Source organism: Ralstonia sp. 24A2 (assembly GCF_051783885.1).
GTDB lineage: Bacteria > Pseudomonadota > Gammaproteobacteria > Burkholderiales > Burkholderiaceae > Ralstonia.
The window spans coordinates 561,871-617,857 of sequence record NZ_JBPVZD010000002.1 but is presented as its reverse complement, the minus strand read 5'-3'; the positions used below and the strand labels follow the sequence as shown (position 1 = coordinate 617,857).

The following is a 55,987-nucleotide window of genomic DNA, read 5'->3' as shown; positions in this document are numbered from 1 at the left end:
TCATGACAAAACAGGTTCAGGCGATGCGCTTGCCGCGAACAGCTCGGGCCATTCGCTATCGTTCGCATCGAGGGCACGGCCGTCCAGCAGATCACGCGCGACGGCCACCGCCGCTTGGGTGACGGCGGGCGCGATCATGTAGCCGTGCCGGTACAGGCCATTCACCGACAGCGTGCCAGCGCCGTCCCAGCGCAGCGCCGGGCGGTGGTCAGGCAGGGTCGGGCGGCACTGCGTGTTCAGTTCCAGCACGCGCGCCTCGCCAAAGGCGGGGTGCACGGCATAGGCGGCGGACAGCAACTCCAGCGTGGAGCGCACGCTGGCCGGCGACATGTCGTCGGATTCGATCTCTGTTGCGCCGATCACGTAGACGTTGCCCGGCTTGGGCGCGATGTACAGCGGATAGCGCGGATGCAGCATGCGCACCGGCCGCGTGAGCGATACATCGGGCGCGTGGATGCGCGCCACCTCGCCGCGCAGACCACGCAGGCGCGGCCATTGCGGCTTGGCACCGAGGCCTCGGCAGTCGAGCACGAGACGTGCGCCAAGGCCAGCCGCCGCGAGGGCTTCCGGGCGCGGATCGGCGATCTCCGTGTTCCAGCGCAGTTGCACGCCGGCTGCTTCCAGTTCCGTCGCCAGCGCACCAAGCAAGGTGCGGTTATCGAGCTGGCCTTCGCCCGCCAGATACAGCCCCTGCGTGAAGCGTTGCGCGAGCAGCGGCTCCAGCGTGCCAATGCCGGCGGCATCCACTGCACGCAAATCGGCGGCCACACGTTCCGGCGGCGCGATGGCGCGCACGCGGCTGGCAAACAGCGATGCCTCTCCACGGTCCGCCGCATGCCACACGACCAGCGTGCCGGCCTCCTGAAAGAACACCGGCGTGCGCAGCTTCGGCAGCCAAGCGCGCCACAGCGCCAGGCTTGCCAACCCCAAGTCGACGACAAAGCGATCCGCCACGGCAGCTTCGGCAAGCGGCGCCAGCATGGCTGCGGCCACGTGTGCGGCGGCACTGCTGCCATCGCGCGCGCCGCGCTCCACCACGGCAATACGCGCGGGCGGCACCCCCGCTTGCGCGAGTTGCCAGGCACACAGGCGGCCGGCGAGGCCGCCACCGAGGATCGTTACGTCGAAGGGAGTCGGAGTTGGCATTTCGCCTGTTGGGTTAGCTGTAGATCTTGCTGCCCGTCTTGCGGAACTCGATCGACTTCTCTTCCATGCCCTGGGTTGCAGCAGTGGTGTTGGCGTCGAGCGAAGCCGCGTAGTCACGCACTTCCTGCGTGATCTTCATCGAGCAGAACTTCGGACCACACATCGAGCAGAAGTGCGCAATCTTGGCGCCTTCGGCCGGCAGCGTCTCGTCGTGGAAGGCGCGCGCCTTTTCCGGGTCGAGGCCGAGGTTGAACTGGTCTTCCCAGCGGAACTCGAAGCGTGCTTTGGACAGCGCGTTGTCACGCAGCTGCGCGCCCGGCCAGCCCTTCGCCAAGTCCGCAGCATGCGCAGCGATCTTGTAGGTGATGATGCCTTCGCGCACGTCTTCCTTGTCCGGCAGGCCCAGGTGTTCCTTGGGCGTGACGTAGCAGAGCATGGCCGTGCCGTACCAGCCGATGTTGGCTGCACCGATGCCGCTGGTGATGTGGTCGTAGCCCGGAGCAATGTCCGTCACCAGCGGGCCCAGCGTGTAGAACGGGGCTTCGAAGCAGTGCTTCAGCTCTTCGTCCATATTGGCCTGCACGCGTTGCAGCGGCACGTGGCCCGGGCCTTCGATCATCACCTGCACGTCGTGCTCCCACGCCTTCTTGGTGAGCTCGCCCAGCGTGTGCAGCTCGCCGAATTGCGCAGCGTCGTTCGAGTCGGCAATGCAACCCGGGCGCAGACCATCACCCAGGCTGAACGACACGTCGTACGCCTTCATGATTTCGCAGATCTCGTCGAAGTGCGTGTACAGGAAGTTTTCCTTGTGATGCGCCAGGCACCACTTGGCCATGATCGAACCACCGCGCGAGACGATGCCGGTGATGCGGTCAGCCGTGAGCGGCACATAGCGCAGCAGCACGCCTGCGTGGATGGTGAAGTAGTCGACACCTTGCTCAGCTTGTTCGATGAGCGTGTCGCGGAACATCTCCCACGTCAGGTCTTCGGCCACGCCGCCGGTCTTGTCCAGCGCCTGGTAGATGGGCACCGTGCCGATGGGCACCGGCGAGTTGCGCAGGATCCATTCACGCGTTTCGTGAATGTGCTTGCCGGTGGACAAGTCCATGATCGTGTCGGCGCCCCAGCGGATCGCCCACACCATCTTTTCCACTTCTTCAGCCAGCGACGACGTCACCGCCGAGTTGCCGAGGTTGCCGTTGATCTTCACGCGGAAGTTGCGGCCGATGGCCATCGGCTCCAGTTCCGTGTGGTTGATGTTGGCGGGGATGATCGCGCGGCCGGCAGCGATTTCTGCGCGCACGAATTCCGGCGTGATGTCTTCCGGACGCTGCGGCAGGTTCGCGCCGTACGAGAAGCCCGGATGCTGCTTGAGCAGTTGGCGGTACTCGGGCTTGTCTTGCAGCGCTTGCAGGTTCAGCGATTCACGCAGCGCGACGTATTCCATTTCCGGCGTGATGATGCCGCGGCGCGCGTAGTGCATCTGGCTCACGTTGGCTCCGGCCTTCGCGCGGCGCGGGTTCGTGAGCTGTGCGAAACGCAGGTGGGCCGTGGCCGGGTCATTGGCGCGCGTGCGGCCGTATTCCGACGACAGGCCCGAGAGGATTTCCGTATCGCCGCGCTCGTCGATCCACTTGGCGCGCAGCGGGGCCAGACCGGCCTTCAGGTCGATGTGCACGTCCGGGTCGGAGTACGGGCCCGAGGTGTCGTACACGGGCACCGGCGGGTTCAGCATCTCGCCCTTGTCGGTGCGCGTGGCGGTCTGCTTGATCGTGCGCATCGGCACGCGAATGTCTGCTCGGCTACCGGCAATGTAGGTCTTGCTGGAAGCCGGATAGGCGAACTTCTGGTCGAGCTCGGACTGCAGCGAGTCGAATGAGGCGGCGGGGGCGTTTTTGGCTTGGGGCATGGTCTCGTCCTTTGATTCTGTGGCCTGGTGGAGCAGGCTGTGGACGAAACCGGGAGGAGAGGCGGGGCCCGAAAGATCGGGTTGCCAGAGGCTCGGTGTTCTGAAGAAACTTCCCACGCCGGTACGAACCGGATCGGGTGCTAAGGGACTCTCTCAGCCGCACGGCCCATCCGTACGGCACCCCTGTTTCATCCAACGAGGGTGCATTTAAGCACAGCCGGATCGACGTTGCCAGCAGGAAAACCCGGCAGGTGACGGGCAGCAGGTCATTTCAGTCCAAACCCCCATGCAATGCGCTGCAAATGTGCTGCCTTCCGCACGGACATCGCGTGCCTTGATCTGGCGCAACGCAGTCGCGTTTCACCTATGCGACGCTCATTCCCATTTTCTTGTGCATTGCGGCAGAGCCGCTGGGGAGTTGTCATGCTGGAGCGTCGGTTCACACTCGCGGGGCACAGCCTCGTGCCCATCGTGCAGGGCGGGATGGGGGTGGGTATCTCCGCGCACCGCTTGGCCGGGGCGGTGGCGCGCGAAGGCGGCGTCGGCACCATCGCCAGCATCGACCTGCGGCATCACCATGCGGATCTCGTTGCTGCAACTGAGAAATCGCATGACAAGGACGCCATCAACGCGGCCAACCTCGTCGCACTGGATCGGGAGATCCGGGCCGCGCGCGAGGGTGCACAAGGCAACGGCCTGATCGCCGTGAACGTGATGAAGGCGGTGGAATCGCACGCGGCGCTGGTGCGGCAGGCGTGCGAAAGCGGCGCGGATGCGATCGTCATGGGCGCGGGCTTGCCGCTCGATCTGCCGGAGATGACGGCGGAGCATCCGAAGGTGGCGCTCATCCCGATTCTTTCTGACTCGCGTGGCGTGGGCGTGGTGCTCAAGCGGTGGATGAAGAAGGCGCGGTTGCCGGATGCTGTGGTGATCGAGCATCCCTCGCACGCGGGTGGGCATCTGGGCGCGGCACGCATTGAAGATTTGCGCGATGAGCGTTTCTCGTTCGCGCGCGTGTTGGACGAATGCCGTGAGTTGTTCGTGAAGTTGGGGCTGGCGGCGGAGCAAATTCCGATCATCCTGGCGGGCGGGATCGATTCGCATGCGAAGGTGCGGCATTGGCTCGATAAGGGCGCTGCCGCCGTACAACTCGGCACTGCGTTTGCAGTGACGGAAGAGGGCGATGCGCACCCGCGCTTCAAGCGTGTGCTGACGGGTGCGGAGGATGGCGACATTGCGGAGTTTGTCAGCGTGGCGGGCTTGCCGGCACGGGCCGTGATGACGCCTTGGTTGTCGCGCTACCTCTCGCGTGAGAGTGCGTTGCAGGCCAAGGCAAAGGTGCGGGATTGTTTGCAGGGGTTCGATTGTTTGCAGACGTGCGGATTGCGCGATGGCATTGGCAAGGTGGGGCAGTTTTGTATTGATCTGAAACTGGCGCAGGCGTTGCGGGGGGATGTGGAACGGGGGCTGTTCTTTCGTGGGGCGGGGAAGCTGCCGTTTGGGCAGACGATTCGGCCTGTGCGGGAATTGATGCATTACCTGCTGACTGGCGAAAAGCCCGTGGTGTCTTGAACCCTTGCGGTTCATCCCTTGTTTCATCCCCTGCCGGGCACGACTCACTTTCTTTGTCTTGCCAAAGAAAAGTGAGTCGTGCCCGGCAGGGTACGAAACAGGGATGCACCACCAACAAAAAAAACCAAACCCCAAAAACAAAGAACCAGCCCGAAGGCTGGCCCTTTGCCAAACACATGCCGCATCAGAACGGCGCACTGAAGGTCAATCGCACGCCCTGCTGCAACCCACCCATCCCCGTCATCACGTTGTAGTCCAGCCCAAACGTGAGCGGCCCAGTGCGGAACTTTGTGCCCAACCCGATCTGCACGCGGTCACGCCCAAACGGCGTACCGGGCACGTAATACGCAGGTCCGGACGAAGCAAGATCCGCATACGCCAGCCCCGCGTTGCTCTGCCCGTTGAAGTCGTGCTGATACTCCACACGTGCAAACGGCAGGAACGTGCCCCACTTGGTCTTCTGCGTGTACTCCGCACGCATGCCCAGCGTGCCGGACACCGTCGTCACCGTCTGCTCGAAGTACGTCAGCGCGTTGATGCCCGCCCCCGATTCACTGAACTGGTCCAGCGTCGATTGCGACACCGACAGGCGGCCGTACGGCGAGATCAGCCACGTGCGATCGCGATGCTCATAACCGGCCGAGACCGACGCGAACATCTGGCGGCCGTTGCGCTTGCCCGTCGCGAAGTCACTGGCGTCCGTGACCCAGCGGCGCGAGTCGAAGCTGAGCGTGCCGATGCCCGCCACACCATCCACGAACAGCGACGGCTGCGGACGGTAGCTGCCGTACAGCGCCAGGCTGTAGCTGTCGCCCGTGCTCTTGGTACCGGCATTGCCGATGTCAGTGGAATCACGCCCGTAGCCGAAGCCCGCGCCCACCGAGAGCTGATCCGACACGCGGTAGTCCGCACCCGCCGTCACCCCCCCCGTGGTGAAGCGGAAGCCTGAGCGCTGTGCCCCCGCGTTGGCAAAACCGAAGTCCAGCGTACCGGCGCTCCAGAACGCGAGGCGCGGGTCGGTGCTGTCCGCACCGGTGCCTGCGGCATCGGCGCCCGGCAGGTCGGGGCCGGTGTCGGCATTCGATTTGTCGCCGTTGCCAGTGCCGTTGGCTGCATCGGGGTTGCGCTTGCCGCGTGCGAATGGCCGTACACCCTGGCCGTCACCGCGCAGGCAGGCATCACGCGCGGCAATGCCAACCACGTCTTGGCAGCGCGCCTGCGCATCGGCTGCGCGCATCCCCGGCATGGCAACCGTCAGACCGTTGTCCGACGGCGCGCGGCCTGTGCCGTGCAGCGCTTCGAGGCGACGGTTGTAGTTGTCGATCTGCGTGGTCGCAAAACGTCGTGCCGCCTGGATCTGCGCGTTGATCAGGCCCGCCACATCCGGATCGGCCGACGGATCCTTGCGCGCCGTCACGCTCACCTGCACGGCGGCAGGCGTGGACGTGGCGTAAGCGTTGGACAGCGTGTACGTCAGCACCGCCGGGCCGCTGTACGTGCTCGACGGCGTGAAGTTCAGCACGTAAGTCGACGCAGCAGCGGCCGGGGTCTTCACACCGGCCGGCGCCTGAATCGCCTTCTGCACGATGCTGGCCGTGCCCGCGTTGGACGGCACCACCGACACCAGCGTCGCCCCCGTGAACGGTCCGCCCGTGGCGCCTTCGGTCAGGTCCACGCTCACCGGCTGGCCGGACGCTGTGGTGGCCTGCTTCTGCGGCGCTGCAATCGGCACGCCATTGACGTTGACCGTGACCGGAATCGGCGCAGAGGTGCCCGCCGTGTTGATCAGCGCGTAGGTGAAGTTGACCGCACCGGAGGTGGTCAGTGCCGGCGTATAGACGATGTCCAGACCGTTGATGACAGCCGTGCCGCTGGGCGGCGCACTGACGATGGCGATCGACGAGAACGGCCCGCCGGTCGCATTGGCCGTCGCGTGCACCGTGACGGGCGTACTGGACAACGTGGTCACTGTCACGGCCGGCGCGGTGCCGATCACCTGGCCCACCGTGACCGTATAGCTGCGCGTACCACGGTACGGCGCACCGGCACCGGTGCTGCTGTCGGTGGCCTGCACGGTGAAGGTGCTGGTGCCCAATGCGGAGGGCGTGCCCGACAGCACGCCGGTGCTGGTGTTCAGGCTCAGGCCCGCCGGCAGCGTGCCGGTGGACACCGCGTACGTGTACGGTGCAGTGCCGCCCGTAGCGCTGAAGGTCTGGCTGTAGGCCGTGGTGACCTGCGCAGCCGTGACGGCAGCAGGGCTCACCGTCACGGTCGGCGCGCCAATGTTGAAGCTGTAGGCGCGGCTGGCCGTGAAGCTGTTGGCGTCGGTGGCGGTGACGGTGAAGTTGAACGCACCGCCCGCCGTGGGCGTGCCCGAGAGCACGCCGGCCGAGCTCAGCGTTAGGCCTGCCGGCAATGCCCCAGCAGTGACGGCGTATGTGTACGGCGCGGTGCCGTTGCTGGCGCTCACCGTCTGGCTGTAGGCCGTGGCAATCGCGGGGGCTGGCAAAGTGGCCGGCGCCACCGCAATGGTGGGCGCAGACACCGTCAGCGCGTACGTGCCCGTCACCGCATACGGGCCGCTGCCGGTGCTGCTGTCGGTGGCGGTCACCGTAAAGTTGACCGTGCCGGCCGTGGTGGGCGTGCCCGACAATGTGGCCGTGCCGGCATTCCAGCTCAGGCCGGTCGGCATCGCACCGGAGGAAACCGCCATCACATAGGTGTACGGGCCAATGCCGCCGCTCGCACTGAAGTTGCGGCTATAGGCCGTGCCTGCCACCCCGTTGAGCGCGCCGGAGACCGGCGTGATCGTCATTGCAGGGGATGCAACCGTCAGCGTGTAGGCGCGCCCGGCTGCGTAGGGTGCGCCGGTACCAGTGCTGCTGTCGGTACTCGTCACCGTGAAGCTGAAGTTGCCGCCCGCCGTCGGCGTGCCCGACAGCACACCGGCCGACGACAGCGTCATGCCTGCAGGCAATGCCCCCGCCGTGATCGCATACGTGTACGGCGCCGTACCACCGCTGGTCGACACGCTCTGCGAGTAAGCCGTGCCCACCGTGGCACCGGGCACCGTGCCTGGGTTCACCGTGAGGATGGCAGACCCGATGGTCAGGCTGAGGCTGCGCGTGCCGGTGTAGCCGTTGGCGTCGGTGGCCCTCACGGTCCAGCTGAAGGTACCGCCTGCCGTGGGCGTACCGGAGATGGCGCCCGTACTGCTGTTCACGCTCAGGCCCGTCGGCAGCGAACCGGCCGTCACCGTGTAGGTGTACGGCGCCGTACCGCCACTGGCCGATACCGTCTGGCTATAGGCCACAGCCACCGTGCCTGCCGGCAACGACGACGGCGACACGGTGATGGCGGGCGCAGCCGCGGTCAACGTATAGGTGCCAGACGCGGTGTAGGGCCCGGCGCCCGTCGAGCTATCCGTGGCCGTGATCGTGAAGTTGACCGTGCCGGCAGCCGTGGGCGTACCTGCCAGTGTGCCGGCGGCCGTATTGAACGACAGGCCCGCCGGCAGCGTGCCGGAGTTGACGGTGAGGCTGTAGTGGTAAGGCGCCGTGCCACCGGCCGTGGAGAACGCCTGGCTGAAGGCCTGGCTGAGCGTGGCGTTCAGATTGCCCGAGGACGGCGTAAGCGTCAGCGTGGGCGCATTCAGCACGACCGAGTACGCCTGGCTGCCCGAGAAGCCATTGCTGTCGGTCGCCTTGATCGTGAAATTGAACGTTCCGCCAGCAGTCGGTGTGCCGGAAAGCGTACCAGTCGAACTGAGCGTCAGACCCGCAGGCAGCGCACCCGCCAAGATGCTGTAGCTGTACGGCGCGCTACCGCCGCTGGCCGTTACGGTCTGGTTGTAGGCCGAAGCGATGACCGGGTTGGGCAGCGTGCTCGGCGCCAGCGTGATGGCGGGCGCCGACACGGTCAGCGTGTACGAGTTCGTCACCGAATACGGACCGCTGCCAGCACTGTGGTCGGTGGCCATCACGCTGAAATTGAACGTGCCGGCCACGGTGGGCGTTCCCGACACCGTGGCGGTGGCCGAATTGAACGACAGGCCGGTCGGCAGCGCGCCCGAGGCGATCGTATAGGTGTACGGCGACGTGCCGCCGCTGGCCGAGAAGGTGCGGCTGTAGGCGGAACCGGCCGCAGCGCTCAGTGGGCCCGCGGATGGCGTCATCGCTAGCGTGGCCGCCGACACGGTCACCGAGTACGCACGGCTGCCGGTGTACGGCCCGCTGCCCGTGCTGCTGTCGGTGGCGGTGATGGTGAAGTTGAAGGCGCCGCCGGCCGTTGGCGTGCCAGACACCACACCGGCCGAACTCATCGTCAAACCCGCGGGCAGTGCGCCCGACGTGATGGCATACGTATACCCCGACGTGCCGCCGCTGGCAGTCACCGCTTGGCTATAGACCGTACCCACCGAGGTGCTGGGCAGCGTGGTCGGGTTCAGGTTGATGGAGGCAGGATTGGTGGTCAGGCTATACGCACGCGAGCCGGTAAAGCCGTTGGCATCAGTGGCCGTGATCGTGAAGTTGAACATACCGCCCGCCGTGGGCGTACCGGTGAGGGCGCCGCTGCTCAGGCTCAGGCCTGCCGGCAAGGATCCTGCCGTGATGGCATACGTGTATGGAGAAGCGCCGCCGCTGGCCGATGCGGTCTGGCTGTACGCCGTACCGACCGTTGCTGCAGGCAGCGTGGTGGGCGATACGGTGATGGTGGGGGCAGCGGTCGTCAGCGTGTAGGTGCCGGACGTGCTGTATGGGCCGGTGCCGGTCGAGCTGTCGGTGGCGGTCACCGTAAAGCTGACCGTACCCGCGGTGGTGGGCGTGCCGGACAGCACACCGGTGTTGTGGTCGAGCGAAAGTCCCGTCGGCAGCGTACCGGAATTGACAGCGAGGTTGTAACTGAACGGCGACGTGCCGCCGCTTGCGGTGAAGCTCTGGCTATACGCCGTGCCAGCCGTCGCATTGAAGCTGCCCGATGCCGGCGTGATCGACGGTGTGGGCGCGTTCACGACAACCGAGTACGCCCGACTGCCGGTGTAGGGGCCGGTGCCGGTTGAGCTATCCATGGCCGTGACGGTGAAGTTGAACGTGCCGCCCGCCGTGGGCGTGCCCGAGAGCGTGCCACTGGGCGACAGCGTCAAGCCTGCGGGCAAGCTGCCCGGCGGAGCAGTAAAGGTGTATGTCGAGGTGCCGCCGGTGGCCATCAGGCTCTGGCTGTAGGCAGAAGCAACCGTCGCGTTGCTCAGCGACACGGGCGACACGTTGATCGTCGGCGCATTGACGTTCAGCGTGAGCGTGCCGCTGGTGACCGAGAACGGGCCGGTACCGGTGCTGCTGTCGGTGGCCCTGACGGTGAAGTTGAACGTGCCGCCCGCCGTGGGCGTGCCGGAAATGCCGCCGGTGCTGGGGTCCAGGACCAGGCCTGCCGGCAGCGCACCCGAGGCGAGTGCATAGGTATACGGCCCCGTGCCGCCACTGGCCGCCGGGGCCAGCGTCTGGTTGTAGGACGTACCCACCGTGCCAGTTGCAGGCGATGACGGCGCATAGGTGATCGTCGCACTCGACACCGTGATGGTGGCCGTGGCGGGCGTCGACGTGCCGCCCGCATTGGTGGCCGTGTAGGCAAACGTATCGGTACCCGAATACGACGCGTTGGGCGTGTAGGTGATGGTCGTGCCCGAAGCGGTGGCCGTACCGTGGGCCGCGGGGGTGGAAACGGTCACGCTGGTGGCAGCGCCGCCGGTGATGCTCAGCGGAATGGCGTTGTTTGTGCTGCCGTGCGCCACGGTGGCGCTGGTTGCGCCAGCAATTGGCGGGGCCACGTAGGTGAACTGGTCGGCCGCGCTTGTGGTGCTGGTGCCCCCAGTTGTGGTCACCGTCACGTCGACGATGCCAGCCGAACCTGCGGGCGACGTGGCTATGATCGACGCGGCGCTGTTGACAGTGAAGCTGGTGGCGTTGGTCGCGCCAAACTTGACGGCCGTGGCGCCGGTGAAGTTGGTGCCGGTGATGGCGACGCTGGTGCCGCCTGCGGTTGAGCCTGCGGTGGGGGAAATGCTGGTCACCGTCGGCGAGGTCGGGATCACGGTAATCGTCAATGTCCCGGTGTTCGTCCAGGCGCCGTTGGGCGTGATCCAGAACGTCGCCGTATCAGTACCGGAGAAGGAGGCGCTTGGCGGCGTATAGACAAACTGGTTAATGCCGCCATAAGTAAAGCCGTAAACCTGGAGGGTGCCACCGCGCGCGGTTGTAATTGGGGGACTATTGGAGGAATCGTCCCCTGCTGCGTCGGATGCGATCCCGATGTTGTTCGGATCGCAGTTGTAATTGTCGGTACCTGGAGGGTAGCTGCCGCTCCAAGTACCAGTCAGCGGATAGGTTTTTGGCGTGTTCTGCGGCGTGGAAAACGCCACGGAACACGAAATCGCGAACGCCCCCTGCGACAACACCATCAACCAGATCGCCAGCATAGCCAACAGGCCCCGGCGTATCCATGCGCGCCCCGCTGCTCCCAAGCGTCGGAACATTGACCATCCGGCGACCCCATGCCGGCCATACGGGCTGCTTTGTGTCAGCACGCGCATTCTCCCTCGTCCCGCCCGCTGTATTGCGGGCTTTTCTCTTTAGCGTTCTGGGAAATCAGGCCTGACCGCCATCAGGCCCCCTTCGTGTTGGGGGAATGGCGTGCAGATTCAAATATCTACAACCAATTGCATAATGCATAACTATGCAATTGATTAAGTATTAACCCTTAGAAACCCCCCGCGAATCAGCGTGGCCTTTTCTTTAATTGGACAGCCACACCGATGCCGACGCGATGCTAGGAAAAGTGTCCCGTGCCGTCAATACCAACTTTCGGCTTAATCGTTACCCGGCAATGGTTTGGGCGGGCTCGTCTGCCTTGACATCGGAGCTTCATCGTATCGCTTGAAAATACCCTGCGACATGTCTTATTAGTACAACATACTCGTGTCGCAAATCAAATTGCAGTGTCGAGCCGGACAATGATAAAAATACCGGCCATCAAAAATTCAAAATCGTGGCAGTGCCACATCACGAGGGAGGGGGTTGTGGATCAATTCATTGGCGAGATTCGCCTCTGTGCATTTTCTTTTCCACCAAGAGGGTGGGCGTTCTGTAGCGGCGCGTTATTACCAGTACAGCAGAACACTGCGCTGTTCTCGCTGCTCGGCACCATGTACGGCGGCGATGGCCGGGTCACCTTTGCACTGCCGGACCTGCGCGGCCGTACCCCGCTGCACCGCAACCTTCAGAGCTACGTGCAGGGCGTGCAAGCAGGCTCGGAAACGGTCACGCTGAATGAGCAGCAACTACCGGCGCACAACCACCAGTTCGTCGTATCGACTGCACCAGCCACGTCGGTCAATGTCAGCTCGACGACGAATCACCTGCTCGCCGCCAGCAACCTCTACAACGCGACCGACCCGAATATCAAAGGCCCCGGCACGGTACTGTACGGCACACCCGGCACCCTGACGGCAATGTCGGGCGAAGCCTGCGGCTCTACCGGCGGCTCGCAGTCGCACGAAAACATGCAGCCCTCGCTGGTGCTGAACTACATCATCTCGCTGACCGGCATCTACCCGTCGCGCAGCTAGGAGTCCACTCATGGCAACACCATACATTGGCGAAATCCGTCTGTTCGCCGGCAACTTCGCGCCGGCAGGCTGGCTGCTGTGTCAGGGGCAGCTCATCAGCATTGCTGACAACGAAACGTTGTACATGCTGCTGGGCACGACCTACGGCGGCAATGGCCAGACCACCTTCGGCCTGCCCAACATGCAGGGCAGGCTGCCGATTGGCCAGGGTCAGGGCCCCAATCTGACCAACCGTGTGATCGGCCAGTCGATCGGCGTCGACAGCGTAACGTTGACGATCAACCAGATTCCTGCCCACACCCACACCATCAGCGCCACCAGCGCGGCGGCTTCGACCATCACGCCGGGGCCCGGCGTGCTACTTGCAACGACACCCGACACGAAGCCCTTCTACGATGACGGGACGCCCAACCCGCCGGGCAAGGCCGCAATGGCCCCACAAACGATCGGCACCACGGGTAGCAGCCAGCCGCACTCGAACCACATGCCGACGGCGTCCATCAACTACATCATCGCCACGGCGGGCATCTTCCCGTCGCAGAGCTGAGCAAGGGGCACTCCATGTCTGATGCATTTACTGGCGAAATTCGCGTCTTCGGCTTCAATTTCCCACCCGCGAATTGGGCCGCCTGCGATGGCACGATCCTCCCGATCTCGCAGAACCCCAACCTGTTCTCGATCCTGGGCGCCACCTATGGTGGTGACGGCAAAACGACGTTTGCCTTGCCCGATCTGCGTGGTCGTGCCGTGATGGGGCCGGTTGGCGGAGCGTTGAACGCTCTGCAGGGCACCCCCACGGTTACGCTGACGAGCGCTGAAATGCCCATGCACACGCACACCGCGTATGCCAACAACAGCCGCTCGACCGCGACAACGGCAGCAGGCCATTTGGCAGCCCGCTTCCAGGTTGCCAACAACCAGTCGTACATCGTGAACAACCCGCAGCCAGCACTCACAACACTGGCACCGCAAGCGGTTGGCCCGACCGGAGGTAACCTGCCGCACGACAACATGCAGCCGTACCTGGTGGCCAACTACTGCATCTGCCTGTCCGGCGTGTATCCGCCACGCTCGTAAGTCGCGCACCAATTGCGGACCGGCCGCGCACACCGCGCCGGTCCGTTTTTAGCTTCCCGATTTCCGCCTCTGTTTCTCCGCAGCCCCCATGACGATTTCCGCTGAGCTGTTCCAGCCGCATGTCGGCACCGCGTTCTCCGTGCTCCAGGAGCCGGGTCAAACGCCCAACCCCCAATTCACGCTGCGCCTGGACGAGGTGACCACTGCACCTGCCGCGCGCCCCGACCAGCAAGCGTTCTCCCTGTTCTTCGCGGGCGATAGCTCGTTCACGCTGCAACAGGGCACGTACTTCCTGCAGCACGACACGCTGCCCGAGCAGGCCATCTTCCTGGTGCCGATCGAGCGCAGTGCAGAAGGCTTCCGCTACCAGGCCTGCTTCAACCTCGGCTGAGGCGCCGCATGTCCGCATTCCCCATCGAGCGGCCCGGCACCACGCTGCGCCCGCTGACCGACGCCGATCAGCCCTTCCTGCTACACCTGTACGGCACCACGCGCGAGGTCGAGCTGCAGGCAACCGGCTGGACCAACGAACAGAAAGCGCAGTTCGTGCGGATGCAGTTCGATGCGCAGCAACGCGCGTACTTTGCCTACCCTGATGCGGCGTTCTTCGTGATCGAGCAGGACGGAGTGCCTGCGGGGCGCCTCTACCTGCAGCAGCGGGAAGATGCGTTGCTGATCATCGATATTTCACTGGTGCCTGAACGGTGTGGCGCGGGCATCGGCCATGCGGTGATCTCTGCTGTGTTTGCGCAGGCCGTTGCCGTGGGCAAGCGCGTGCAGATGCACGTGGAGCGCTTCAACCCCGCGCTGCGGTTGTATCAGCGGATGGGGTTTCAGTTGGTGGAGGACAAAGGGGTGTATTTGTTTCTGGAGTGGGATGGAGCGACCGCTCAGACGGCGGCGTCCGTATAGAAATCCCCCTCCACCCACCCCCACCCTCACTGGTCTACCATGGGCTCACAACCAAATGTGACACCCCAGGAGACCTTCAATGCCCATCGAGGCCACCCACCGCGTCTTCAACCAAGTCCCAGACTTGGCCGGCTTCAACCCGTTCACGTCAGACACCACGCTGCAAGGCGCCTTGGAACGCCTGAACGGCGGCTGGCATGCAGACGCGTTGCGCGCCTTCGGTGATCAGCTCGGCGCCCCCGAGACCCTGCGGTGGGCCGCCGAGGCCAACACGTACCACCCCGAGCTCCACACCCACAGCCGCACCGGCGAGCGCATCGACGCCATCCGCTTCGACCCCGCCTGGCACGCGCTGCTCGGCCTGATGCGCAGCCAGGGCCTGCAGGCCCTGCCGTTTGCCGACCCGCGCCCCGGCGCCTGGGCCGCCCGCACCGCCGGCTATTACATGCAGGCGCAGATCGAATCCGGCACGCTGTGCCCGGCGACCATGACCTTCGCCAGCATTCCCGTGCTGCAGAAGGAGACCGCATTGTTTGCCGACCTGGGGCCGCGCCTCTTTGCCCGCGAACACGATGCGCGTGACTTGCCGTGGCGCCAGAAGACCGCCGTCCTCGTCGGCATGGGCATGACCGAGAAGCAGGGCGGATCGGACGTGCGCAGCAACACCACGGTGGCCACGCCCTTGCGCGGCGAGGGGCGCGGCGCGACGTACGCCATCACCGGGCACAAGTGGTTCTTCTCCGCGCCGATGTGCGACGCGCACCTGGTGGTCGCACGCATGGGCGCGGAGGATGGCCCGCTGTCGTGCTTCTTCGTGCCGCGCTTTCGTGATGACGGCAGCAAGAACCCGATCCAGATCCAGCGCCTGAAGGACAAGCTCGGCAACCGCTCCAACGCCAGCAGCGAGGTGGAGTTCCGCGGCGCGGAGGGCATCCTCATCGGCGAGGAGGGGCGCGGCATCCCGACCATCATCGAGATGGCGACGCACACGCGGCTGGACTGCGTGATCGGTAGCGCGGCCATCCTGCGCCACGCGTTCATGCAGGCACTGCACCACGCGCGGCATCGCATGGCGTTCGGCCGCCTGCTGGTCGATCAACCGCTCATGCGCAACGTGCTGGCCGACCTGGCGCTCGAATCGCAAGCCGCGACCTTGCTGATGATGGAACTGGGCAACGCCTTCGAGCGTGCGGATGCCGACCCGCTGGCCGCCGCCTGGAAGCGCATCGTCACGCCCGCCGCCAAGTTCTGGGTCTGCAAACGCACCATCGAAGCCACCGGTGAGGCGATGGAAGTCTGGGGCGGCAACGGCTACGTGGAGGAGGGCCCGATGGCGCGTCTGTACCGCGAGGCACCGGTCAACTCCATCTGGGAAGGCTCGGGCAACGTGATGTGCCTGGACGTGCTGCGCGCCATCGCCCGCACACCGGACGATGCGCTGCGCCTGCTGCACGACATTGGCGAGCGTGCGCAGGGGCACCGTGCCGTGCGCGCGGAGCTGGCTGCGCTGCAAGCGATGCTGCATCAGCCGGGGGACATTCAAGAGACCTCCGCCCGCCGCATCGCGCAGGGGCTGGCACTCACTGCGCAGGCCGCATTGATGCTGGCCCACGCTCACCCGGACGATGCCGAGCGTTTCATCGCCAGCCGCTTCCACCATCAGCATGGCCGGGTGTTCGGCACGCTCGATGGGCACGCACAGGCGCTGGGCGCCGTGCTGCAACGCGCGTGGCCGGTGTGAAGACTCGGCGAAGAAAAAACCGGTGAAAGCGGGATGAAAGTCCGGATCGCCTAGGGTAGGTGCGCCGCGCGCCCACGCCCGGCATAAAAAGAACAAACAGACAGGAGACATCCCCCGTGCCGCACCCGACCCGCGCCTTGCTCGCGGCCGGCCTGGCGTTGTGCGCATTCCAGGCGTTGGCTGCATCCCCCGTGCTCGACCGCATCCGCGACACCGGCACCGTCCGGCTGGCCTATCGCGAGAACTCCGTGCCGTTTTCCTACCTCGATGGCGGCAAGCCGGTGGGGTATTCGATCGACCTGTGCGCGCGGCTGGTCGATGCGCTCAAGGTGGCGGCCAAGCGGCCCGACCTGAAGGTGCAGTACGTAGCGGTGACACCCGCCACACGCATCGCCGCCATCACCGAAGGCAAAGCGGACCTGGAATGCGGCTCCACCAACAACACGCGCGAGCGGCGTGAAAAGGTAGCGTTCACTATCCCGCACTACATTGCCAGCAGCCGCATGCTGGTGAAGACCAGCGCGGGCATCCAACGCTGGGAAGACCTCAACAACAAGACGGTGGTGTCCACGCGGGGCAGCACCAACGGCGGGCAGATCAAGGCGATGGCCGATGCGCGCGTGCTCAAGGTCAACGTGATCGAGGCCAAGGACCACGCCGAGGCCTTCGGCATGGTGGCCGCAGGCAAGGCCGACGCCTTTGCGATGGACGATGTGCTGCTCTACGGCTTCCGGGCCACCTCGCCCAACCCGGCGGACTATGCCGTGGTCGGCAGCAACCTGGCGGTGGCGCCATACGCAATCATGCTGGGCAAGGACGACGCCGAGTTCAAGAAGGTGATCGACCTGGCGATGTCGCGCACGATCCTCGATGGCGACGCCGAGAAGCTCTACAAGAAGTGGTTCCAGCAGCCAATTCCGCCCAATGGCGTGCATCTGGACATCCCGATGAGCTTCCTGCTGCGCGACTCGTTCAAGTTCCCGACCGACAAGGTGGCGGACTGACGCAACACCGTTAAGCGATGCACCAGCAAGGTGCTTGAGGGTATACCCGCAATCAGCGCATAATGCGCGCCCATGGCGGCGCGTGACATTGCTTCACGTTTCGGCATTCCCCGGGGGGAGTGGCGGCGCGCAAGCCAGTTCTGAGCGATTGGCTAGGCCTTGCCTGCCAACCGGTTGCTCAGATGGCCGCGCCGACAGGGCAGCGAGGCGGCCAGCCGTGCCCAGATAGCCCTAACCCTCTCCTAGGACCTTTGACGATGCTGTTCCCTGCGCGCACGTGGCTGCTGGCCGCGCTTGCCGTTCCTGCGGCGTTTTTTGCTGTTTCCGCTTCCAACGCAGTGGCCGCCACCCCAACGCTCGATCGCATCCGCGATTCCGGCACGGTGCACGTGGCCTACCGTGAAGATTCCATCCCGTTCTCGTACCTCGACGGCACCAAACCGGTCGGCTACACGATCGACATCTGCTCGCGGCTGATCGATTCGCTGCGCACGTCGCTCAAGCGCCCGGACCTGAAGGTGCTGTACGTGCCGGTGACGGCCGCCACCCGTATGGACGTGGTTGCCTCAGGCAAGGCCGACATGGAGTGCGGCTCGACCAACAACTCGCCGGATCGCCGCGAGAAGGTGGCGTTCACCATTCCGCACTACATCACCAAGGGCCGCATGCTGGTCAAGGCGAACTCGGGCATCCAGCAATGGGAAGACCTGAACGGCAAGACGGTGGTGGCGGCGCGTGGGTCGACCAATGCGGAGCTGGCACGCAAGCTGAACGAGAGCGGCATGACGATGCGTGTGGTGGATGCCAACGATCTGCGCAGCGCCTTCGCCATGCTGGCGGATGGCCGCGCCGTTGCGTTTGCGGGTGACGACATCCTGCTCTCGGGCATGCGCGCCACGGCCAAGAACCCGGCGGACTTTGCGGTGACCGGCAAAACGCAGCTTGTGTCGTCGTACGCGATCATGCTGAGCAAGCAGGACCCCGAGTTCAAGAAGATGATCGACCAGTCGATGACGCGTCTGATCGTTGATGGCGAGGTGCCGAAGCTTTACAAGAAGTGGTTCCAGCAGCCGATTCCACCGAATGGCGTGAACTTGGAAGTGCCGATGAGCTATCTGCTGCGGGATTCGTTCAATACGCCGACTGACAGCGCTGGTAACTGAGGCGGGTTGTGTTGCGTGGATTGCTGGGTGGTTATGTCCGGCAATCTATTGATGTTGTTGGTGTGCCCCGGTTTCGTCCCCTGCCGGGGCCGACTCACTTTCTTTGTCTTGCCAAAGAAAGTAAGCAAAGAAAGGCGCGCCCGAGATGGCGACCCCCTCCTTGAATTTCTGTCGCAGGGAGGGGAAGGGGAAAACTCGCTTCGCTCAGACAGTTCCCCTTCCTTTCTCCTCCCTGCAACAGAAATTCAAGGCGCCATCTAGGGCAGGGTACGGCCAAACCATCGGTCTGCATGCGTTAGCGCCGAGGCTCGTCCTGTTGGATCGTGGCTCGGCTTTTGCCCGTGTTTAGTGCGCCTCGACCGGCGTGGTTTGCGCAGAAGTCCCTGCCACTACATTCAGCGTCGGGCGTCCGCCTTGGCGCATCAGATCTGCCGCGCGCTCGGCAATCATGATGATCGGGGCGTTGGTGTTGCCGCAGATCAGCGTCGGCATGACCGAGCCGTCGATCACGCGCAGGCCGGTCACACCGCGTACGCGCAATTCTGGATCGACCACGGCCATTGCATCATCTGCACTGCCCATCTTGCAGGTGCCGACGGGGTGATAGATCGTGTCTGCGTGCTGGCGGATCAGCGCGCGCACGGCTTCGTCATCCGCCCCATCTCCTCGGATGTCTCCCGAATACAGCTCACGCCCGCCCAGGTCGGCCAGCGGCCGCTGCGCGAAGATGCGCTTCACCGCGCGGAAGCCGGCGAGCATGCCGTTCATGTCGTCCGGGTCGGACAGGAACTTCGGATCGATGAGCGGCGCCTCGCGTGTGTCGGCGGAGGCCAGGCGCACCTCGCCACGGCTCTTCGGGCGCAGTACGCACACGTGGCACGAGTAGCCGTGGCCGTAATTGAACGTGCGGTTGTGGTTGTCGGCCATGGCGACCACGAAGTGCAGTTGCAGATCGGGCTCGGCCAGATCGGGGCGGCTCTTGATGAAGCCGCCGGCTTCGGCAAAGTTGGTGGCCAGCATGCCGCGCCGCTCGCGGCGGTAGCGCAGGATCTCGCTCAGCATGTGGGCGCTGCCGCGCAGGGAATAGCCGATCAGATCCAAGTTGAAGACCTTCTTGTGCAGGATGATGTCGAGGTGGTCCTGCAAGTTCTGGCCGACGCCGGGCAGGTCCTGCACCACCGGAATGCCCAGCGAGCGCAGATGCTCCGCCGGGCCGACGCCCGAGGCCATCAGCAACTGTGGCGAGCCGAACGCCCCCGAAGACACGATCACCTCGCGGCGCGCATGCAGCGTCTCTGTGCGGCCCGCGCGCTCCACCGTTACGCCCGTCGCGCGCTTGCCTTCAAAGACGATGCGCAGGGCCTGCGTTTCGGGCAGTACCGTCAGCTGGCGGCGGTTGCCGCTGAAGGTGGCGTCGGTCTTGTCGCCACCGTGCAGATAGGCGCGCGCGGCGTTCCAGCGTTCGCCATTGTGTTGCGTCACTTGGTACGGGCCGACGCCTTCCTGATCGGGGCCGTTGAAATCGTCGTTGCGGCGATAACCTGCCGCGGCCGCCGCATCAACAAAGCGGCGGGCGATCGGGTTGCCAGTACGCAGGTCGCTTACGCGCAGCGGGCCGGTGCCGCCGTGCAGTGCGTCGTCATCGCGGCCGGCAAAGCGCTCGTTGCCTTCCGAACGTTTGAAGTAGGGCAGCACGTCGTTCCAGCCCCAGCCAGTGCAGCCGAGCGAGGCCCAGTGGTTGTAATCGTTGGGCGTGCCGCGGATGTAGATCATCGCGTTGAGCGACGAGCTGCCGCCCAGCCCACGCCCGCGCGGTTGGTAGCCCTGGCGCCCGCCCAGGCCCGGCTGCGGCACGGTCTCAAACCCATAGTTGCGCTTGTTCTTGAACGGCAGCGATGCCGCGCACCCCGCCGGCACCCACACCGAGAGGTGATGGTCATGCGGCCCCGCCTCCAGCAGGGCGACGGTCACGTCCGGGTCTTCGGTCAGTCGGCTGGCAAGCGCGCAACCGGCCGAACCGGCGCCGACGATGACGTAGTCGAAAGTGAGCGAATCGTTGGCCATGGGTGTCTCCGGATGTGTTTTTGTTGGGCGAGCGCCGCCGCCGGCTGACTGCCGGTCACGAACTCACATCCTAGGCGCCACGGGTTGTTTCAAACGGTCGGGCTAACCCGCATTAGAGGCATCGTTCGATGTCATGCAGCAAAGGCGGCACGGCCCGCGCAAAAACCGTTGCCACAAGACGCCATCGGGCACATCGCAACGCAGCAAATCAGGCTGCACGCCCCCGCTCAGGACGTCCACATCGGCACGATGGACACGGCCAGCAGCACCCCCAGCGCCGCATTGAGCACACGCCACTGGCGCGGCGTCTTCAGCAGCCGCGCCAGCACGATGCCCGCTGCGCACCACAGCGACAGCGACACAAGCGCCGCAAGCCCGAAGGTCGTACCCAGCAGCGCCGCCAACTGCAGCGGGCTACTCGCCAGCATCGCAAAGGACGCCGCTGCACCCAGCGCCATCGCCCAGCCCTTCGGATTCAGCCACAGCAGGCAGGCGCCGCCGAGCAGCGTGATGGGCACGGCGGCGTTGGCGTTCAGGTTGGGCGGCCCGCTACGCGCCACCTTCCACGCCAGCCACAGCAGGTAAGCCGAGCCCGCCGCCTTCATCACCAGCAGTAGGCTCGGCGCGGCCAACAACAATCCGGCCAAGCCTGCCGCCGCACCCGCCGCCAGCGAGGCCAGCCCCACGGCGATCCCCACCATCAACGGAATCGAGCGCCGAAACCCGAACTGCGAGCCCGACGCCGTCGCCAGCGTGGTGGCACCACCCGGCGACACCGTCGACACCACGGCAAACAGCACGAGCGGCGCAATGGAGGGAAGCAGGTCGGCTGGCATGAAGGCACCCTGGGTACGTGATGGACGACCCACTGTAGAGCGCCACAAACCATTAGCAAATCGAAGGTTTTTGATGCCGTGCATTAGCACCTAGAATGCATCGATGGCCAAGAACCTCGACATCACCCTCGTCCGCACCTTCGTTGCCGTGGCGGAAAACGCCAGCATGACCGTGGCCGCCAACGCGCTGCACCTCACGCAGGGCGCCGTCAGCCAGCAGATCAAGCGGCTCGAAGATGCCTTCGAATGCCGCCTGTTCGAGCGCGATGGCCGGCGGCTCGAACTCACCCACGCGGGTGAGCGCTTCCTCGGCCGCGCCAAGCGCCTGCTCGCCCTCAACGACGAAGTCTGGGCCGACATGGCCGCGCGCCCGCTGCAGGGCCCGGTGCGGCTGGGCGTGCCGTATGACCTTGTCGGCACCATCTTCCCGCCCATCTTCAAGGCGTTTACCGAGGCGTGGCCATCGGTGGAGTTGACCATCGTGTGCGGCACCTCACCCGAGCTTGCGGAGGGCATCGCACGCGGCGAACTGGACGTTGCCGTGATCGAAGCCCCGGTGGACGAAGCCACCGGTGAATGCCTGTGCGTGGAACGGTTGGTATGGGTGGGCGCACGCGGCGGCAACGTGCATGCGAAGCGGCCGCTACCGCTGTCGATGGTGGATGAGAGCTGCGCCTTCCGCGCCCGCGTGCTCAAGGTGCTGGGCGAGCAAGGCATCGAATGGCGCACGGTGTTCGAGAGCGGCAACATCGAAGCGACCACCGCCACCGTGCGTACCGGCCTGGCCGTGACCGCATGGCTCACACCGACGGTGCCGGCGGACCTGGACATCCTCGGGCCGGAAGCCGGCTTGCCGGAACTGCCGATGTTTGCGATCAGCCTGCTATTGCCTGCGCAGGGTGCGAGTGCTGCGGCGCAGGCGTTGGGGCAATGTATTCGTGAAGGGTTCTCTACGCGGCACCGGGTCGGAGAGCGGCGCGTGATCGGAACCGGTTGGGATCGCGCGGCCTGACCGGCCCGCGCGTGCTGTTACACGCCACCGCCTTCGATCTGCACGCGCCCATTCGGGGTGTCGAGCACGAGTGTCAATGCTGGCCGCGCCGCATCGGCAAATGCGACATACCGATTCTCCGGGCTGTCGGCATTCCAGCCCAGTTCATCCAGCTTGGCGCGAATGGCGGCCATCTCCGGATGCGCGAGCCGGAATTGGTTCAGGTGGAGGCCGACATCCTGCATGTTGTCAACGGGGCTCTTGCCTCCGGCCCAGTCGATCATGGCCGGCAGGCATCCGGCCGCTTCCGCCTCGCCGTCTTTGCGGTGGAAGAAGTGCCATCGCAGATCTCCACGCGACACCTCAAGCAACTCGTGTTGCGATGCGTCGATCGCGTTGCGCGCCAAACCGGGAAGGCTGGCAACCCAGCCAAACAACCGGGGCGCGTCTTCCAGCTTGCCGTCCTGCGTAAGACGGTCCAGCGCAAACCAGCGGGTCCGGTTTGGCGCAGGCGCCTCCGGGTCAATGGCAATGAATTCGAGGAAGATGCCCGGCGCAATCCGGGTCACCAGGTTGTGCGTTCCCATCAAGGGATGCTTGCCGCCGGCTGGCAGCTTCACGCCGAACATCTGCCAGGCATACGCGTGCGCCTGGACGAGAGATTGCGCGGCGAAGGCGATGTGGTCGATCTTCAAAACAGCTCCCGCTGGACTGCGTCAGAAATCTGCGGGGCTCAGCATGCCACAGGGCACTGCATGGTGTTTCTTGGGACACCGTTGTTGGCTGGTGGCTTGTTACCGGCATCCCCGCCCGTCTCGGGGATACGTCCCTCTGGTTCTTACCGGCTTTCGCCAGCCCGCTCTACGGCGGTGAGCACTTCCCACGTTTCAGGGTTCACCTGACAGCCTTCCAACGTCATCAGCACAAACGCGCCGATGGCATCGAGAAAGCCTGCCCGGTACTCGGGCGGGTGCATGCCCGAAAACGCCATTTCCCAACGCAGCACGTTCGGCTCGTACCGCTGATGCCGGTGCAAGTCGGATTGCGTGCGGCAGAGAAAGTCCCGCGCCGCCAGTGCGCCGGTTAGGTAGATGCGGCGTTTGCTGGGCGTCATGGGCGGCCTCCCAAAACGTGACGCGCTGAACGCCAAGGGGGTGGGGAAGGGTAAGACGCGGGGCGATGCCCGCTGAGTGCGGTAGCCATGTGGCCTCCTGAGGTGATTGCAGGAGACCCGCCATTCGCTGCGAACGAGGGTGGCGGGCCCGACGACAGGGTTCGCAGACCGGCCACCTCAGGAAACCGGCAGACCCGAAGGTCTCCCTGCCCGGCCCGCCGCTGAAAGCATAGGCGTGCGCAAGCACCGGACATGAAAACGCCGCGCTAAGGCGGCTGTCCGTCTGAGGTATGTGGAAGGGCTGCGAAACCCGGTCACCGCAAAGGCGGTGACGGTAAGGATTATAGCTTTGCGCCGTGCACTTTCAGGAAGGTGAGACGAATCTTCATGAACTTTTATGCCGTCTCTCTAAATTCGCATTGCGCCTTTCAATCTCCCCCACAACGGCTTTACTTGGCGTTTTATAGTTTTCGTCCCAATTATCTCGGAAGCTCTAATCGCATATGAGATGAAGTTTCTTCGCCCGAGATAAGAGTATCTCTTGTACAACTTGCCTACATAGAGATCACGTGGGGCTTCGCCACGTGCCACACGAAGTTCATTTCGACGCCGCATGGTTGCTCGTGCCAGTCGCACACCGCGCCTCATTCGGTCCGAGTACTTGGCAAGAGATGCCGACCGGATAAAAACGTCTCTTCCGTCGAACATAAAACCCAAATACTGTAGCGGCTTCGCTGAGCTCAATCCTTTCGGCGTCATCCGGAAGAACCGCTCATCTGTTTTTTCTGGATGAAGAGGAAGATGATGCGCTGCGGCCATAGTTTCTGCTAATTTCCTAAACGATGCCCCAGCACCCTTTGGAACAATGATTAATATGTCATCACAGTACCGAAAGTATCGTCCACCAGCCTCACTCGCAGCAGTCCACATAGCTTGATCGAAATCGATCATGTAGATGTTAGACAACATCGCGCTAATCGGAGTGCCTTGCGGAATTCCGCGTTTGTCGGTATGCCGTTGAATTAGCTTCAACCCCCTCACGATATCTCTAAATTCCTCCGGCTTGCAGACTCGAAAACCTGCAGCATGAGGATTGTGCTGTGATATGCCTAGGGCCGCATATAGGTAGCGCTTTTCGACAAACGTGTACTTGGTCAGTGATTTATAAACACTATAGTGGTCGGATGGCAAAGAGCCCGCACTAAGGACAGCCGACCATTTCGCCTTCAAGACGGCGTGATCTAGATTTCCAAAGAAATCACTAAAATCCGAAGCGATAACATCGCACTCACCGACGGCTCGAATTGCATCAAAAGCATCGCGCGCAAAGTGAATGTTGTTTTTTCCGAGTCGCCTAAATGCGAGCACCGCAGACGAGAAGCCGGATTTTTCTAGGTATGCTTCATAGCACTCACCCAGCAGGAGCGCATAGTATGCGTAGATATGACTATCGAGATGAGCCGCATAGCTGACGTTTCTCTCTTTCTCTTTTGAAACAAGTATCTTCGTTGCCTTATCCCACTTCACCTTCTTGCTTTTAATGGTGAATCTGATGAGCGGATAAAATGCATGCGCAGCGACACGCGCCGGAGAGGATACAACCGCATGCGCGGCCTTCTCCCCAATGGGGGGATCAAAGTGAATATAGCGCCGACGCCGATACCAATCGCTTGAAATCATCATCGCTTTTACTAGCAAACCGAGGGAGCGATGGTTGGCGGCAATCCATAGCCGCTCCCCCGGATATACCGCAATGTTCTTTACATTATCTCACCCAGCATCTGGTGCTGGGCTTTGGCCGCTAATGTTAGAGATGACGTATCATGTCAACATCGACTTGGAGTTCCGAATGACGGAAATCGCGGTCTGGTTGTTGTCACTGTCTCAGATCTGCCTACGTTGCAGTCCGATTCAGCTTGACAACCTGTGACGTTCCTCTGCGGCAAATCCGGAGAGCTCGACCACTCTAAGTGAGTGACAAGATGTTTGCAAGCAGCAGGGAATCGCCAAAGTAATTAACCCCAAAGTGGGGGCCATATCCTACTCGGTTTAGCTTTTAAAGCACAAATAACAATAGCGGAGACCTATCGGTCCAAATATAGATACAGGGCGAATGGTCTCGAAGGCTGATTCAATACTGTAACCAGCAGGTCATCTAGGCATACTCCGGAAATAATCCCAGAGAAACAAAAACCCCGCCAACCGGCGGGGTCCCCCAAATCCTTTCGAGCCTGCAAGCGAATCAAGCCTGCGGCGCGGCCCCATCTTCCGGAGCAGCCTCGGCGCCTTCAGCCTTGGCTTCGTCTTTCTTTTCCACCATCTCTTCCAGCGCGCCTGCGCCCTTGAAGCCGGCAACGGCGGCAACAGCCTTGGTCAGCAGGCCGGCATCCGGATCGACTTTCTCGGTGGCTTCAACAGCGGCGACGGCGCCAGCGATCTTGCCCACTTCATCCAACAGTCCCATGGTCACCTCCGCGTGATTGAACAGGGAGAGCCATCTTCCCACCGGCAAGCGGCGAGAGCGCAAACAAAGTTAAAAATTTTCGCGCGCTGTCGTTTGCGTCGACTTGGCGTCACGCGACGCCTGTTCACTTACTCGGTTTCTGCGCCGGCAGGGGTGACGACGAGCGCGGTCAGCCGTGCACGTGTGCTATCGGTAATCGCGGCCGATTGGCGCGTAGCGATGTCAATCTGCACGATCACCGACTGCGAGGTCGCAGCGCAGCGGCCGCTCTGGAAGATGGCCTGCTCAAGCTTGACCGAGCTACGCCCGATGTGGGCCACACGCGTGCCGATCTGCACCGAGCCGGGCCAGAGGATCTCGTTGCGGAAGTCGAGCACAAGCTGGGCGATGACGAACTCGCAGCCGGGTGCAGCCAGCGGGTTGTCGGGGTTGAAGAGCAGTTCGACGCGGCCGGTTTCCAGATACGTGGCGAAGACGGCGTTGTTGATGTGGCCCTGGCGGTCGGTGTCGCCGTAGCGGAGCTTGTCGGTGGCCTGAAGGGGGAAGTCGTGGATCGTTGGCGTGGGCGTCGTCATGTCATGCAAGGAATCGGGTGAACCGATGCATTCTGCCTGCTTTCTTGGAGAACGTTGACGGCGCTGCCGCACCCAGCCCAAAGGATTGACGCGTATCAACGTGCCGTTCCCTGCAGGCTTTACCTTGGGAGTGCGTACCGCCCGCGCATCCCGACGGGCGCAAAACACGACACGGAGGCCACATGAAAACCCTGGTGCTGGCAACAGACGGTTCGCGCTATTCCGACGCCGCTGCGCGCTGCATTGCCGACAAAACGCTGTTTGGCAGCGATGTCGTTGTACACGTGGTGCACTGCATGCCCGACTTGTCGGGCGATATCAAATCGCTGGTCGGCAAGGCTGAAGTTGACGCTTGGTATGCAGAGGAGAGTAGCGGTGCGATGCGCACGGTGTGCGCCATCCTGACCGAGGCCGGCGTACCGTTCGAGACGCACGCGCTGGTGGGCTTCCCGCCGGAGCGCATCGTGCATCACGCCAAAACCGTGGGGGCGGCAGCCATCGTCATCGGCTCGCACGGACGCGGCGTGTTTGTGGAGGCCGTCATGGGGTCCGTAGCTGGGCGCGTGGTTGCCCATGCCGAGTGCCCGGTGTTGCTGGTGAAGGCGCCCAAGGCATAACTCGGGGCGCCACGGCGCTACCCCAGCGCCCGCACCGACGTGCAGATCGCCCGCGCCGATTGCAGCAGCGCCGGCCCCAGCTTGTTCTCCATCTCCTCCGGCGTCCAACGCCCGGTGGGCGCGACGAGGTGAATCGCGCCCAGCGCCCGCCCGTTGCCGCTCACGATGGGCGCGGCGATGGTCATGTCGCCGAGGAACAGTTCTTCGCGATTGATGGCGTAGCCACGCTGGCGGGTTTCGCGCAGCGTTTCCATGATGTCGGCCACCTCGGTGCGCGTGTGCATGGTGTGCGCAACGCGGTGCGATTTCTCGACGATGGCCAGCGCCTCGGGCACGGGCAGTGCGGCCAGGTAGGCGCGGCCGGATGCCGTGCAGTACATCGGGATGCGGCTGCCGATAGGCATGTGCACCGGCACGAAATGCGCGCTCACAAAGCGGGCCACGTACACCATCTCGTCCTGGTCGGGCTCGGTCAGGCAGGACGTTTCCGTGGTCACCTTGGTCAGCTCGGAAAGAAACGGGTTGGCCACGTCGATGAGCGTGTCGGCAGCCAGGTAGTTGAAGCCGATCTTCATGACCGCCGGGGTGAGTTGGTAGCGGCGCGTTTGCGGGTGCTTGCGCAGGTAGCCGAGCTGCTCCAGCGTGTAGACCATGCGCTGCGCCGAGCTTTTGTTGATGCTCACGGCGGCGGCCACTTCGGCAATCGTCATGGTGCGGCGCTGTGCGTTGAAGGCGCCCAGCACGGCCAGCCCCTTCTCCAGCGACTGGTTGAACAGCAGGTTGGGCGCGTCGTCGGTGTCAGTCATGGAAGTGGCGCCTGAGTGGCTTGTACACGGTCTTGAGATGACCAAAGAATCGCATATCAATTCATATGCGTCGATTAGTGGTTTTCCACAATTATAGGTCGATGCAACACGCTCGAATATTGGCACACGCATTGCATAAGGCTGAACCGGACCCCGTCGATTCACATTCGGGGTGCGTCTTCTTTTCGTTGCTTGGAGGGTTGCCATGTCTGTTGTCACCACTTTCCGTCGCGCCGCACTCGTTCTGTGCATGCTCGGCACCGCATCGTTCGCCTGGGCGCAGGGTAGTGCGCACACCTACAACGTGGGCGCCACGGCCACGGGCGTGCCGTTCACCTTCCTCGATGTGAAGACCAACTCCATCCAGGGGATGATGGTCGACACCGTCACGGCCGTGGGCAAGGCCGGCGGCTTCAACGTGAACGTGCAGCAGACGGTGTTCTCGGCGCTCATCCCGTCGCTCACGTCCAACAAGATCGACATCATCTCGGCGGCGATGCTCAAGACGCCGGCACGCGCGCAGGTGGTGGACTTTTCCGACCCGGTGTACTCGTACGGCGAGGGCCTGATCGTCAAGGCCGACGACGCCAAGAACTACGCCACGCTCGATGACCTGAAGGGCGAAGTGGTGGGTGCGCAGGTGGGCACGGTGTTCCTCGACATGCTCAACAAGAAGGGCATCTTCAAGGAAGTGCGCAGCTACGACTCGGTGGCCGACATGACGCGCGATCTGGCACTGGGTCGCATCAAGGCGGGCCTGGGTGATCAACCGATCATCGCGTACCAGATCCGCCAGAAAACCTTCGAAGGCGTGAAGCTCGCGCCCAACTACAAACCCGCCAACGTGGGCGATGTGTGCCTGGTGGTGCGCAAGGGCGATACCGAAACGCTCAACCGCATCAACAAGGCCATCGCCAAGATCAAGGCCGACGGCACGCTGGACGCCATCGTGAAGAAGTGGGGCATCTGAGCGGGTGATGCGTCATGAGTGTTGCAACGTTTATTGAACACGCGCAGGACTTCCTGCCGATCCTGTTGCAGGGGGCGGTGGTCACGGTGCAGGTGACCGTGCTGTCGTTCCTGCTCAGCAGCGTGATTGGGCTGGCCCTGGCGCTGATGCGGTTGTCGCCCATCAAGGCCGTGTCGACGGCGGGGGCGACCATCGTCAACGTCATTCGCGGGCTGCCGATCATCGTGCAGCTCTTCTATATCTACTTCGTGCTGCCGGACATCGGCATTCAGCTCACCGCGTTCCAGGCGGGCGTGATTGGGCTGGGCATTGCGTATTCCGCGTATCAGGCCGAGAACTTCCGCGCCGGCATCGAAGCGGTGGACCCGGGCCAGCGTGAAGCCGCCGAGGCGATGGGCATGCGCGGCGCGCTCATCATGCGGCGCGTGATCCTGCCGCAGGCGTTTCGCATTGCGCTGCCGCCGTACGGCAACACGCTGGTGATGATGCTCAAGGATTCATCGCTGGTGTCCACCATCACCGTGGCGGAGATGACGCGCGCCGGGCAGCTCATTGCCTCGTCCACGTTCCAGAACATGACGGTCTACACGCTGGTGGCGCTGCTGTATCTGGTGATGAGCCTGCCGCTGGTGTACTGCCTGCGCCGGCTTGAACACCGCATGGGCGCAGGGAGGGCCAAGCGATGATCGAGATCCGTGATCTGCAGAAGCACTTTGGTGACCACCACGTGCTGCGCGGCGTGAGCCTGCACGTGGACAAGGGCGAAGTCGTCTGCCTGATCGGCCCATCGGGCTCGGGCAAGTCGACCGTCCTGCGTTGCATCAACGGGCTGGAGTCGTATGACGGCGGCGAGATCCGCGCGTTCGGCGAACGTGTCGACCGCAACAGCAAATCCATCCACACGCTGCGCAGCCGCATGGGCATGGTGTTCCAGCGCTTCAATCTCTTCCCGCACCGCAGCGTGCTGGAGAACGTGATGGAAGGCCCCGTCTACGTGAAGGGTGAACGCCCGGAAGCTGCACGCGCCAAGGCGATGACGTTGCTGGAAAAGGTGGGCCTGGCCGCCAAGGCGCAGGCGTTTCCGAACCAACTCTCCGGCGGTCAGCAGCAACGCGTGGCGATTGCCCGCGCGCTGGCGATGGAACCCGAGGCGATGCTGTTTGACGAGCCGACGTCTGCGTTGGACCCGGAACTCGTTGGCGATGTACTGGAAGTGATGCGCGCACTTGCCCGCGAAGGTATGACGATGATCGTCGTCACGCACGAGATGGGCTTTGCGCGCGAGGTGGCTGACCGCGTGTGCTTCCTGCACAGCGGCACCATCGTCGAGGAAGGGCCGTCCGCGCAGGTGCTGGGCGCGCCGCGCCAGCCGCGTACGCAAGACTTTCTGCGTCGCGTGCTGCACAAGCCCGCGGATGCCACGGCCGGAGACCTTGTGCCATGACGCAGCCGCAACTCGACATCGCATCCGGTTCTTTCGGCGGCGAGCCTCTGCCGCCGTCGCTGTGGGCTGCCACGGCACCAGCCGCACCACCCACGCCGCCGTTGCTGGATTCGACCAGCACCGACGTGCTCGTCATCGGCGGTGGATACACAGGGCTGTCTACCGCGCTGCATCTGGCTGAGCGCGGCACCAACGTCATCGTGCTCGAAGCCAACGACCCGGGCTGGGGCGCCTCCGGGCGCAACGGCGGGCAGGTCAACCCAACACTCAAGCACGACCCGGATGAGCTGGTAAGCCTGTTCGGCGCCGCACGTGCCGAGCCGTTGATCGATGCCGTTTCTCGCTCGGCCGATCTGGTGTTCGATCTGATCGAGCGGCACCAGATCGACTGCCAGCCGGTGCGCGCAGGGTGGCTGCAGCTCTCCTACTCGGACAAGGCAGTACCGGCGCTGCATGCGCGCGCACGGCAATGGGAGAAGCGCGGCGTGCCGGTGGAAATGCTCGACCGTACTGCCGTCGCCAAACGGGTTGGCACCGAAGCGTTTGCGGGCGCGTGGCTCGACGGCCGCGCGGGTGCCATCCAGCCGATGGGATATGCGCGCGGTCTGGTGCGCGCCGCACAGCAAGCGGGCGCTGCCGTGCACGGGCACACCGCCGTGACCGGACTGGAGCGGCAAGGCACGCAGTGGATCGCCACCACCAGTACCGGCGCGCTGGTACGTGCACAGCGCGTGGTGATCGCCACCAACGGCTACACCGGCCCGTTGTGGCCCGGGTTGGCACAGACCGTACTCTCCGCCAACAGCTTCATCGTCGCGACCAAGCCGCTCAAGACGGCGGATGCGCAAGCGATCCTGGCGCGCGGCGAGACAGCTTCCACCTCGCAACGGCTGCTGCTGTATTTCCGCAAAGACGCAGCCGGGCGCCTGCTGATGGGTGGACGCGGCTTTTTTGCCGAGCCGCGCAACGCGCAGGATTTTGCACACCTCGAACGCTCACTGGAGCTGCTGTTTCCGCAGTTGGGGCCGCTGGAGTATGAGTACCGCTGGGCTGGCCGCATTGCCATCACGCGGGATTTCATGCCGCACATTCACGAACCCGCACCGGGCGTGACGATGGCGCTTGGCTGCAACGGGCGCGGCATTGCGCTATGCACCAGCCTGGGCCAGCACATCGCCGCGCGGCTGACTGGCAGTGGCGAAGCGTTTCCGTATCCCGTGTCGCCCATCACGCCGATCCCGCTGCATGGGCTGCAGCGCTTCTACATTGCGGCGGGCGTGGCGTGGTACAGCCTGCTCGACAAGCTGGGCGGCTGAGCGCGGTCCACCCTCGCTCAAGCCTCAGCACCTAGCGGGGAGAGGGCGGCGCGCTCGTGCAGCGCCGCGCGCCTCATAGATAGCCATGTGGTGACACCACATCGCATCCCCATCTATGGGGCATCTAAGTCTGGCCAGGCAGACTGCGGCGGAATCCCCCAACCTCCGCTCGCATATGGACGCCGCATCACACCTCGGCCGGCGCAACAAGGTGCCCGAAGTCACCGCACTGTTCTGGATCATGAAGATGATGTCCACAACGGTGGGGGCGGCTGCGGCCGATGCGCTCAACCTCGGCTGGCAGTTGGGGCTGGGCGGCACGACCGTCGTCATGGGCGCGCTGTTTGCGGCGGCGTTGGGGGGCCAGCTCCGCACGCACCACTACCTGCCGTGGCTGTACTGGATCACGTTGCTGCTGGCGAGCGTGTTCGGCACGCTCGCCGTCGATCTGCTCACGGCACGCGCAGGCCTGCCGCCAAGCGCGTCGACGGTGGTGTTGTCAGTGGCGCTGCTGGCCACGCTGGTGCTCTGGCACCGCCGCGCGGGCACGCTCGCCCTGGATGCCGTCGACACCCCCGCACGTGAGCGCTTCTACTGGCTGGCGGTGCTGCTGGCCTTTGCGCTCGGCACTGCATGCGGCGACTGGCTGATCGAGGGCCTGCGCCTCGGCTATGCGCAATCGGCGCTGGGTTTTGGCGTGCTGGTTGCCGTGGCGGCCATGGCGCGCTTCGGCTTTGGCGCGGGTGCCGCGCCCACGTTCTGGTGGGCCTTCGTGATGACGCGCCCGCTGGGTGCCGCCTGCCGCGACCTGCTCGCCCAGCCCGAGGCCAACGGCGGCCTGGGCCTAAGCACCGGCGCCGTCAACGCGCTCTTCCTGGCGGTGGTCGTGGGGCTCGTGGCCTACCTGTCGGCGCTGGAGCACACGGCGGACACCCCACACGATTCTTCGGTTTCACAAAGATAGGGACATCCTCATGACCACATCCCGCACTCTCCCCAGCAAACTGCCCGAGATCACACTGGCGTTCTGGATCATGAAGATTTGCGCCACCACCCTGGGCGAAACCGCCGGCGACCTGCTGTCGATGACGCTCAAGGTCGGCTACGCGGCCAGTTCGATCCTGCTGATCGGCGTGTTCCTCGTCACGCTGGGTGCGCAACTGCGCAGCAAGGCGTATCACCCGCTGCTGTATTGGGCGGTGATCCTCTCGACCAGCACGGCCGGCACCACACTGTCGGACTTCATGGACCGCACGCTGGGGCTGGGCTACGCCACGGGCTCGACCATTCTCGCCAGCCTGCTGTGTGCGGTGCTTGTCTACTGGAAACTGAGCCAGAAATCGCTGTCGATCGCGAACGTGCGCAGCGGCAAGCAGGAGCTGCTGTACTGGGGCGCCATCCTCGTGTCCAACACGTTGGGCACGGCGCTGGGCGACTTCCTGGCGGATTCGTCGGGGCTGGGTTTTGCGGGTGGGGCGCTGCTGATTGCCAGCGTGATTGCGCTGATCGTGGCGGCGTATTATCTGACCGGCATCTCGCGTGTGGCGCTGTTCTGGATGGCCTTCGTGCTGACACGGCCGCTGGGCGCCACGGGCGGTGACCTGCTGACCAAGCCGATCAGCGCGGGCGGCATGAACCTGGGCACGGCGGGCGCATCACTGGTGCTACTCGCGATCCTGCTCATCACCATCGGCTATACGAGCTGGCAGGCGCGGCGCGATGCCATGCAGTCTGCTTGAGCCACCACCAGAAACCGAATGCGCGTTCTCCTTGTTGAAGACGACCCGATGATCGGCGCGGCCGTGGATGCCGCGCTGCGCGACGCCGCCTATGCGGTGGACTGGGTGCGCAACGGCCAGACCGCGCTGGACGTGGCCGCGCATCAACACTACGACGTGCTGCTGCTCGACCTCGGCCTGCCGGGCAAGGATGGCCACGCCGTACTCAGCGCGCTGCGTGCCCGCGACAACCCGGTGCCGGTGCTGATCCTGACCGCGCGGGATGCACTGGACGAGCGCGTGCGCGGCCTGGATGGGGGCGCCGACGACTACGTTCTCAAACCCTTCGAGATGGCCGAACTGCTGGCCCGCATGCGCGCGGTGCTGCGCCGCAAAGGCGGTGCCGCCGCCCCCGTGCTGACCAACGGCCTGCTCACGCTCGACCCGGCCGCGCACGAAGCGCGCATGGGCGATGGCGAGCCGGTACGTTTGTCCGCACGCGAGTTTGCGCTGCTGCAGGCGCTCATGCTGCGCCCGGGCGCCATCCTCTCACGCTCGGAGCTGGAAGAGCGCATCTATGGCTGGGGCCACGAGGTGGCCAGCAACGCGGTCGAATTCCTCATCCACGCGCTGCGCAAAAAGCTCGGCGCGGAGGCCATCAAGAACATCAGGGGCGTGGGATGGATGGTGTCAAAGGGTGGGTGAGAGCGTCGCTACAGCGGCGGCTGTCGCTGTGGCTGTCGATCATCATCATCGGCATGGCGGTGCTGGCGGGCGGCTTTGCGTTCGTTTCCGCCTTCAGCGAGGCGCATGAACTGCAGGACGACGTGCTGCGCCAAGTGGGCGCGATGTTCGACCCCGAGCATCTGCCCGCGCCGCCCGCGAGTCCCGAAAGCGCTCCACCCGTTTCCGATCAGGAAGCCCGCGTGATCGTGCAGGTGCTGCCTGGCGCGGATGGCATGGTTGCGGCCGGTACGCCCGCACCGCGTCTGGCGTTTCCGCCTGACCTGGTGGACGGCATGCAGACCGCGCACGCCGGCAAGCGCGAATACCGCGTATGGGTACGCACCCTCGACAACGGCCAGCGCATTGCCGTCGCGCAGGAAACCGCCGTGCGCGACGAGACCGCACGCGACAGCGCCGTCCGCACGCTGATGCCCTTCGTGATCCTGGCGCCGATCCTGCTGCTGGCAGTGGCTGACGTATTGCGCAAGATGTTCGCGCCCATCAAGCGCCTCGCGCATGAGGTGGACCAGCGCGACGAGCGCCAACTGCACGCCATTGCGCCCGAGGCCGTACCCGACGAGGTGCGCCCCTTCGTGGTGGCCATCAACCGGTTGCTGGCGCGCGTGGGGCAATCGATGGAAGCGCAGCACCGCTTCGTGGCCGATGCCGCGCACGAACTGCGCACGCCGCTCACCGCACTGTCGCTGCAGGCGGAGCGGCTCGGGCAGGCGCCGATGTCTGCCGAAGCCAACGAGCGCCTGGCCACGCTACGCCAGGGCATCGAGCGCAGCCGTGGGTTGCTGGAGCAATTGCTCGCCTTGGCCCGCGCACAGGAAGCCACCGGCGTGCCGGAGAGCACCGTCTCCGTCCAGCGCATCTTCCGCAACGTGCTCGAAGACCTGATGCCACTGGCCGAAGCCAAGCGGCTGGACCTGGGCGTCACCACCGAAGCCGACGCCCGCGTGCATGCCAACGAGCTCGACCTCTTCGTCGTCGTGCGCAACCTGGTGGACAACGCCATCCGCTACACGCCGGACGGCGGCAGCATCGACCTGTCGATCACCACCGAAGCCCGCGTGGTGTCCATTGCCGTGCAGGACAGCGGCCCCGGCATCCCCACGGAGGAACGTGCGCGCGTGTTTGATCCGTTCTACCGTGTGCTCGGCAACGAGGCGACGGGCTCGGGGCTCGGGCTGTCGATCGTGAGCACGGTAGTGCAACGGCTGGGCGGGGAGGTGCTGCTGGAGGATGCAAAGAGCCTCACGGGTGGGCTGCGGGTGACGGTGCGGCTGCCCCAGGCACAAGCACAAGTCTGAAGGCAGCCGCCGCACATCACCTATCGCTGCGCGCGAAACACCACCGCCAACCCCAGCAGGATCATCCCCATGCCCGCCATCGCCACAGTGGAAAGGCGATGGCCCAGGACCACGTCATCCAGCAGCGCCGTCACCACCGGCACGAGGTAGAACAGGCTCGTCACGTTGACGAGGTTGCCGCGCTGCATGAGCCGGTAGAACTGCAGTTGCGCACCCACTGACATGACCACGCCCATCCACAGCAAGGCAACGATGCCGGGCATGCTGGGTACGAAGGCACTGGGCATCGGCTGCGCAAACAGGAAAACCGCGCACAGCACCAGGCTCACCGCGTTCTGCAGCGGCAGCACGTCAATCGGCGCCTGGCCCAAGCGCTTCTGCCAGATCGCCCCCACCGTCATGCTGGCCAGCGACACCAGCGCGTAGCCAAGGCCAGCCAGCGGCACCTGCTGCGCATTGGCACCACCCACGACAAGCGCGAGCCCACCTAGCGCCAGCACCAGGCCCGCCATGCGTCGCGCTGACCACGCACGCTCCGTTGCCAACAGCGTCAGCAACGGCTGCACACCGAGCACCGTGGCCAGCAGCCCCGGCGTCAGCCCACGGTCGAGCGACAGCAGATAGCAGATCGCATAGCCGCCGGTCAGCAACGCACCGGTGCCCGCGACCTTCCACCGCGTGCCCGGCGCAGGCCACCATCGCCCGCGCCGAACGCCCAGCCCCGCCAGCACCAAAGAGGCCAGCGCAAACCGCCCCACCAGAAACGCGAACGCCGGGACATGCTGCACCCCGATCTCCGCAAAGATTGCACCGCTGCTCCACAGCAGCACGAACAACACCGTCGCGCCGGACCCTGCCAGCGCGGCTCGCATGGAACGCATACCACTCACCTGTCGAAAAGGAATGTCGGGTTCCGGCGCGCAGGCGTGCGCCCGCCTCGGGTTCAAGCCCGAGCCTGGATCAGGTCAACCGGAAACGAAGCGGCTGAAGGTCAGCCGCGAGCGAACAGGCACGGCGGCGGAGCGCCGACCATGCCGTGGCCCGGAGGGGCCGCAGGTGGGGAAAGCGGAGGGAAGGGCCCAGGCTGCACGCACACGTCATCCACGCGGGCGCGACGGCCGGCGGCGAGGAAGGTGGCGTGAAGTCGGGACATGGATGCGAAGAATCAGAATTTGCCGAAGGCGTTGCAGCAGGTTAGCGAGGTTGGCCGCACCGCGCAAGTGACACGCGGCCTTCGCTCAGCGTCAGCCCGCCGCGTGTGGGGACTGCAGATACACCTCGTGCCACAAGCTGACCTTGCCTGCGTCGTCAAAGCGCAGCAGAAGCATGGCCTCGAACTGGTCGACCGCACCGTGGGTGCGCGTGACCGATGCGCGCATGCCAAGCACCACACCTGCGGCATCCGCCACCGTCTGCGTCACCTTGTAATCGATCGACGCAATGGTTTGCTTGAAGCCCTCAAGAAACGCCTTGTAGTTCGCGTAGTTGGCATCGTAGTGCCGCCCGTTTGCGAACACGGTGAACTGCTGTGCAAAGCGTTCAGCGATGACGGCCTCGGTGAGCACCGTGTCGTGTCGCAGATGCCGGCGGTTCCAGTCGAGCAGGGCGTGCGCGTGCTGGAGGTTGTGTTCGGCGGCTTGCATTGTCATGGGAAGGGAACGGGAGAGCGCTGCGTTACTTCAGGTACGACTTGATCACCTGCATCACGGCGTCGAAGTCCTCTTGACGCTGCGCCTCGGTCGGCTCCTTGACCACGTGATCCATCAGGTGGCCTTCAAGGACGGCCGCCATCAACCCGTTGACCGCACCACGAATGGCCGCGATCTGCTGCAGGATGGCCGTGCAATCCCCCTCTTCGCCGAGTTGTTTTTCCAGCGCAGTCGCCTGCCCCTGGATGCGCCGTACACGCGCCAGCAGCTTGGCTTTGTCGCGGATGGTATGGGCCATGGATCAGGTATCGGGGTAATGTGAATGACGCAGAAGGGTAGCATCAATATACTAGGGGGGAGTATAGTTCGCCCACCTGAGTTCACCACTGGCTATCCATCCATGACCGCGTTCGCCACCCTTCTGCAGCAAGGCAATGCCTGGCTATTCGTCCCCAGCGCCATCCTGCTCGGCGCCCTGCATGGTTTGGAGCCGGGGCACTCCAAGACGATGATGGCGGCGTTCATCGTCGCCATCCGGGGCACGCTCTCGCAAGCGGTACTGCTGGGGCTGTCGGCCACGGTGTCGCACACGGCGGTGGTGTGGGCGGTGGCGATGGCGGGGCTGTACTTCGGCCGCAACTGGAATCCGGAGACGACGGAGCCGTACTTCCAGGTGGCCTCTGCCGTGCTGATCGTTGTGGTGGCGGGGTGGATGATGTGGCGCACGTGGCGCAGCGCCCGCGCATCGCATGACCATCACCACGATCATGAACACGACGAGGTCAAACGCATCGATACCGGCCACGGCATGGTCCGACTGGAAGTGTTCGAAGACGGCGTACCGCCGCGCTTCCGGCTGGTGCGCGAAGGTACGCACGGCCACGCATGGTCAGCCGACCAGGTGGAGGTGGTGACCGAGCGGCCCGATGGCGCCCAGCAGGCTTTCAGCTTCGTGCAGCGCGATGGCTTTCTCGAATCGGAGCAGACCATTCCGGAGCCGCATGCCTTCACGGCGCGCCTGTCGCTTGGGCACGCGCACCATCGGCATGACTATGACGTCGAGTTCGTCGAGCACGACCACGCGCATGCCGCGCGTGACCACGGCGGGCTGGATGTGTCTTCCGGTGGCTACGAAGACGCGCACGAGCGCGCGCACGCCAACGACATCCGCCGCCGCTTCGCCAACCGCGAGGTGACCACCGGCCAGATCATCGTGTCGGCCTGACCGGCGGGCTGGTGCCGTGCCCGGCGTCCATCACGGTGCTGCTGCTGTGCCTGCAGCTCAAGAAGATCACCCTGGGTGCGGCGCTGGTGCTGTGCTTCAGCATCGGCCTAGCCTTGACGATGGTTGCCTCGGGCGCGCTCGCGGCGCTGAGCGTGAAGCACGTGTCGCGGCGCTGGGGCGGCTTTGGCGAGTTCGCGCGCAAGGCGCCGTATTTCTCGGGTGGGTTGATTGCGCTCGTTGGCCTGTATGTGGGCTGGCAGGGTGTGCAAGGGGTGATGCAGCTGACGTGAGCGCCGCATACGGTGCGCGTGTTGGGTGAAGCGCACGTTGGGCCACGGTTGCATCCACTGCGGCACGACCTGCGTATCTGTGCATACCGGCGGGCGCGAAAAGTTTCTCATGGAAACCGTGTCAGGTTTGCATCGATACCGCGACCAACAGGGGAGGTCGATGCCATCCGGCAAGCGATCCGTCGGACTGCCATCCACGGATGGCGCACGCTCACTCATGAGGAGTTCACCATGCACACCACCCGTTCCTTCGCACGCCCCCGCCGCCTGTCGCTCGCCCTGCTGGCCACGCTGACAGCCTCCGCCGCATTGTTTGCAGCGCAGCCGGTCGCAGCGGCCCGCAGCGCCGATCCCTATACACAAGGACAAAGCCGCCTGGACAAGGTGGACGCGTACACGCAAGGGCACAAGCAGGACAAGGCCGATCCGTTCACGCAAGGTGCGGATCGTCAGGCCGACACCTACGGCTATCTGTCATGGAGGCGCGACCGTTTTGATCCGTATGCGCAGGGCGCCGACCAGCAACGCGCGGACACGCGTGGTGTGCTCGCATGGCGCGGCGATTCCACGTACCCCAGCAACCCGCAAAGCGCGCGTGCATGAAGCGCGCAACCCGAGTGAGAGGCGCCTGCCCTGACAGGCAGGCCTTCTCACCCGTCAGCGCGCCAGCGTCGCGCCTTCCTCGACGATCCTCTCGTAGAGCGCACGCGCGGCAGGCGACAACTGCGCCGCTCTGCGCGTCACGAGCACCAACGTGCGCGATACCTCCGGCTCGACCAGCTCAATCGTGCGGATCATCGGGTACGCGTTCTTCTGGATCGCGAGCCGCGGCACCACTGCCGCGCCCAGCCCTTCGGCCACGAGCCCAAGCGCCGTTGAACTGCGCTGGACTTCGTAGAACGAATGCAGCGACACACCGCTGCGCTTGAGCGCACCTTCGAGCAGACTGCGATTGCCGCTCACCTCGCCGGCAAAGATCAGCGGATGCGGTTGCAGTGCCTCCCAGCGGATACGGCGTCGCTTGGCGAGCGGATGATCGTCGCGGCAGATCAGCACGTACGGGTCGCTCGTGAGCGGCACGCTGGTCAGTTCAGGATGCTGATCGCCTGCGATGCTGATGCCGAATTCCGCTTCACGCCGCAGCACCGCCTGCAGCACGGAGGCAGAGGCATGATCGAGAATCTTCACGCGATCGTGCGGCCGGTGCGCGGAAAACGCACGCAGGATGCGCGGCAGGTATTGCACGCCCACCGTCGGCACGCAGGCAATGGTGATGTCGCCGCGCTGGCTCAGGCCGGTTTCGCGAATCTCCGTGAGCGCATCGGACAACTCGTTCAACAGCCGCCGTGCCTGCGGCAGGAAGCGCTGGCCGATTTCCGTGAGTTCCGTGCGGCGCGTGGTGCGCTCCACCAGCGCAACGCCCAGGAATGCCTCCAGTTTGCGCAGCCGTTGCGTGATGGCTGTCTGCGTGACGTGCAGCGTATCGGCTGCCTGCGTAAAGCTGCCGTACTCGGCAATCGCCACAAAAGCCTGCACACCGAGCGTGTCGATCTTCATAAGAATGATGAATCAATCAACAAATTGAATTCATTTTACTGATCGATTGGGAAGCCGGAGAATTTCCACATCGGGCAACCAACGACGAGGAGACCACCGTGACGACCCCACACGATTGGTACGCAAAGCAATACGTGCAGTTTGAAGACGAGCGCACGCGGCCGGTGCGAGACCTGCTGGCCGCCGTGCCGCCAACCCCCATCCACATCGCGATCGATATCGGTTGCGGGCCTGCCAACTCAACGGAAGCGTTGATGGCACGCGCACCCGCTGCGGCCATTCGCGGGATCGACGCATCGGCCGACATGATCCAGGCAGCACGCAAGCGTCTGCCCGAGGTGCGCTTCGACATCGTCGACATCGCAACATGGGATGAGCCCGGCGCGTACGACCTGATCCTCGCCAATGCGGTGCTGCAATGGCTGCCCGCGCACGAGACGCTGCTGCCAAAGCTGGTCGGCAAGCTTGCCGCGGGCGGCCACCTTGCCGCGCAGATGCCCGACAATCTGGATGAACCGGCGCACCGGCTGATGCGCGAAGTGGCGGCCACTGGGCCATGGGCCGGCAAGCTCAAGGGCGTTGAGCGGACCGAGCGCTTTGATGCGCGCCGGTACTATGCGTTGCTGCAACCACTGTGCTCGCGCGTGGATGTGTGGCGCACCACGTATTACCACCCGCTCCACGACGGCGCGGATGCGGTGGTCGAATGGTTCAAGGGCAGTGCGCTGCGGCCCTTCCTGGCGGCATTGAATGAGGACGAGCAGCCCGCCTTCCTCGCACGCTATCGCGAGGAGATCGCCAAGGCCTATCCGGCACTCGACGATGGCACAGTGTTGTTGCCGTTCCCGCGCCTGTTCATGGTGGCAACACGCAGGTAGATGCGGCAAGCAGGCGCAACACCAGCGGCGCCAGCCATGAAAAAAGCCCACCGGCTTGCACCGGCGGGCTGGTTTCTTTCCGACCTCTGCGACGCTTAGCGCGTCGGGTTCAGGGTCAGGTTCATGTGACGGTTCACATCCTTGTACAGCAGGTAGCGGAAGCGGCCAGGGCCACCCGAATAGCATGCCTGCGGGCAGAACGCGCGCAGCCACATGAAGTCGCCCGCCTCCACCTCAACCCAGTCCTGGTTCAGGCGATAGACGGCCTTGCCTTCGAGCACGTACAGGCCATGCTCCATCACGTGCGTTTCCGCAAACGGGATCACGCCGCCCGGCTCGAACGTCACGATGTTCACGTGCATGTCGTGGCGCATGTCGCTCATGTCGACAAAGCGCGTCGTCACCCAGGCGCCGTTGGTGCCCGGCATCGGGATCGGCTCGACGTCCTGCTCGTTGGTCACGAACGCCTCCGGCAGCGGAATGCCGTCGACGACCTGGTAGTGCTTGCGGATCCAGTGGAAGCGCACGGCAGCATCGCTCACGTTGTGCAGCGTCCAGTCCGCGCCCGGCGGAATGAATGCGTAGCCACCCGGCTTGAGCGTGTGCTTCTTGCCTTGCAGCGTCAGCTCGGCTTCGCCTTCGACGACGAACAACACGGCTTCGGCGTTCTTGTCCTGCTCGGGCTTGTCGCTGCCGCCGCCCGGGTTCACTTCAACGATGTACTGCGAGAAGGTTTCCGCAAACCCCGACAGCGGGCGGGCGATCACCCACAGGCGCGTGTTCGACCAGAACGGCAGCCAGCTCGTGACGATGTCGCGCATCACCCCCTTGGGGATCACCGCGTACGCCTCGGTGAACATCGCGCGATCGGTCAGCAGATCGGTCTGCGGCGGGTGGCCGCCATGCGGCGCGTAATACGTTGTTTTAGACATACTGCATCCAGGCAATGGGTTGGTCCGGCCCCGGGCGCAAACAGCATCGGGCGGTTCGTACGCGGGCGGCGTTGACGATAGCGAAGTCGGCAACAATCGACCAATTAAATGTTGCGATGCCTTCCATTCAGTTTCCCACTACCTGCCGGCGTCCACGACGCCCCAGGAAGCAGGCATCGCGAGGCGCTGGTGAGGACCGCCTCAGGCGCGCGCCAGCATCAGCTCCAGGTTCTGCACCGCCGCACCTGAGGCGCCCTTGCCGAGGTTGTCGAACACCGCCGTCAGCAGGACCTGGCCGTGGCCGTTGGTGAACACGCCCAGGCGCATGTCGTTGGTGCCATTGAGCGCCTGCGGGTCCAGATGCGGCAGGGTGGATGACGCCTGCAGCGGCATGACCTCCACATGCTGCGCGCCGGCGTAGTGGTCAGCCAGGCACGCGTGCAGCCTGGCTGCATCAACGCCGGGTGCCAGCAGGCGCAGCTCCAGCGGCACCGTCAGCACGATGCCCTGGCGATACGCGCCATACGCGGGCACGAACATCGGCCGCTGCAAGAGCCCGGCGTGCTGCTGGATCTCCGGCACGTGCTTGTGCGCCAGGCCAAGCCCGTACACCTGGAACGGTAGCGCGTGCGTGGCGTTCGGCCCCTCGTGCTCTTCCACGCGAGCGCGCCCGCCGCCCGAGTAGCCAGACACGGCGTGAATACTGATCGGGTAATCGGCCGGCACCAGACCCGCGTACACCAGCGGGCCAAGCAGGCCAATCGCGCCGGTCGGATAGCACCCCGGGTTGGTCACGCGCGATGCTGTAGCAATGCGTTGCGCCTGTCCCTCGCTCAACTCCGGAAAGCCGTACGTCCAGCCCGGCGTGGTGCGATGTGCGGAGCTGGCGTCGATCACACGCACATCCGGGTTGACGATGGACGCCACCGCCTCGCGCGCAGCCGCATCGGGTAGACACAGGATGGCGATGTCGCACGCGTTGATGGCCTCGGCGCGGCGCTGCGGGTCTTTGCGGGCGTCTGCGGGCAGGGTCAGCAGTTCCAGATCCTGCCGATCGATATGGCCGCGCAGGCGTTCGTGGATCTGCAGGCCGGTGGTGCCTTGGTCACCGTCGATGAAGACAAGGGGCATGGACATGGCGGAGCGCTCCAATAGAAAGAAGGGGGAAAGGGAGGCAGTGCGAGCCACCATCTTCGGGCGCAGCCTAGAATGTGAAAAGTTGAATTTCACAACCACTACATTCAGCTTTTCTGAACGATCGACACCCATGCGTGAAATCAGCCTGGACCGCCTGCGCACCCTGGTGGAGGTTGCGGACCGCAGCTCGTTTGCCGACGCGGCACGCGCGCTGCATCTGGCGCCACCCACTGTCAGCCTGCACATTGCCGAGCTGGAAGACCGCGTGGGTGCGCCGCTGCTCTCGCGCAAGCGCGGGCAGGTGCAGCCCACCGCCATCGGCGAGGTGATGGTGGAGCGCGCACGCAAGCTGCTCGCCGATGCCGAACAGGCGCTGGACGACATCCGGCGCCAGGTGCAGGGCTTAAGCGGGCGCGTACGGCTGGGGGCCTCCACCGGCGCGATCGCGCATCTGCTGCCGCAGGCGTTGGAGGTGCTGCGGCAGGATCACCCCGGCATTGACGTGCAGGTGGCGGTGCTCACCTCGCAGGAAACGCTGGCGGGTCTTGCCGATGGGGCGCTCGACATCGGCCTGGTGGCGCTGCCGCAATCACAGGTGGCCGCGCAGGGTGCAAAACTCACGATCAAGCCGTGGCGGCGCGACCCGGTCATGGCCTTCCTGCCGGCCCACTGGTCGAGCCCGGCGCACATCACGCCCGGGTGGCTCGCTGCGCAACCGCTGATCCTGAATGACGCCACCACGCGGCTCTCTCGTCAGACCACCGAATGGTTCGCCGCCGACGGCCACCACCCCGTGCCGCGCATCCAGCTCAACTACAACGACGCCATCAAGAGCCTCGTGGCCGCCGGCTATGGCGCCACGCTGCTGCCGCACGAAGCGTCGGCCGTGCCTTCGGATACGCGCGTCACCATGCGGCCGCTGCGGCCGGCCTTGTGGCGCGAACTCGGCATCGCACACCGGGCCGGACACGTCGAGCGGTCGACACAGCACGTCCTCGATGTGCTGTGGGCACTGCGGGCGAAATAGTCCATTGCGCGCCTCGTCTCCCTGACGACGCGCAGAATCCCGCTTGAATAAAGTTTGACTTCTTGTGTCGCGACAACTATCTTAAGATATGTTTTTTGACACAAGAAGATGCGCTTGCCCGCCGGTTCCGGCCACGGCCTTCGCGCGTCTCGACCTTCCTTTCATTCGCCCTCATGCCCTTACTTGATTCCACCCGCGAGCGCCGGTTGCTCTGGCTGCTCGCGCTCACGCAGTTCACCGTCATCATGGATTTCATGGTGATGATGCCGCTCGGGCCGCAGATCATGCATACGTTTGGCATCGGTCCGGCGGCGTTCGCCACGGCGGTGTCGGTGTATTCACTGTGCTCCGGCGCCTCGGGCCTGCTGGCCGCCACGTACACCGATCGCTTTGACCGGCGCCGCCTGCTGCTGACCGTCTACGGCCTGTTCACGCTGGCCAACCTGGCCTGCGCGCTGTCGGGCAGCTACAGCATGCTGTTGTTTGCACGCGCGTTTGCGGGGCTCACGGGCGGCGTGCTGGGCTCGCTCGTGCTCGCCATCCTGTCGGATGTGATTCCGCCCGCGCGACGCGGTGCGGCCACCGGCGTGGTGATGTCGTCGTTTGCGCTGGCAGCCATGGCCGGCGTGCCGGTGGGCATCGCGCTGGGTGCGCACCTTGGCTGGACAGCACCGTTCTTCCTGCTGACCGTCGTGACCGCGCTGACATGGCTCGGCGCGCGGCACACCATCCCGCCGCTCACCGAACACCTGAGCGGCATCCGCCAGACCCCCAGCCAGATCCTCGCGGGCCTGTGGCAGTTGCTGAGCAACCCGCGCCATCTGCGCGCCTTCCTGCTGACCTTCGTGATGATGGGCTCGCACATGCTCGTGATCCCGTTCATCTCGCCGGTGCTGGTCGCCAATCACGGCATCGCGCCGCAGGATCTATCGTGGCTGTACGTGGCCGGCGGCGCGGCATCGTTCTTCACCTCGCGCGCCGTGGGCAAGCTGGCCGACCGCTACGGCCGCCGCCGCGTGTTCGTGGCCGCCGCGCTGCTGGCGTTCATCCCGGTACTGGTGATGACGCATCTGCCGGACTGGCCCTTCGTCGGCATGCTGCTGTTCTTCCCGTGTTTCATGGTGATTCTCTCCAGCCGCATGGTGCCGATGCAGGCCCTGATGACGACCGTGCCCTCCCCGCAGGTACGCGGCGCGTTCCTCTCGGCCAACAGCGCGGTGATGTCGGTGGGCACCGGCGCGGGCGCGTGGATTGGCGGGCTGCTGCTATCCACCAGCGCAGGCGGACACATCGATGGCTACGGGCTCAACGGCTGGCTGGCCGTAGCGGCGGGGTTGTTCTGCGTGCTCTGGGTGAGCCAGGTGAAGGGGTTGGATGCGCATGGCGATCCGTCACTGGCGGCACCATCCGGCGCGTCGGGTCCACAGGCCGTGCCGCAAGCCCCGCGCGCGGAGAAAGTCTGAGCGTTATTCGGCTTCCACCACTGTCTTCAGTTTCACCAGGTCACGCTGCACCCATTCGGCATCGGCCTCGAATTGCGCGTCGTCCATGCCGGGCAGTTGGAACAGCGTGAGCGAGACGGTGGTGCCACCGCCGTTGCGCACCACGCGCAACGGCACGTAGATGACGGTGTCGTCCTGCAGGCGCACCCAGTGGTCGGCAATGCCAAACGTGTTGGGCGGGCTGAACCGGATGAACACGTTGCCCTGAGGCGCATCGGCAATCCACTCGTCGGGCGCCGCACCCGAGCCCTGCGTGCTGGGCTTCAGCCCGGTCGACAGGCCCGTCGCCCAGGTGGGGTAGTTCAGCGGCTCGGCCAGGAAGGTGGCCACGTCATCAAAGTGACGTTCGACGTTGATGCTGAGGGTGCGGACGGGATGCATGCAAACTCCAATGCAGGCGAGGTGCGCCCATTGCTGGAGTATAGGCGCCGCCCATCCGCCTGACCCCTTCAGGCCGGCAGCTTGCGAAAGCTGATCGCCAACCGATTCCACGCGTTGATCGTGGACACCAGCAGCGTCAGGTCAACCAGCTCCGCGTCGGAAAACTGGGCGCGCACAGCCTGCCACACATCGTCCGGCACACGGGTTTCAGCGACGAGGGTGACGGCTTCCGTCCACGCCAGCGCGGCGCGTTCGCGATCGGTGAAGAAAGGCGTTTCATGCCACACGGAGACAGTAGCCAGGCGGCGGCCGTCTTCACCGCCTTTGCGCGCGTCGCTGGTGTGCAGGTCGACACAGTAGGCGCAGCCGTTGATCTGCGAGGCGCGCAGGCGCACGAGTTCAGTCAGCGGCTTTTCCAGCGGGCTTTTGCTCAGCGTTTTTTCCAGACTCATCATGGCCTGGATGGCGGTGGGATTGGCTTTGTAGAAGTCGAGGCGGGGTTCCATGATCGGGCTCCAGTGCGAGGTGACAGGTGCCAGATTAGGGGCTCGAGTGGCACCGAAACAGCGCCACTCCTGTGTAGTTTCAGGTAACCAGTTTGGTGAGCGCTTGCGCCAACCGGCCAAAGCCCGCGTCGATCTCCACCTCGTTCACATAGCCGTAGCCGATCAGCAGCCCGGGCTGCGGCGGCCGTGCCACGTGCATCTTGGAAGTGCCGTAAAGGCCCACGCCCACGCTTTCGGCCAGCTTCAGCACAGCGGCCTCTTGCAGCGGCGCGTGTAATTGCGCGGCCATGTGGATGCCGGCAGCGGACGGCAACGGCGTCATCCAGGAGCTAAGCGGCCCGCGCAGATGCCGCAGCAGCGCATCGCGCCGCGCGGCGTATTCCTTGTGCATGCGGCGCAGGTACTTGCCGAAATCGCCGTCGAGCATGAACTTGGCAAGCGCGGCCTGCATGAGCGATTCGCTGTGCCAGTCGGCCACCTGCTTGGCGCGCCGCAACGGCGTGAGCAGCGAAGCCGGCGGCACCACATAGCCGATGCGCAGCTCCGGAAAGATGGTCTTGGAGAACGTGCCCACGTAGGCCACGCAGCCGGCCGCGTCCAGGCTCTTGAGCGATTCCATCGGCCGGCCGTCAAAACGGAACTCGCTGTCGTAGTCGTCTTCCACGATGAGCGCGCCGTGGCGCTGCGCCCAGTCGAGCAGTTGCGCGCGGCGCGCCAGGCTCATCGGCATGCCGAGCGGAAACTGGTGCGACGGTGTCACGTAGACGAGTTTGGTGCGCGGTGGCAGCGCATCCACCACGAGACCCTCCGCATCCACCGGCACGGGCACCACGTTGGCGCCCAGCGCCTGCAGCGCAATGCGCGCGGGTGGATAGCCTGGGTCTTCAATGGCCACCGTGTCGCCCGGACGCACCAGCACGCGGGCAATCAGATCGATGGCCTGCTGGGCGCCCTGCGTGACGACGATATCGCCCCACGCACAGACCACCGCGCGGCTGAACGCCAGGTAGCGCGAGATGGCCAGGCGCAGCGTCTGGTCGCCGGCCGGGTCGTGGTACGCGCCGCGCCCGCGCGCCTGCAAACGCAGTCCATGCGCCACGCAACTGCGCCACTTGTCGAACGGGAACAGGCGCTTCTCGGTTACGCCCCCTACAAAGTCATAGACGATGCTCGCGCGCGGCATGGGCAGCACGTCGGGCACATCGTTCCACGGTGTGGCGAAGGTATGCGTGGACAGCGCAGGCGCGGCAATCCGCTCGGCCGGCGACACGCGCGGCGTGCGGCCGGCCAGCCCCTGCGTTGCCTCGGCCACGAAGGTGCCGGAGCCAGCGCGCGAACGCAGGTAGCCCTCGGCAATCAGGCGCTCGAACACATCGAGCGTGGTCTTGCGCGACACGCCAATCTGCAACGCAAGATCGCGCGTGGAAGGCAGACGCTCGCCAGGCGCAAGACGGCCGTCGAGGATGGCGGTGCGCAACTGGCGGTAGAGCTGGCCGGCAAGGTCATGCCGGCCGTGGATCGTCAAATGGACATCCATCGTGGACGCAGGAGGCGTTGGGCTGCGCCATTCTACGAAAGCCGCCGCGACGGCGGGCAACGTTGTGCGCTCAACCCTCGCGGCCGTCCACGCGCGGCGCCAGCAGCCACGGCGCATAGCGCCAGAGATAGGCTGCGAATGCCGCCACCCACAGCACGCTTGCAGCGCCGATCCACACACTGCGCGACAACAGCATCGGCCCGGCCACGCGCACCAGTGCAGCCAGCACGACAGCGGCATAGGCAAAGGTCTCTGCCCGGCCCACGCGCAACTGGCGTCCGGTGTGGCCGAGTGCGGTGCGGGTGATCATCGCCATGATGGCGCAGCCGATGGCCCCGGCGGTGAGCGCGTGCAGCGCGGTGGAGCGGTCGCCCCAACCGAGTGCAGCGGCCGCCAGCATGGCAAAGCCGAGCGGCAGGAAAGCGTATGCGACGTGCAGGATGGCGACGATGGGGGTGCGCAGGGTGCGGCGCGTGTCCCAGCCGATCCAGCGGGCCGCCTGCGCAATGGCAGCGGCGGCAAACATGGCCGCGGGCACGAGGCTGTCCACTGGCACGGCCAGTGCCACGACAGCCAGCGCCGTCAGCGGCACCACGGTGCGCTCTGTCCAAACGAAGCGCCGGAGGTGCACACCCGGGACGGCGTTGGTCGTGAACATCGGGATGACGCGCCCGCCGATGACCGTGACGAACACGCAGACCAACCCCGCCGCCGCATCAAGACAGCGCAGCGCGGCGAGCGGCGCACCCATCGCCAGCGCTGCATGAAAGCCCGCGTTGACGGCGCCCAGCACCAGCAGTGCAATCGCCAGGCCGTAGTTGCGTGTGCTGCGTGCGCGCCGCAGGATCAGCAGAAACAACAGGCCGCACGCCGGCAGAAAGGCCACATCGGCAGCCACGGCCAACGGCAGCGGCCCCGTCCACATCAGGACACGCGCCGCAAGCCACAGCCCGGCGAGCGCAGCCAACGGTTTGCCCTGCGGTGTCTGCAGCGCCGTCCAGTTCTTGCCTGCGGTGAACAGGAAACCCACCACCGCCGCCGCAAAGCCGAACACCATCTCGTGCGCATGCCAGAGCAACGGCGCCAGCGCCGGACCGTATGCCGACGACATGCCCCCCAGCAGCAACGCCGCCCACACCGCCATGCCGATCGCCGCAAACGCCGCCGCCAACAGATAGAACGGGCGAAAACCGAGCGCGAACACCGGATGCCCCGCATATGGCACGCGGCTGGCAGGTTCAGGTTGGCCGATGGTCAGCAGCGGAGCGGGGCGGGGCATGGTGGTCTCCCGGGCGATGGGCAGTGGCTTACAGGATGTCGTCCAGCAGATCGGGGCCAAACACCTCGCGGTGGATACGCTCGGCCGGCACGCCGCCCGCAAGCAGCGCCGCGCGTTGGGCCTGCATGAAGGGCAGCGGGCCGCAGAGGTAGAAGTCCGCATCTGCCGCGTGGCCATCGATGAACGTGTCGACCGCCATGCGGCCAGGCTGGGCCAGGCGTGAGACGAATTCCGCTGCCTCGCCGGATTCGAGGAACACGTGTGCCTCGAAATCAGGCAGGACCTGCGCGGCACGCTCCAGATCATCAGCGTGTGCGACATGTGCCGCTGCGCGATCGGCATGGCTGAACACGATCTTGCGTGCGCTGTTCTGCTGCGCAAGCGTGTTGAGCGTGGCGATCATCGGGGTGATGCCCACGCCGGCCGACATCATCACGATGGGGTTGTCGGTGGCGAGCTGCGGGACGAAGTCGCCATACGGTTGGCTGACGAGCAGGACCTCGCCTTCGCGCGCATGGGCATGCAGCCAGTTCGACACGGTACCGGCGGGGCGATCCCTGTCCCCGGCATCGCGCTTGACCGAGATGCGCCACGTGCGGCCGTTCGGCGCGTCCGACAGGCTGTACTGGCGTTGCTGCAGCACGCCCGGCGCCAGCTCCACCTGCACCGAGATGTACTGCCCCGGCAGGAAGCCCGCCAGCGGTGTGTCACCCACGGCTTCCAGCGTGAAGGAGACAACGTCCTCCGCCTGCTGGCGGCGCTCGACGATACGCACGGGCTGGCGGTGGTCCGGGCCGCTGCCCGCGTGTTGATAGAGGCGGGCTTCCGCGGCAATCAGCTCGGCGGCCAGCAGCCAGTAGGCCTCATCCCACGCAGCCAGCAATTCCGGCGTGGCGGCGTCACCCAGCACCTCGGCAATCGCGCCCAGCAGATGCCGCGCAACGATGGGGTAGTGGCTCGGCTTGATGCCCACGGCTGCATGCTTGTGCACGATACGCCCGACCACCGGAGCCAGCGCCGCGTTGTTGCCGTGGTTGGCCGCATACGCAAACACCGCGGAGGCCAGCGATTGCTGCTGCGATCCATTGGCCTGGTTGCCCATGTTGAACAGGTTGGTCAGCTCCGGGTGGCTGGCAAACATGTTGCGGTAGAAGGTCTGCGTGATGGCCAGACCGTGCTCGCGCAGCACGGGCACGCTGGCATCAATCAGGGGCTTGGAACGTTCGGACAGCATGGAAAACTCCAAATATGTGTATTGAATGCAACAAATAAGACTGGGGGCGCCGTTGCACTTTCTGTGGTGCTACAGCGTGTTCCTGCGACTTCCTGATGCCGATTCTATTAAACGTGCATTTTCCATACAACAATACGGCCTGCGGCAAACCAGCGCATCCAATGCGCCCGCATGCCCGTAAGATGTGTCTTTCATGAATGTTTTGCGCACAACGCACCCGCCATGCGACTGACCGACTACACCGACTACGCCCTGCGCACGCTGATCTACGTGGCCGTGCACCCGGACGAGCTGGTCACGATCCAGCGCATTGCCGATGCGTTCGACATTCCCAAGAACCACCTCATCAAGATCGTGCAGCAGCTGGGGGCAGACGGCTTCCTGCACACCGTGCGCGGACGCGCAGGCGGCATCACGCTGGGCCGGCCGGCAGCCGACATCAACCTGGGCGACGTGGTGCGCGCGACCGAGCCCGATTTCCGCCTGGTCGAGTGCTTTCGCGCGGACGACAACCACTGCGTCATCACCCGCGCCTGCGGCCTGCGCGGTGTGCTGAACGACGCGCTGCGAGCGTACTTCGCGGTGCTCGATACGTACACGCTGCAGGATCTGGTCGATAAGCCGAACGCGTTGAGCCGGGCGCTGGGGGAGGGCGTGGCCTTGCCGATGCCGCGGACGCGCAGCAAGTCGGCAGCGCGCAACTAGGGCGCGCATTCTGCCGAGCGGAATCACACACCGCCTCGGTTCTGCCGGATAGAACAATTCGGCGCAATTCACGTGGATGGCGCAACCTCCTGCGCCAGATTCACCAGATCGTCATCGTGCGTCGCCAAGATTCGGCCGCGCAAACGTTTCAGCCGTGCAAGAGCCGCCCACACCGCATGGGTGGCCAGGACCGTTTGCCCGACCTCATCACTTCGACTGGAAACCACGATGCTCTCAACCAAGAAGACGCTGATCGCGATCGCTGTGCCTGTGTGCCTGTCCCTCGGCCTGTACGCCTGCGGCGGCAGCGACGATGCCCCGACCACCGCCAACCCCGGCACCACACCGGCCAACCCAACGCCCACCGACCCGACGACACCGCCCGCCAAACCGCAAGGCGTGTGGACGACGGGCGATCTGCACGTGCACACGGCTGAGTCGGTAGATGCCGTCACGCCGCTGGCGGCCGTGCTCGATCACGCATTCAACCTCAACAGCCTGGACTGGATGGCGGTGTCCAACCACCTGCGTCCGTCGCCGCGCGATGCCACGGGCGCCACGCTGCCGGGCGGCTCGATTGCCGCCTCCGCCGGTATCGCGCAGTACGAGATACCCGCCATCGCGCAGGCTCAGGCTGCCGGCAAGTACACAGGCAAGCTGATCTTCTCGGCCGCCGAGTGGGACATGCCCACGCACGACCACCTGAACGTCGGCATCTTCGAGGGCACCGACAAGCTGCAGACCTCGGCCCGCGGCTTGAACAAGTTCGAATACTTCTTCACGCAGCAGGCCACCTCGCTGTTCGATCCGAACGATGTGGCCGCATGGCAGCAGGAAGGCCCGCGCGCCGGCAGCACGCACGCTGACGTGGTGAACGCCTTCAACTGGCTCAAGACGAACTACCCGAACACCAGCTACGGCCTGATCAACCACCCGTCGCGCAACCCGGGCAAGTACACGGTGGCGGACTTCCGCCAGTTCAACGACACCGCGCCCGACATCATGTTCGGCATCGAAGGCATGGTCGGCAACCAGATGGAGCCCAACCGCGGCGGCTACGCCAGCGCCTACATTGATGCCAACCTGCCCAACCGCACCTACGGCGGTGTCGATTACGTGGTCGCGCAAGTGGGCGGCATCTGGGATGCACTGCTGGGCGAGGGCCGTCGCGTCTGGAACTTTGCGGATTCCGACCACCACTTTGAAGTGGACGCCACGCAGCAGTTCAGCAGCGGCTACTACCCCGGTGAATACGCCAAGACCTACATCTGGCTGCCGGGCACCAGCACCGACCTGAAGACGCTGCTGGCGGCCATGCGCTCGGGCAAATCGTTCGGCGTGTTTGGCGATCTCATCAACGCGCTGGATTTCCACGCCGACAACACCGCTGCCTCTGCCGACATGGGCGGCACGCTCACTGCCCGCGCCGGCGACAAGGTGACGATCACCATCCGCTTCAAGAGCCCCGATCACAACAACTACGAGTACCCGCTGGGCAGCGGCTTCAAGGCCAACATGCGCCCGGTGGTCGACCACGTTGACCTGATCGCTGGCGACGTCGGCCCCAAGGCCGCCCCCGGCACACCGGCGTACGCGAAGGCGACCAACGACTCCACCAAGGTCATCGCCACCTTCACCAAGGCGGATTGGAAGGTCGACACGGACGGCTACAACAGCGTCACGTACACCACCACGGCGACCAAGAACCAATACTTCCGCCTGCGCGGCACCAACCTCGGCATGAACGTGTCGGGCGAGACCAGCAACGGCAACCCGCTGCCGGACCAGCAGACCGTGGTGACGGAAAACGTGGCGCGCTTCAACGCCATCAATGACCGTAACTACAACGACCTGTGGTTCTACTCGAACCCGGTGTTCGTGTCGGTGCAGTAAGGCCGGCGTCACGGCAGCGACTCATGCGGCGGCCGGTGCTTCGGCCCGCCGCAGCCACACCGTCACTGCCAGCCCGGCGCCGCCGGACCCAGGCGCCAGCGCAATCTGCCCGCCCATGCGGTCGACGATCTGCCGCACGATCGCCAGGCCCAGGCCGCTGCCTTGGGTCTGCTGAATGTGTGCACTCGCCAGGCGCGTGAAGCGCTCGAACACGCGCGCATACGCCTCGGGCGGAATGCCGGGGCCGTTGTCGGTCACTGTCAACATGGCCCAGCCGTAGTCGGCCGACACCTGCACGGTGACGTGGCCGCCTTCCTGCGTGTAGCGCACCGCGTTGTCCACCAGGTTGAATAGAAGCGCCGCGACCAGCGTGCGGTTGCCCGAGGTCCAGACCGGCTGTTCGGCGTGCTCCATGCCCAGATCGATACGCCGGCCATCGGCCAGCAACGCAAGGTCTTCGAGCACGGTGCGTGCGACCTGCACCAGGTCAACGGTCTCGCTGGTCGCAGCCGAGGCTTCAGCCTGCGAGAGCAACAGCAGATCGTTGATGAGATCGGCCAGATTGCGCGTGCTGGTGCGCGCGGCTTTCAGCACCTCGTGCAGCGCACCGTCGGCGTTGGTTTGCGCGGCCACCTGCATTTGCGTGTCGAGAATCGCCAGCGGTGTGCGCATCTGGTGTGCAGCGTCGGCAATGAAACGCTTCTGCGTGAGCGCGTTGTCGGCAATGCGCTGCAAGTACTGGTTGAACGCGCCAGCAATCGGCTGCAACTCGCGCTGCAGGCCATCGGGGTTGAGCGCCGCCAGATCGGTGGGTGAGCGCGCCGACACGTTGGCCGCCAGCCGCAAAATCGGCCGCAGCTCCAGCGTCAGGCCGATCAGGATCATCGCCAGCGCCAGCCCCACCAGCGCAAGCTGGCGCACGGTGGAAGGCCACCACAACTGGCGGATCATCGCGTCGCGGCCATACATGGTTTGCGCCACGCGGGTGACGACGCGTTCGGTGCGCCCGGCGTCGTACATGGTGCGCACCACGGCCGCCACGTGCACGGGCTGGCCCTCCAGCGTATCGGTGTAGGTGCCGATATCGGCCAGGCCAGCGGCATCAAAGGCCGGGCGCGTACCGAAATCCAGCCGACCGGCCAGCAGACGACCATGCTCGGTGCTGACCTGGTAGGCAATCTGATCGCGCACGGGCAAATCTGACGTTGGGGGCGCCGCAAACACCGCCAGCGCCGCCGGCGGCACGGACGCCCGCAGGCGGCCTTCGTCCCACTCGACCTGGCCGCTGATCATCTGCGCGGCGGTGTCCAGTGCGTGAAAGTGCACGAGATCGGCGTTGTGGCGTGCGGCAGCCAAATCCAGCCAGGCATCGGCCGCCACGTAGATCACCAGCGGCAACGCCAGCCACAGCACCAGCCGCGCACGCAGACTGCGCGTGCGTGAGGTGGCGGGTGTCGCCTGTGCCGCCGGCTGTTCAGGAGGGTTGGGTTGATGCATCGCGCAGCAAATAACCGAGGCCGCGCAGCGTGACGATGGTGGCCGTGGAATGCTCCAGCTTCTTGCGCAGGCGGTGGATGTAGATCTCGATGGCTTCGGGGCTCGCCTCGTCGTCCAAGCCGAACACGCCGTTGACCAGCGCCGGTTTGGACACCGTGCGCCCGAGCTTGAGCATGAGGATTTCCAGCACGGTGTGCTCCCGCGCGGGCAGCACCAGAGGCTGGCCGGCCAGCGCGAAGGTGCGGCTGCCCGTGTGGTAGGTCAGATCACCGCAGTGCAGCTCGACGGATTGATCGGGCGTGCTGCGTCGCACCAATACCTGGATGCGCGCGATCAGCTCGCGAATCTCGAACGGCTTGACGAGGTAGTCATCCGCACCGGCACCCAGGCAGGCAACCTTGTCGTCAATGCCGCCGCTGGCGGTCAGGATCAGCACCGGCACCGCATTGCGGCGACCGCGCAAACGTTGCAATACGCCCTGCCCCGACAGCGTCGGCAACTGCAGGTCGAGCAGCACCACGTCATAGTGCTGCGTGAGCAGCAGGGAATCCGCGGATTCGCCATCCGTGGCGTGATCCACCGTGAAGTGCGCGCGGCGCAGGGCTTCTGACAGCCAGTGCGCCAGCGGGGCGTTGTCTTCGATCAGGAGCAGCTTCATACGAAAACAGCGCGTCCGAAAAATGAAAGCGATTTGTGGGTTGCCGCTTCCTAAAATGATGGCGGCTGCCTACGCGCGCCGGATGCGTCACTCACCAGATCCGGGCAGCGCGATACGATATCTACAAAAGAGCCGGAGACAACTCAATGGGTGTTTTTACCTGCAGGGGTGCCCGCACACGCGGCCCCCGGGGCTGGATCACGCCGTTGCTCGCCGCCTGTCTGCTGACAGTGACGGCAGTGACTTCGCACGCCTTGGCGCAAGACCCCACGCGCCTGACCATCATGGTCAGCGGCACGGCCAAGATGATCTACCTGCCTGCCACGCTGGCACAGCGCCTGGGCTACTTCCGCGACGAAGGGCTGGAGGTGGAACTGCTCTCGCAGCCCGCCGGCGTGGATGCGGAGAGCGAACTCCTCACCGGCTTTGCGCACGGCGTGGTCGGCTTCTACGATCACACGATCGACCTGCAGGCCAAGGGCAAGGAAGTGCGCGCCATCGTGCTCTTCAGCCAGGTGCCGGGCGAGGCGGAGGTGGTATCCACACGGCTGCCCGCCACTGTGGAATCGATGCGCGATCTGCGCGGCCGCACGTTGGGCGTGACGGGCCTGGGCTCGTCCACCAGCTTTCTTACGCGCTACCTGATGACACAGCAGGGCCTGTCTGCGGGGGACTACACCATGCTGCCGGTCGGCGCCGAGCACAGCTTTGCCAAGGCGCTGCGCAGCGGTCGCATCGATGCCGGTATGACCACCGACCCGACTGCCGCGCGCCTGGTACGCAGCGGCGAAGCCCGCGTGCTGCTCGACCTGCGCACGCTGGAGAGCACGCGCGCCGCCCTGGGCGGCCCGTACCCGGCCGCGTGCCTGTATCTGCAAACCGAATGGCTCGAAGCGCATCCGGAACTGGCCACCAAACTGGCCCGCGCTTTCGTGCGGACCTTGCGCTACATGCACACACACAACGCGGAGGACATTGCCGCGCGCATGCCGGCTGAA

51 protein-coding genes, 1 pseudogene and 1 riboswitch (2 of these 53 running past the window's edge) are annotated in these 55,987 nt (G+C 65.0%); of the genes and pseudogenes, 27 read left to right on the top strand and 25 right to left on the bottom strand.

The genetic code is table 11. The annotated features are described in order from the left end of the window. A protein-coding gene (thiS, locus tag ACS13N_RS07680; protein WP_438931101.1) for a sulfur carrier protein ThiS crosses the window boundary here: on the bottom strand, window positions 1-4 show its start. 212 nt of this gene lie to the left of the window's left edge; the window shows 4 of its 216 coding nt (coding positions 1-4); it begins with the start codon at window positions 2-4; the stop codon falls past the left edge of the window. Continuing rightward, complete coding sequence (locus tag ACS13N_RS07675) at window positions 1-1,146, bottom strand: FAD-dependent oxidoreductase (RefSeq protein WP_438931100.1); 1,146 nt, start codon at window positions 1,144-1,146, stop codon at window positions 1-3. Before ACS13N_RS07675 ends, thiS begins: the two co-directional genes overlap by 4 nt. Before the next feature lie 13 nt (window positions 1,147-1,159). Further along, on the bottom strand, window positions 1,160-3,055 hold the full coding sequence (gene thiC, locus ACS13N_RS07670; RefSeq protein ID WP_438931099.1) for a phosphomethylpyrimidine synthase ThiC: 1,896 nt from the start codon (window positions 3,053-3,055) through the stop codon (window positions 1,160-1,162). Window positions 3,056-3,148: 93 nt separating this feature from the next. Next, window positions 3,149-3,250, bottom strand: a riboswitch (TPP riboswitch). A 228-nt stretch (window positions 3,251-3,478) separates the two neighbouring features. Here thiC and ACS13N_RS07665 point away from each other — a divergent pair. Then, entirely contained in the window at window positions 3,479-4,627 is a 1,149-nt protein-coding gene (locus ACS13N_RS07665) for an NAD(P)H-dependent flavin oxidoreductase (RefSeq protein ID WP_438931098.1), read from the top strand. Between the two features lie 184 nt (window positions 4,628-4,811). Here ACS13N_RS07665 and ACS13N_RS07660 read toward each other — a convergent pair whose 3' ends face one another. Next, a complete protein-coding gene (locus ACS13N_RS07660) occupies window positions 4,812-11,213 on the bottom strand; it encodes a putative Ig domain-containing protein (RefSeq protein WP_438931097.1) in 6,402 nt (2,133 codons plus the stop codon). 486 nt (window positions 11,214-11,699) lie between these two features. On the opposite strand from ACS13N_RS07660, the gene ACS13N_RS07655 reads away from it, so the two are divergent. The 8 genes from ACS13N_RS07655 to ACS13N_RS07620 all read left to right on the top strand — a co-directional run bounded on the left by ACS13N_RS07655 (window position 11,700) and on the right by ACS13N_RS07620 (window position 18,145). Beyond that, a complete protein-coding gene (locus ACS13N_RS07655; protein WP_438931096.1) occupies window positions 11,700-12,248 on the top strand; it encodes a phage tail protein in 549 nt (182 codons plus the stop codon). Between the two features lie 10 nt (window positions 12,249-12,258). Then, window positions 12,259-12,795 (top strand): phage tail protein, encoded by a 537-nt coding sequence (locus tag ACS13N_RS07650; protein WP_438931095.1) that lies wholly within the window; start codon window positions 12,259-12,261, stop codon window positions 12,793-12,795. Between the two features lie 14 nt (window positions 12,796-12,809). After that, window positions 12,810-13,325, top strand: a complete 516-nt coding sequence (locus ACS13N_RS07645) for a phage tail protein (RefSeq protein ID WP_438931094.1) — start codon at window positions 12,810-12,812, stop codon at window positions 13,323-13,325. A gap of 88 nt (window positions 13,326-13,413) precedes the next feature. Beyond that, window positions 13,414-13,716 carry a DUF6916 family protein gene (locus ACS13N_RS07640; protein WP_438931093.1) on the top strand — a complete coding sequence of 101 codons (303 nt, stop codon included), beginning with the start codon at window positions 13,414-13,416 and terminating at the stop codon, window positions 13,714-13,716. Window positions 13,717-13,724: 8 nt separating this feature from the next. Continuing rightward, a complete protein-coding gene (locus tag ACS13N_RS07635) occupies window positions 13,725-14,237 on the top strand; it encodes a GNAT family N-acetyltransferase (RefSeq protein WP_438931092.1) in 513 nt (170 codons plus the stop codon). A 79-nt stretch (window positions 14,238-14,316) separates the two neighbouring features. After that, window positions 14,317-15,978, top strand: coding sequence for an acyl-CoA dehydrogenase family protein (locus ACS13N_RS07630; RefSeq protein WP_438931091.1), 1,662 nt, complete (start codon window positions 14,317-14,319; stop codon window positions 15,976-15,978). 116 nt (window positions 15,979-16,094) lie between these two features. Continuing rightward, window positions 16,095-16,982 (top strand): amino acid ABC transporter substrate-binding protein, encoded by an 888-nt coding sequence (locus tag ACS13N_RS07625; protein WP_438931090.1) that lies wholly within the window; start codon window positions 16,095-16,097, stop codon window positions 16,980-16,982. A 257-nt stretch (window positions 16,983-17,239) separates the two neighbouring features. After that, complete coding sequence (locus ACS13N_RS07620; RefSeq protein WP_438931089.1) at window positions 17,240-18,145, top strand: amino acid ABC transporter substrate-binding protein; 906 nt, start codon at window positions 17,240-17,242, stop codon at window positions 18,143-18,145. 345 nt (window positions 18,146-18,490) lie between these two features. On the opposite strand, the gene ACS13N_RS07615 is transcribed toward ACS13N_RS07620, so the two are convergent. Together ACS13N_RS07615 and ACS13N_RS07610 are read right to left on the bottom strand one after the other, a co-directional pair. Beyond that, window positions 18,491-20,209: a GMC family oxidoreductase gene (locus ACS13N_RS07615; RefSeq protein ID WP_438931088.1), complete on the bottom strand. Its 1,719-nt coding sequence runs from the start codon at window positions 20,207-20,209 to the stop codon at window positions 18,491-18,493. A gap of 227 nt (window positions 20,210-20,436) precedes the next feature. After that, a complete protein-coding gene (locus tag ACS13N_RS07610; RefSeq protein WP_438931087.1) occupies window positions 20,437-21,045 on the bottom strand; it encodes a LysE family translocator in 609 nt (202 codons plus the stop codon). Window positions 21,046-21,148: 103 nt separating this feature from the next. Between ACS13N_RS07610 and ACS13N_RS07605 the strand changes: the two genes are divergently transcribed. Next, a complete protein-coding gene (locus ACS13N_RS07605; RefSeq protein WP_438931086.1) occupies window positions 21,149-22,057 on the top strand; it encodes a LysR substrate-binding domain-containing protein in 909 nt (302 codons plus the stop codon). A gap of 17 nt (window positions 22,058-22,074) precedes the next feature. Here the strand turns inward: ACS13N_RS07605 and ACS13N_RS07600 are convergent, their stop codons facing one another. The 5 genes from ACS13N_RS07600 to ACS13N_RS07580 form a co-directional block, all read right to left on the bottom strand. Beyond that, window positions 22,075-22,731: a VOC family protein gene (locus tag ACS13N_RS07600; RefSeq protein ID WP_438931085.1), complete on the bottom strand. Its 657-nt coding sequence runs from the start codon at window positions 22,729-22,731 to the stop codon at window positions 22,075-22,077. A 143-nt stretch (window positions 22,732-22,874) separates the two neighbouring features. Beyond that, window positions 22,875-23,150 (bottom strand): hypothetical protein, encoded by a 276-nt coding sequence (locus tag ACS13N_RS07595; RefSeq protein WP_021197012.1) that lies wholly within the window; start codon window positions 23,148-23,150, stop codon window positions 22,875-22,877. Between the two features lie 408 nt (window positions 23,151-23,558). After that, window positions 23,559-24,833 (bottom strand): antiviral reverse transcriptase Drt2, encoded by a 1,275-nt coding sequence (drt2, locus tag ACS13N_RS07590; protein WP_438931084.1) that lies wholly within the window; start codon window positions 24,831-24,833, stop codon window positions 23,559-23,561. A 559-nt stretch (window positions 24,834-25,392) separates the two neighbouring features. Beyond that, window positions 25,393-25,614 carry a hypothetical protein gene (locus ACS13N_RS07585; RefSeq protein ID WP_438931083.1) on the bottom strand — a complete coding sequence of 74 codons (222 nt, stop codon included), beginning with the start codon at window positions 25,612-25,614 and terminating at the stop codon, window positions 25,393-25,395. Window positions 25,615-25,742: 128 nt separating this feature from the next. Further along, the gene (locus tag ACS13N_RS07580) at window positions 25,743-26,189 is read right to left on the bottom strand and encodes an acyl-CoA thioesterase (protein WP_438931082.1); all 447 of its coding nucleotides are present in this window, start codon (window positions 26,187-26,189) and stop codon (window positions 25,743-25,745) included. Window positions 26,190-26,371: 182 nt separating this feature from the next. Here ACS13N_RS07580 and ACS13N_RS07575 point away from each other — a divergent pair, with 182 nt between their 5' ends. Further along, window positions 26,372-26,806, top strand: coding sequence for a universal stress protein (locus tag ACS13N_RS07575; RefSeq protein WP_438931081.1), 435 nt, complete (start codon window positions 26,372-26,374; stop codon window positions 26,804-26,806). Between the two features lie 17 nt (window positions 26,807-26,823). Here ACS13N_RS07575 and ACS13N_RS07570 read toward each other — a convergent pair whose 3' ends face one another. After that, the gene (locus ACS13N_RS07570; protein WP_438931080.1) at window positions 26,824-27,612 is read right to left on the bottom strand and encodes an IclR family transcriptional regulator; all 789 of its coding nucleotides are present in this window, start codon (window positions 27,610-27,612) and stop codon (window positions 26,824-26,826) included. 205 nt (window positions 27,613-27,817) lie between these two features. Here ACS13N_RS07570 and ACS13N_RS07565 point away from each other — a divergent pair, with 205 nt between their 5' ends. From ACS13N_RS07565 to ACS13N_RS07530, 8 genes are all read left to right on the top strand, one after another. Continuing rightward, complete coding sequence (locus ACS13N_RS07565; protein WP_021197018.1) at window positions 27,818-28,582, top strand: ABC transporter substrate-binding protein; 765 nt, start codon at window positions 27,818-27,820, stop codon at window positions 28,580-28,582. 14 nt (window positions 28,583-28,596) lie between these two features. After that, window positions 28,597-29,268, top strand: coding sequence for an ectoine/hydroxyectoine ABC transporter permease subunit EhuD (gene ehuD / locus ACS13N_RS07560; RefSeq protein ID WP_438931079.1), 672 nt, complete (start codon window positions 28,597-28,599; stop codon window positions 29,266-29,268). Further along, window positions 29,265-30,026 carry an amino acid ABC transporter ATP-binding protein gene (locus ACS13N_RS07555; protein ID WP_438931078.1) on the top strand — a complete coding sequence of 254 codons (762 nt, stop codon included), beginning with the start codon at window positions 29,265-29,267 and terminating at the stop codon, window positions 30,024-30,026. The genes ehuD and ACS13N_RS07555 overlap by 4 nt, the downstream gene beginning before the upstream one ends. Continuing rightward, the gene (locus tag ACS13N_RS07550; protein ID WP_438931077.1) at window positions 30,023-31,342 is read left to right on the top strand and encodes an NAD(P)/FAD-dependent oxidoreductase; all 1,320 of its coding nucleotides are present in this window, start codon (window positions 30,023-30,025) and stop codon (window positions 31,340-31,342) included. Before ACS13N_RS07555 ends, ACS13N_RS07550 begins: the two co-directional genes overlap by 4 nt. Before the next feature lie 175 nt (window positions 31,343-31,517). Further along, window positions 31,518-32,306 carry a COG4705 family protein gene (locus ACS13N_RS07545; protein ID WP_438931076.1) on the top strand — a complete coding sequence of 263 codons (789 nt, stop codon included), beginning with the start codon at window positions 31,518-31,520 and terminating at the stop codon, window positions 32,304-32,306. A 10-nt stretch (window positions 32,307-32,316) separates the two neighbouring features. Beyond that, on the top strand, window positions 32,317-33,081 hold the full coding sequence (locus ACS13N_RS07540; protein ID WP_438931075.1) for a COG4705 family protein: 765 nt from the start codon (window positions 32,317-32,319) through the stop codon (window positions 33,079-33,081). Window positions 33,082-33,099: 18 nt separating this feature from the next. Beyond that, complete coding sequence (locus ACS13N_RS07535; RefSeq protein ID WP_438931074.1) at window positions 33,100-33,765, top strand: response regulator transcription factor; 666 nt, start codon at window positions 33,100-33,102, stop codon at window positions 33,763-33,765. Then, a complete protein-coding gene (locus tag ACS13N_RS07530; protein ID WP_438931073.1) occupies window positions 33,741-35,102 on the top strand; it encodes an ATP-binding protein in 1,362 nt (453 codons plus the stop codon). The genes ACS13N_RS07535 and ACS13N_RS07530 overlap by 25 nt, the downstream gene beginning before the upstream one ends. A 20-nt stretch (window positions 35,103-35,122) precedes the next feature. On the opposite strand, the gene ACS13N_RS07525 is transcribed toward ACS13N_RS07530, so the two are convergent. The 3 genes from ACS13N_RS07525 to ACS13N_RS07515 form a co-directional block, all read right to left on the bottom strand. Next, window positions 35,123-35,983, bottom strand: coding sequence for a DMT family transporter (locus tag ACS13N_RS07525; protein ID WP_438931072.1), 861 nt, complete (start codon window positions 35,981-35,983; stop codon window positions 35,123-35,125). Between the two features lie 363 nt (window positions 35,984-36,346). Continuing rightward, window positions 36,347-36,751, bottom strand: a complete 405-nt coding sequence (locus ACS13N_RS07520; RefSeq protein WP_438931071.1) for a nuclear transport factor 2 family protein — start codon at window positions 36,749-36,751, stop codon at window positions 36,347-36,349. A 25-nt stretch (window positions 36,752-36,776) separates the two neighbouring features. Then, window positions 36,777-37,049 (bottom strand): metal/formaldehyde-sensitive transcriptional repressor, encoded by a 273-nt coding sequence (locus ACS13N_RS07515; RefSeq protein WP_048935252.1) that lies wholly within the window; start codon window positions 37,047-37,049, stop codon window positions 36,777-36,779. Between the two features lie 102 nt (window positions 37,050-37,151). Between ACS13N_RS07515 and ACS13N_RS07510 the strand changes: the two are divergent. Both ACS13N_RS07510 and ACS13N_RS07505 read left to right on the top strand, forming a co-directional pair. Further along, window positions 37,152-38,266, top strand: a pseudogene (locus ACS13N_RS07510) (nickel/cobalt efflux protein RcnA). 231 nt (window positions 38,267-38,497) lie between these two features. Next, window positions 38,498-38,869: a hypothetical protein gene (locus ACS13N_RS07505; protein ID WP_438931070.1), complete on the top strand. Its 372-nt coding sequence runs from the start codon at window positions 38,498-38,500 to the stop codon at window positions 38,867-38,869. A 54-nt stretch (window positions 38,870-38,923) separates the two neighbouring features. Here the strand turns inward: ACS13N_RS07505 and ACS13N_RS07500 are convergent, their stop codons facing one another. Next, window positions 38,924-39,823, bottom strand: a complete 900-nt coding sequence (locus ACS13N_RS07500) for a LysR family transcriptional regulator (protein ID WP_438931069.1) — start codon at window positions 39,821-39,823, stop codon at window positions 38,924-38,926. Between the two features lie 98 nt (window positions 39,824-39,921). On the opposite strand from ACS13N_RS07500, the gene tam reads away from it, so the two are divergent. Beyond that, window positions 39,922-40,701: a trans-aconitate 2-methyltransferase gene (tam, locus tag ACS13N_RS07495; protein ID WP_438931068.1), complete on the top strand. Its 780-nt coding sequence runs from the start codon at window positions 39,922-39,924 to the stop codon at window positions 40,699-40,701. Between the two features lie 95 nt (window positions 40,702-40,796). Here tam and ACS13N_RS07490 read toward each other — a convergent pair whose 3' ends face one another. Both ACS13N_RS07490 and argC read right to left on the bottom strand, forming a co-directional pair. Beyond that, on the bottom strand, window positions 40,797-41,633 hold the full coding sequence (locus ACS13N_RS07490; RefSeq protein WP_438931067.1) for a bifunctional allantoicase/(S)-ureidoglycine aminohydrolase: 837 nt from the start codon (window positions 41,631-41,633) through the stop codon (window positions 40,797-40,799). Window positions 41,634-41,834: 201 nt separating this feature from the next. Beyond that, complete coding sequence (argC, locus tag ACS13N_RS07485) at window positions 41,835-42,770, bottom strand: N-acetyl-gamma-glutamyl-phosphate reductase (protein ID WP_438931066.1); 936 nt, start codon at window positions 42,768-42,770, stop codon at window positions 41,835-41,837. Window positions 42,771-42,900: 130 nt separating this feature from the next. Between argC and ACS13N_RS07480 the strand changes: the two genes are divergently transcribed. Further along, entirely contained in the window at window positions 42,901-43,797 is an 897-nt protein-coding gene (locus tag ACS13N_RS07480; RefSeq protein WP_438931065.1) for a LysR family transcriptional regulator, read from the top strand. Between the two features lie 173 nt (window positions 43,798-43,970). Next, window positions 43,971-45,260 (top strand): MFS transporter, encoded by a 1,290-nt coding sequence (locus ACS13N_RS07475; RefSeq protein WP_438931064.1) that lies wholly within the window; start codon window positions 43,971-43,973, stop codon window positions 45,258-45,260. 3 nt (window positions 45,261-45,263) lie between these two features. Here the strand turns inward: ACS13N_RS07475 and ACS13N_RS07470 are convergent, their stop codons facing one another. The 5 genes from ACS13N_RS07470 to ACS13N_RS07450 form a co-directional block, all read right to left on the bottom strand. Continuing rightward, complete coding sequence (locus ACS13N_RS07470; protein ID WP_438931063.1) at window positions 45,264-45,680, bottom strand: SRPBCC family protein; 417 nt, start codon at window positions 45,678-45,680, stop codon at window positions 45,264-45,266. A 68-nt stretch (window positions 45,681-45,748) separates the two neighbouring features. After that, complete coding sequence (locus ACS13N_RS07465; RefSeq protein WP_438931062.1) at window positions 45,749-46,186, bottom strand: carboxymuconolactone decarboxylase family protein; 438 nt, start codon at window positions 46,184-46,186, stop codon at window positions 45,749-45,751. 79 nt (window positions 46,187-46,265) lie between these two features. Next, window positions 46,266-47,723, bottom strand: a complete 1,458-nt coding sequence (locus ACS13N_RS07460; RefSeq protein WP_438931061.1) for a PLP-dependent aminotransferase family protein — start codon at window positions 47,721-47,723, stop codon at window positions 46,266-46,268. 70 nt (window positions 47,724-47,793) lie between these two features. Beyond that, window positions 47,794-49,002 (bottom strand): NnrS family protein, encoded by a 1,209-nt coding sequence (locus tag ACS13N_RS07455; protein ID WP_438931060.1) that lies wholly within the window; start codon window positions 49,000-49,002, stop codon window positions 47,794-47,796. Between the two features lie 28 nt (window positions 49,003-49,030). Further along, complete coding sequence (locus ACS13N_RS07450) at window positions 49,031-50,236, bottom strand: globin domain-containing protein (protein WP_438931059.1); 1,206 nt, start codon at window positions 50,234-50,236, stop codon at window positions 49,031-49,033. A 222-nt stretch (window positions 50,237-50,458) separates the two neighbouring features. Here ACS13N_RS07450 and ACS13N_RS07445 point away from each other — a divergent pair, with 222 nt between their 5' ends. After that, window positions 50,459-50,941, top strand: coding sequence for an RrF2 family transcriptional regulator (locus ACS13N_RS07445; RefSeq protein ID WP_438931058.1), 483 nt, complete (start codon window positions 50,459-50,461; stop codon window positions 50,939-50,941). Between the two features lie 228 nt (window positions 50,942-51,169). Beyond that, the gene (locus tag ACS13N_RS07440; protein ID WP_438931057.1) at window positions 51,170-52,834 is read left to right on the top strand and encodes an S-layer protein; all 1,665 of its coding nucleotides are present in this window, start codon (window positions 51,170-51,172) and stop codon (window positions 52,832-52,834) included. Window positions 52,835-52,855: 21 nt separating this feature from the next. On the opposite strand, the gene ACS13N_RS07435 is transcribed toward ACS13N_RS07440, so the two are convergent. Then, window positions 52,856-54,331, bottom strand: a complete 1,476-nt coding sequence (locus ACS13N_RS07435) for a sensor histidine kinase (protein WP_438931056.1) — start codon at window positions 54,329-54,331, stop codon at window positions 52,856-52,858. Continuing rightward, window positions 54,309-54,989: a response regulator gene (locus ACS13N_RS07430; protein WP_438931055.1), complete on the bottom strand. Its 681-nt coding sequence runs from the start codon at window positions 54,987-54,989 to the stop codon at window positions 54,309-54,311. The genes ACS13N_RS07435 and ACS13N_RS07430 overlap by 23 nt, the downstream gene beginning before the upstream one ends. A gap of 146 nt (window positions 54,990-55,135) precedes the next feature. On the opposite strand from ACS13N_RS07430, the gene ACS13N_RS07425 reads away from it, so the two are divergent. Further along, window positions 55,136-55,987, top strand: partial view of an ABC transporter substrate-binding protein gene (locus ACS13N_RS07425; RefSeq protein ID WP_438931054.1) — the 5' portion only. It continues 207 nt past the right edge of the window; the window shows 852 of its 1,059 coding nt (coding positions 1-852); its start codon is at window positions 55,136-55,138; its stop codon lies beyond the right edge, outside the window.

What these genes read in the sequence shown, in the direction of transcription:
- drt2 (WP_438931084.1), bottom strand. Translation starts at nt 24,833, where the DNA reads ATGATGATTTCAAGCGATTGGTATCGGCGTCGGCGCTATATTCACTTT.
- ACS13N_RS07535 (WP_438931074.1), top strand. Translation starts at nt 33,100, where the DNA reads ATGCGCGTTCTCCTTGTTGAAGACGACCCGATGATCGGCGCGGCCGTG.
- ACS13N_RS07450 (WP_438931059.1), bottom strand. Translation starts at nt 50,236, where the DNA reads ATGCTGTCCGAACGTTCCAAGCCCCTGATTGATGCCAGCGTGCCCGTG.
- ACS13N_RS07550 (WP_438931077.1), top strand. Translation starts at nt 30,023, where the DNA reads ATGACGCAGCCGCAACTCGACATCGCATCCGGTTCTTTCGGCGGCGAG.
- ACS13N_RS07520 (WP_438931071.1), bottom strand. Translation starts at nt 36,751, where the DNA reads ATGACAATGCAAGCCGCCGAACACAACCTCCAGCACGCGCACGCCCTG.
- ACS13N_RS07580 (WP_438931082.1), bottom strand. Translation starts at nt 26,189, where the DNA reads ATGACGACGCCCACGCCAACGATCCACGACTTCCCCCTTCAGGCCACC.
- ACS13N_RS07605 (WP_438931086.1), top strand. Translation starts at nt 21,149, where the DNA reads ATGGCCAAGAACCTCGACATCACCCTCGTCCGCACCTTCGTTGCCGTG.
- ACS13N_RS07650 (WP_438931095.1), top strand. Translation starts at nt 12,259, where the DNA reads ATGGCAACACCATACATTGGCGAAATCCGTCTGTTCGCCGGCAACTTC.
- ACS13N_RS07620 (WP_438931089.1), top strand. Translation starts at nt 17,240, where the DNA reads ATGCTGTTCCCTGCGCGCACGTGGCTGCTGGCCGCGCTTGCCGTTCCT.
- ACS13N_RS07435 (WP_438931056.1), bottom strand. Translation starts at nt 54,331, where the DNA reads ATGCATCAACCCAACCCTCCTGAACAGCCGGCGGCACAGGCGACACCC.
- argC (WP_438931066.1), bottom strand. Translation starts at nt 42,770, where the DNA reads ATGTCCATGCCCCTTGTCTTCATCGACGGTGACCAAGGCACCACCGGC.
- ACS13N_RS07575 (WP_438931081.1), top strand. Translation starts at nt 26,372, where the DNA reads ATGAAAACCCTGGTGCTGGCAACAGACGGTTCGCGCTATTCCGACGCC.
- ACS13N_RS07595 (WP_021197012.1), bottom strand. Translation starts at nt 23,150, where the DNA reads ATGACGCCCAGCAAACGCCGCATCTACCTAACCGGCGCACTGGCGGCG.
- ACS13N_RS07635 (WP_438931092.1), top strand. Translation starts at nt 13,725, where the DNA reads ATGTCCGCATTCCCCATCGAGCGGCCCGGCACCACGCTGCGCCCGCTG.
- ACS13N_RS07565 (WP_021197018.1), top strand. Translation starts at nt 27,818, where the DNA reads ATGTCTGTTGTCACCACTTTCCGTCGCGCCGCACTCGTTCTGTGCATG.
- ACS13N_RS07540 (WP_438931075.1), top strand. Translation starts at nt 32,317, where the DNA reads ATGACCACATCCCGCACTCTCCCCAGCAAACTGCCCGAGATCACACTG.
- ACS13N_RS07460 (WP_438931061.1), bottom strand. Translation starts at nt 47,723, where the DNA reads ATGGATGTCCATTTGACGATCCACGGCCGGCATGACCTTGCCGGCCAG.
- ACS13N_RS07675 (WP_438931100.1), bottom strand. Translation starts at nt 1,146, where the DNA reads ATGCCAACTCCGACTCCCTTCGACGTAACGATCCTCGGTGGCGGCCTC.
- ACS13N_RS07645 (WP_438931094.1), top strand. Translation starts at nt 12,810, where the DNA reads ATGTCTGATGCATTTACTGGCGAAATTCGCGTCTTCGGCTTCAATTTC.
- thiC (WP_438931099.1), bottom strand. Translation starts at nt 3,055, where the DNA reads ATGCCCCAAGCCAAAAACGCCCCCGCCGCCTCATTCGACTCGCTGCAG.
- ACS13N_RS07465 (WP_438931062.1), bottom strand. Translation starts at nt 46,186, where the DNA reads ATGGAACCCCGCCTCGACTTCTACAAAGCCAATCCCACCGCCATCCAG.
- ACS13N_RS07430 (WP_438931055.1), bottom strand. Translation starts at nt 54,989, where the DNA reads ATGAAGCTGCTCCTGATCGAAGACAACGCCCCGCTGGCGCACTGGCTG.
- ACS13N_RS07530 (WP_438931073.1), top strand. Translation starts at nt 33,741, where the DNA reads ATGGATGGTGTCAAAGGGTGGGTGAGAGCGTCGCTACAGCGGCGGCTG.
- ACS13N_RS07470 (WP_438931063.1), bottom strand. Translation starts at nt 45,680, where the DNA reads ATGCATCCCGTCCGCACCCTCAGCATCAACGTCGAACGTCACTTTGAT.
- ACS13N_RS07660 (WP_438931097.1), bottom strand. Translation starts at nt 11,213, where the DNA reads ATGCGCGTGCTGACACAAAGCAGCCCGTATGGCCGGCATGGGGTCGCC.
- ACS13N_RS07640 (WP_438931093.1), top strand. Translation starts at nt 13,414, where the DNA reads ATGACGATTTCCGCTGAGCTGTTCCAGCCGCATGTCGGCACCGCGTTC.
- ACS13N_RS07475 (WP_438931064.1), top strand. Translation starts at nt 43,971, where the DNA reads ATGCCCTTACTTGATTCCACCCGCGAGCGCCGGTTGCTCTGGCTGCTC.
- ACS13N_RS07615 (WP_438931088.1), bottom strand. Translation starts at nt 20,209, where the DNA reads ATGGCCAACGATTCGCTCACTTTCGACTACGTCATCGTCGGCGCCGGT.
- ACS13N_RS07525 (WP_438931072.1), bottom strand. Translation starts at nt 35,983, where the DNA reads ATGCGTTCCATGCGAGCCGCGCTGGCAGGGTCCGGCGCGACGGTGTTG.
- ACS13N_RS07555 (WP_438931078.1), top strand. Translation starts at nt 29,265, where the DNA reads ATGATCGAGATCCGTGATCTGCAGAAGCACTTTGGTGACCACCACGTG.
- ACS13N_RS07440 (WP_438931057.1), top strand. Translation starts at nt 51,170, where the DNA reads ATGCTCTCAACCAAGAAGACGCTGATCGCGATCGCTGTGCCTGTGTGC.
- ACS13N_RS07570 (WP_438931080.1), bottom strand. Translation starts at nt 27,612, where the DNA reads ATGACTGACACCGACGACGCGCCCAACCTGCTGTTCAACCAGTCGCTG.
- ACS13N_RS07545 (WP_438931076.1), top strand. Translation starts at nt 31,518, where the DNA reads ATGGACGCCGCATCACACCTCGGCCGGCGCAACAAGGTGCCCGAAGTC.
- ACS13N_RS07515 (WP_048935252.1), bottom strand. Translation starts at nt 37,049, where the DNA reads ATGGCCCATACCATCCGCGACAAAGCCAAGCTGCTGGCGCGTGTACGG.
- ACS13N_RS07665 (WP_438931098.1), top strand. Translation starts at nt 3,479, where the DNA reads ATGCTGGAGCGTCGGTTCACACTCGCGGGGCACAGCCTCGTGCCCATC.
- ACS13N_RS07585 (WP_438931083.1), bottom strand. Translation starts at nt 25,614, where the DNA reads ATGGGACTGTTGGATGAAGTGGGCAAGATCGCTGGCGCCGTCGCCGCT.
- ACS13N_RS07610 (WP_438931087.1), bottom strand. Translation starts at nt 21,045, where the DNA reads ATGCCAGCCGACCTGCTTCCCTCCATTGCGCCGCTCGTGCTGTTTGCC.
- ACS13N_RS07455 (WP_438931060.1), bottom strand. Translation starts at nt 49,002, where the DNA reads ATGCCCCGCCCCGCTCCGCTGCTGACCATCGGCCAACCTGAACCTGCC.
- ACS13N_RS07490 (WP_438931067.1), bottom strand. Translation starts at nt 41,633, where the DNA reads ATGTCTAAAACAACGTATTACGCGCCGCATGGCGGCCACCCGCCGCAG.
- ehuD (WP_438931079.1), top strand. Translation starts at nt 28,597, where the DNA reads ATGAGTGTTGCAACGTTTATTGAACACGCGCAGGACTTCCTGCCGATC.
- ACS13N_RS07480 (WP_438931065.1), top strand. Translation starts at nt 42,901, where the DNA reads ATGCGTGAAATCAGCCTGGACCGCCTGCGCACCCTGGTGGAGGTTGCG.
- ACS13N_RS07500 (WP_438931069.1), bottom strand. Translation starts at nt 39,823, where the DNA reads ATGAAGATCGACACGCTCGGTGTGCAGGCTTTTGTGGCGATTGCCGAG.
- ACS13N_RS07505 (WP_438931070.1), top strand. Translation starts at nt 38,498, where the DNA reads ATGCACACCACCCGTTCCTTCGCACGCCCCCGCCGCCTGTCGCTCGCC.
- ACS13N_RS07630 (WP_438931091.1), top strand. Translation starts at nt 14,317, where the DNA reads ATGCCCATCGAGGCCACCCACCGCGTCTTCAACCAAGTCCCAGACTTG.
- ACS13N_RS07445 (WP_438931058.1), top strand. Translation starts at nt 50,459, where the DNA reads ATGCGACTGACCGACTACACCGACTACGCCCTGCGCACGCTGATCTAC.